The organism is Rhodococcus sp. YH1 (assembly GCF_009939605.1).
Lineage (GTDB): Bacteria > Actinomycetota > Actinomycetes > Mycobacteriales > Mycobacteriaceae > Rhodococcus > Rhodococcus aetherivorans.
On record NZ_WVTE01000065.1, the window covers coordinates 1 to 55,579 of the forward strand.

Here is a 55,579-nt window from a genome sequence, read left to right on the forward strand (position 1 = left end):
CGTAGATGGTGGTGTTGTACTGATCGTGGGAGCGCAGGGTCTGCAGGATCAGCCGGCCCTCGGGCACCGGTACCCAGTCGAGGTCGTTGACGACGAAGTTCGCCTTTCCGGTGGCGGTGTGGAAGCGGCGCTCGTCGCGGGGTGGGTGCGGCAGGACGAACCCGTCCGGTCGGCGGACCCGGGTGTTGAAGTCGTCGAACCCGGGCACGACGCGGGCGATGGCGTCGCGGATGGCGTCGTAGTCGTCGGCGAACGCGCGCCACGGCACCGGGTGATCCGGTCCGAACAATGCCTGCGCGAGCTCGCAGACGATGGCGACCTCGCTGCGCAACTGTTCGCCGGCCGGCGTCAGGCCACCGCGGGAAAGATGCACCACCGACATCGAATCCTCCACCGACACCAGTTGTTTGCGGCCGTTGCGGACGTCCTTGTCGGTGCGGCCGAGCGAGGGCAGGATGATCCCGGTGCGCCCGTGCACGAGGTGGCTGCGGTTGAGTTTGGTCGAGATCTGCACCGTCAGCGCGCAGTTGCGCAGCGCGGCGGCGGTCACATCGGTGTCCGGGGTCGCGGAGAGGAAGTTGCCACCCATCGCCATGAACACGTGCGCGTCGCCGTCGCGCATGGCGCGGATCGAATCGACCGCGTCGAGGCCGTGCCTGCGGGGACTACGGATGCCGAACTCGTCGTCCAGAGCCTGCAGGAAGGACTCGGGCATCTTCTCCCAGATCCCCATCGTCCGGTCGCCTTGGACGTTGGAGTGCCCGCGCACCGGGCACACCCCCGCTCCGGGTTTGCCGATCATCCCCCGCATGAGCAACAAGGCCACGGCGTCCTCGATGGTGGCCACACCGTGGGTCTGCTGGGTCAGGCCCATCGCCCAGCACACGATGGTGGCGTTCGAGGCGATCAGGGCGCGGGCGGTCTGTTCGATCTGCTCGCGCGTCAGGCCGGTCGCCTCGAGCACCGTGGCGAGGTCGACGGCCCGGATGTGCTCGGCCCACTGCTCGAACCCGGCACACCGGCTGTCGAGGAACTCGCGGTCGAGCACGGTGCCCGGCCGACGGTCCTCCTCCTCGAGCAGCAGCTTGGCCAGGCCTTGGAACAGGGCCTGATCCCCGCCGATGCGGATCTGCAGGAACTCGTCCGCGATCTGTGCGCCGTCACCGAGCACGCCGTTCACCTTCTGCGGGTCCTTGAACCGCAGCAACCCGGCCTCGGGCAGGGGGTTGATCGCGATCACCGTGGCGCCGTTGGCCTTGGCCTTCTCGAGCACGGAGAGCATGCGGGGATGGTTGGTGCCGGGATTCTGGCCGGCGATGAGGATCAGGTCGGCGTCTTCGAGGTCGGTGACCGACACCGAGCCCTTGCCGATGCCGATGGTCTCGGTCAGGGCGGTGCCGGAGGATTCGTGGCACATGTTCGAACAGTCCGGCATGTTGTTGGTGCCGAAGGACCGGATCATCAGCTGGTAGACGAATGCCGCCTCGTTGGAGGTGCGGCCGGAGGTGTAGAAGATCGCCTCGTCCGGGCTCGGCAGGGCACGCAGGTGCTCGGCGATCACCGCATAGGCTTCGTCCCAGCCGATCGGCTCGTAGTGCGCCCCGCCCGGTCGGATGATCATCGGATGCGTCAGCCGGCCCTGCTGCCCGAGCCAGAAGTCCGTCTGCGCGAGCAACTCCGGAATCGAATGGGCGGCGAAGAACTCCGGGCCGACTTTCCGGGTGGTGGCCTCCTCGGCGACGGCCTTGGCGCCGTTCTCGCAGAACTCCGCGGCCTTGCGATGCCCCGGGGTCTCCGGCCAGGCGCACCCCGGGCAGTCGAAGCCGTGCCGCTGGTTCAGCCGGGCCAGGGTGCGGGCGGTGCGAAGCGGGCCCATCTGCTCGAGACCACGACGCAGCGACACCAGCACCGCGGGCACCCCGGCCGCGTAGGACTTGGGGTCGGTGATCTGGATGTCGTTCTCGTCGAAGACGTGCCGGTCCGTGGTGTTCGTCATGCGCTGTGTCGCACCCATCGATCGGTCGACGAGAACGCCTCGCCGAGAAGGAAACTGTCGCCGTGGCCGGGGTGAACTCGGGTGTCGGCCGGTAACGCCGACAGTGGCCCGGGCGCCGTGCTCGGCGTCGGGGTGTGTCCGGGCGCTTCACACCCGTGCCGGAGGACGTCGCCGGTGAACACCACGCCCAGGTGCGGAAGATGCAACGACACCGACCCGGGCGTGGCGACCGGAGTGTGCAGCACCCGGATCTCCTCACCGGCGACGGCGATGCGCTGCCCGTCGTCGAGTCGCCAATAGCGACGCTGCCCGTGCGCCGCCTGCCACAACGAGTGGTCGGCCGGATGCAGCAGGATCGGAGCACACAGTCCCACGCCCACGTCGACCGCGGCCGAGACGTGGGCCCGGCCACCCTGGGTGCAGATCACCGCGGTGACACATCGGTCACCGACCGCGTCGGCGATGTCGGTGGCTCGACCACCCGCATCGACGACCACCACGTCCCGGTCGTCGCCGACCAGCCAGACGTTCGTTTCTCCGGGATCGGCGAAGAACGGCCCCGGGGGCCGTGCTCGTCGAACGCAGACGCGGTCGATCCGAAAACCCTCACTCACGTCAGGCTCGTACCGTCGGTCGGCTCACTGCACGTGTCCCCGACCCGAATACCTCTGGGCGTGAGCCTGCACCACAGGAACGCGCACCGCGGTAGGCCTTCCAATCGCACACGTGGTCCCTCGCATCTTCATCGAACACAGCTGGTCCTGCCCGACCGTCAACGGTCGTTGCCGGATCCACCGTAAAGTCCGCCGACTTGCCGACGAACTGGCCGAACGATCAGATCGGCCTGTCCCGATGGGCAGTGCGCCCAGGCCCTCGCGCTCCCCACCGCCAGTGAATTTCTGCGGGTGGCGCCTAGAATCGGAAGCAATCCGAGGTGGCGTCATGATCAAGTCCGCAGAGCACCGGCCGGCAGAACCGGCTCCCGGGAGTGCCGTGGTGCACCTACTGCCGTGCCGGACTCGGTCCGAAGACCGGGTGCACGGTGTCCGGTGACGCCGCCGAACGTCCCGCTGATCCGCCTCCGAGGGAGCTTGCGGACGAGTTGAGCGCGGCCGGTTTCGTCGAGCCGCGGGTGGCAGGGCAGGGAGGTTTCGGCATCGTCTACCGCTGTCGTCAGCCCGCCCTCGACCGGGTGGTCGCGGTCAAGGTGATGAGCCCCAGTCCGGACGAGACCGACCGGGTGCGGTTTCTGCGCGAGCAGCAGGCGATGGGCCGGCTGTCGGGGCATCCGAACATCGTGCACGTGCTCGAGGCCGGCGTCACCCGTACCGGGCGTCCCTACATCGTGATGCCGTTCCACCGCCGGGACTCCCTCGAGGCCTGGATCAACCGGCGCGGGGCCCGCACGGTTGCCGAAGTTCTCGACATCGGCATCAAGGTGGCCGGGGCGCTCGAGACGGCACACCGGGCGGGTGTCCTGCACCGCGACGTCAAACCGGCGAACATCCTGATCTCCGAGTACGGCGAACCGCAACTGACCGATTTCGGGATCGCCCGGCTGTCGGATCGGCAGGACACCACGCGAGGCTTGGTGGTGGGCTCTCCCGCCTACACCGCGCCGGAGCTGCTGCACGGGCAGTCTCCGTCGGTCGCCTCGGACGTCTACGGACTCGGCGCCACCTTGTTCACCGCGCTGGCCGGCCGGCCGGCCTACACGCGGCGCCGCGGGGAGGAACTGGTGGCGCAGCTGCTGCGGATCAGCACCGAACCGATCCCGGATCTGCGCGAGCGGGATGTTCCGGAGGGTGTGTGTGCGGTGATCGAGCAGGCGATGGCCCGTGAGCCCGCCCACCGCTTCGGCACGGCGGCGGGGTTGGGGGAGGCGCTGCGCAGCGCCGGGGCGGACCTCGGTTACACCGTTGCCGACCTGCCGTTGCCGTTGGTCTGGGACGAGGAGAGCCCACCGCAGCCGGAAAGTCGCGAATCCCCCGCGACCGCGGCGTATCTGCGCCTCGACCCTTCGGCCGGTGCGTCCGTGCCTGCTCGCCCGCCCGCCGTGGCGACCAAGTACCGCCCCCCGGTCGCGGCTCACGCGATGGTGCAGCGCACCCGGCTGCTCGACCGGCTCAGTACCGCGACCCGGGCACGGCTGATCTTGATCCACGGCCCGGCCGGATACGGCAAGACCACCGTGGCCACCCAGTACGTGCGGATGCTCGAGCACGACGGCGGCAAGACCGCTTGGTTGTCGATCGACGAAGACGACAACACCCCCGCCTGGTTTCTCGCGCATCTCGTCGATGCGGTCACGGTGACCCTGCCCCGGCTGGGCAGAGAGCTGACCCGTGTCCTGGAGGCACACGGGGAGGGTGCCGAGCGGTTCGTGCTGACCACCCTCATCAACCGGACACACGCGGGCGGGCAGCACATCGCGGTGGTCCTCGACGACTGGCACCGGGTGACCAACCCCGCCAGCCGGGCCATCGCCCGGTTCCTGCTCGAGCAAGGGTGCCACCACCTGCAGCTGGTCGTCACCAGCCGGGCCCGGCAGGGTCTGCCGCTGAGCGGCCTGCGCGTGCACAACGAGCTGATCGAGATCGACGCCGCCGCACTGCGCTTCGACGTCGACGAGTCCCGCCAGCTGCTCACCGGTACCACCGGATTGACCATGGAGGACAAGGACGTTGCCGAGCTCGAGGAAACAACCGACGGGTGGGCGGCGGCCCTGCAGCTGGCCTCGCTGGCAATACGCGAACACCATGACCCCCGGACGGTCATCCGCCAGCTGTCGGGCCGACATCGCGCTCTCGGCGAGTACCTCGCCGAGAACGTCCTCGACAGCCTCGAACCGGACCTGCTCGACTTCCTGCTGGCCACCGCGGTCAGCGAACGCACGTGCGCAGCCCTGGCCACCGCCCTGACCGGCCGCCGGGACGCCCAGGCCGTGCTCGAAGACATCGAAGAACGGGACCTGTTCCTCACCCGGCTCGACGAGGAGGGACAGTGGTTCCGCTACCACCACCTGTTCACCGACTATCTACGCCGCCGGCTCGAACGAGGCGACCCGGAACGCCTGCACGAGCTGCACCGGACCGCGGCCCGATGGTTCGCCGATCAACACCTGTTGAGCGCGGCGGTCGATCATTTCCACGCCGCCGGCGACGACGACGCGGCGATCGACGTGGTCGAGCGGGAAGCAATCCCACTGCTCGAACAATCCCGGATGAACACTCTGCTCGGGTTGGAGACCAAGCTACCGACGACCGCCGGCGCGATGCGGCCACGCCTGCAGCTGGCGGTGGCCTGGGCACACGCACTGCTGCACCACCGCGCTGCGGCCAACGACGCCCTCAGCCGCCTCGAGGCAGTGCTGCCGACCGTGCCCGGCGACGAAGAGGCTGACGCCCGAGCCGAGGCCGATCTCATCCGGGCCACCATCACCGTCTTCGACGACCGTCTCGACCACCTCGACGAGGCACTCGAGGCGTGTATCGCCCGCGCCGACAGACTCCGCCCGTGGATTCTGTGCGGTGTCGCGGATGTGGCCTCGTTCCGCGAGATCCAGCGGTTCGACTTCGACGAGGCCCGGCGCTGGCAGCAATGGGCACGCCCGCATCACCGCCGCGCCTCCGGGCCGTTCAGTGTCATCTACGGCTATTGCCTCGATGCAGTGGCCGCACGGGAACAACTCGATCTCGACGGCGCCGAGACGAGCCTGCGCCACGCCATGCACCTGGCCACCGCTTCCGACGAAGACAATTCCTACAGCTCCCGGCTCACCGGTGCCCTCCTCGGGGAATTGCTGTACGAACAGGGAAACCTCGCCGAGGCCGAAGGCCTGCTCGACGAGAGCTACAGCCTCGGCGCCGAAGGCGGAACCGTCGAGTTCATGCTCGCCACGTACGTCATCGGCGCTCGCCTGAAGCATCGCCTGGGGCAGCACGAACAGGCCGCCGAGCGACTGGCTGAAGGGGAACGGCTGGCGCTGTCACTGCAACTGCCCCGCCTGGCGGTGTACATCACCAACGAGCGTATCCGGACGGGCATCGGGATATCGCAGGTCTCCCCGGACACCTTTCCTCCCGGGCTTCCGAGCGACGTTCCTGACGGGATCGCCCAGGTCACGGCCGAGACCACGGAAGAGGCGGCAATCCGGCTGCTGCTCGCCGCCGGCTCCGACAGTGACCGGACACACGCGTGCCGGCGCGCCCGAATCCTCACCGAGTCGATCAGCGCCACCGACCGGCCCAGAGCATCCCTCTATGCCCGCTCGTTGCTGACCGAGTGCCTTGTCACGGTCGGCTCACTCCCGGAAGCGGAACGGGTGTTACTGCCCGTCCTCGAGCAGTGTGCACGGTCGGGTTTGGTTCAGCCGGTGCTCGATACCGGACCCGCTGTGCGAGAACTCGTTCGGCGGGTCGGTTCGGAACGACACGGCCGCAGCATCAGCCCCGCCCTCGCCCACTTCCTCGATCGGCTGCACACAGCACCACAGCCGTCCGCGGCGTCGGAGAACACGTGAGTCCTCCCACCCCGGGGAACGCCGAATCGAGCGCATCGCGACACCGCGATTGCTGCCCCGACGGCCCGCTCGGGCTAGCCGATCTCGTAGAACGGAGGCGCGTAGCGGAACACCCCGCGCAGCTGCGGCCGATGGGCGGTGAGCGCGCGGGCCTGCAGGTGTGACGCCCATTCGGGCACGTCGGGTTCGACACCGAGCTCGGCGGCCGGGACGAACCCGAAACGGGGGTAGTAGCCCAGGTGCCCGAGCAGCACCACGAGCGGTTCGTCGAGGGCGTCCGCCGCGCCGAGCACCGCGTGCATCAGAGCGCCCCCGACGCCGGCGCGCTGCAACTCCGGAAGCACCCCGATCGGCCCGAGGGCCAGCGCCGGCTCGCCGTCGACCGTGCCGCGGGTGACGCACACGTGCCCGACGACCGTGCCCTCGGCGTCCGTTGCGACCAGTGACAGCCGGGGCAGCCACGCCGGGCCGGCGCGCAGCGCCTCGACCAGGCCGGGCTCGACCGGCTCCGCGCCGGTTGGGGTGAGCGGCGCGAATGCGGCGCGGTGCACGTCGCCGATCGCGGGGACGTCGGCGGGAAGTTCTCGTCGGATGAACACGAGAGCAGTGTGGACACCGGCGTCGGGCCGGGCAACGGAATATCGCTGTGGAAAGCTGACGGGTATGCCGGAGACCACCCTCCCCCGTGCCCGGGTCGCCGCGATGGTCGACCACACCCTGCTCAAGCCCGAGGCGTCGGGGGCCGACGTGCGCGCGCTCGTCGACGAGGCCCGCGAGCTCGGCGTCTGGTCGGTGTGCGTGTCGCCGTCGATGCTGCCGCTGCGGGCGGACGGACTCGTCGTCGCCACCGTGGCGGGCTTCCCGTCGGGCAAGCACCATTCGCTGATCAAGGGCGCCGAGGCCCGGCTCGCCGTGGATCAGGGCGCCGCCGAGATCGACATGGTGATCGACATCGGCGCGGCCGTCGCCGGGGACTTCAACGCCGTGCTCGCCGACATCCTCACCGTCCGGGAGGCGATCGGGTTCGAGCCCGTGCTCAAGGTGATCATCGAGTCCGCGGCGCTGTCGGACGAGGCGATCGTCGAGGTATGCCGGTCCGCCGAGCGGGCCGGCGCGAACTTCGTCAAGACGTCCACCGGGTTCCATCCCGCCGGGGGTGCGTCGGTGCACGCGGTGCGGCTGATGGCCGAGACGGTGGGCGGCCGGCTCGGCGTCAAGGCCAGCGGCGGCATCCGCACGGCCGAGGCGGCGCTGGCCATGATCGAGGCCGGCGCCACCCGGCTCGGCCTGTCCGGCACCCGCGCGGTGCTCGACGACCTGCCGGAGTGAGCACCGGGCCGCGGCCTCAGCGAGTATCGGGCCGCGGCCTCAGCAGTCGAGCTGGTTCTGCGACTGCTGTCCGGCCGGGGCCTCCGGCATCGTGTAGGCGCCGCCCTCGAGCGTCACCGCGATCCCGGAGTCGGTGACCGACACCGCCGTCGCCTGCATGTCCAGCGGGTACTGCTGCAGGCTCTCGGTGAGGATCTGGACGATGCCGTCGACCAGTGCCGTGGGCAACCCGATGCCGAACAGCGACGCGTCCACCGTCTCGACGGCGATCGCCCCGTTCCGGGCCTCCGGCCGCACGGTCAGCTCCGCCAGGTCCGCGCCGCCCACGGTGAAGCGGAGGGTGCCGGCGTTCGCGTCCGGGGTGACGTCGGTGATCAGCGAGCCGAGCGGCAGGGTCTGCACCGTCGCGAGGATGCCCGACGACGGCCACACCACGTCGGCGCTCGAGCTGCCGATGGTCCCGGCCCCGGCGGCGCTCTCCCGCAGATCCACGTCGCGGACCACGGCGTGCACCTGCATCTCCTGGGCGGGGCCGAACGCCGTGTCGTCGCTGTCGAGCGTGACGGACGAGACCTGCTTGTCCACGAGCGAGAGCAGCACCGGCTTCCACCCGAGATCCACGTCGACGTTCGTGCCGAGTTCGCTCTCGAACGACTGCGCGAGGCAGTTGGTGGCACGGTTGCGGACGTACACCTCGGCGCCGACGAGCACCGCGACCAGCGCGACGGCGAGGGCGATGCCGATGGTGGCGAAGGGGATGCGCTTCCGGTTCGTCATGGCTCCGGATTGTTCCGAAGAACTCTGAGGAAGGTCTGTGAAGATGCGGCCCCACTACCAGAAAGTGTGAGGTGGGACACAGTTGTTCGGGTACTGTGGCGGCATGACGGGCTGGACGGAACCTGAACACGACGCCTCCGGCCGGGTGGATCCGGACGAGGCCCTGCGACATACCGCGCTCGCGCAGGCGGGCTTCTTCACCGCGCGCCAGGCCATTGCCCACGGCATCGCCACGATCGACTTCGTCGGCCGGATCGCGGCCGGGCACTGGGTCCGGATCGAATCGGACCTGTTCCGGCTCGGGGACAGCCCGCACACGAAGTTCGACGAGTTCGCGCAGTGGTGCGCCTGGTACGAGGGCGCGGCGGTGGTCTCGCACCAGAGCGCCGCCGACCTGCACGGCATGGGGCACCTGCAACCCCGCTTCCTGCACCTGTCGACGGCCGACCAGCGAACCGTGCCGAGCAACCGGCTCGCCCTGCACCACCGGCAGCTGCGCGCACAGGACTGCGAGCAGGTCGGGTGCTTCCGCATCACCACCCCCGCGCGGACCGCCGTCGACCTCGCCGCGGGTGGGGTCTCCCAGGAGGTCCTCGACGAACTCGTCGGCGACGCCATCGCCATCGGGCGGGTGACCTCGGCGCAGCTGCACGCCGCGGTCGCCGATCAGCCCGCGGCCGTCGCGGACCGCATCGAGCTGGCACTGCTCGCGGCCGGCTGAGCCTGCGCCGGGGCGACGAAGTCCCACGGCACGGTCAGCACGCAGTCCCGCAGCCGCCGGCGTTTCGATGCCGCCGGCACGCCCTGGGCGCGCAACAGGTCCAGCGTCGCGCGCCAGCGCACGCGCGGTCCGAACGCCGCGTGCGGTGCCGCCGACGCCCAGGCCCGATCCGCCGCCTGCAGCAACTCGTGGATCCGTTCCCCCGGCACGTTGCGGTGGATCAGCGCCTTCGGCAGACGCTCGGCCAGGTCCGACGGGGTGTCCGAGTGGAACGGGCTCCACGCCAGCGTGAGCGTGCGCGGGCCGTGCTCGTCGAGCAGCACCCACGCGCACCGCCGGCCCAGTTCGTCGCACGTGCCGTCGAGCAGCAACCCGCCGGGCGCGAGCCCGGACCGCAGCCGATCCCACGCCGGCGCCACCGCCTCCTCCGGGTACTGGCGCAGCACGTTGAACGCGCGGATCAGCACCGGCCGGAGCCCGGCCAGCTCGAAGCCCCCGCGGGCGAACTCCACGCCGTCCCGCCCCGGCACCACCCGGTCGGGATCGATCTCGAGACCCACCACCCGCAGGCGGCGACGCACCGTGCGCAGCCGCGCGGCCAGCTCGAGGGTGGTCACCGGCATCGCGCCGTAGCCGAGGTCGACGACGAGCGCGTCGTCCCGGGAGTGCAGGACGCGGGCGACGTCGGGGTGGTGCATCAGCCAGCGGTCGCTGCGGCGCAGGCGGTTGATGCCCGTGGTGCCGCGGGTGACGACACCTTCCGGGCGCGGGGCGCGCACGGGGGACTATCCGAACCGGCGCGCGAGCCAGCCGGCGGTGATCTCCGCCTCGGTGCGGAACAGGTCGACGAGGTTGACGAGCATGAGCTGCTCGAGCTTGCCGCCGATGAACGGCAGGAAGACCTTGGCCTCCGAGGTGGTGCGCAGGGTGCTGCCGCCGTCCGAGGCGAACAGTTCCATCGTGCCGGTGAGGCTGCCGGGACCCGCGGGGACCGAGGCCTGGTAGCTGCCGGTGATGGTGTCGCCGAAGGGGGTGTACGTCTCCTTACGGGTGATGACCATGTCCTTCTTCATCACCGTCTGGGCGATCTCGGGCAGTTCCGTGCGCGGCAGGACGTGGTGCAGTACCAGGTCGATGCCGTCGTCCGACACCTCGAACTCCGCGAGGTGGTTCTCGGAGTACTTGCGCATCTCGACGATGCGCGCCTCCCAGTGCGCGCGGTCCGAGAGCGCCTCGTACACCTGCTCCGGGCTGTACGGATAGCGGGCGGAGTAGTCGATTCGCCGGGCCATGACATGCGAGGTTACCGGTTCGTTACCGAACGACGGAAATCGTCACCGTCCCGCAACGGCCTCGTCAGTGCGGCTCGGACAGCCACTTCGCGGTGAAGGTGCGCTCCACGTCGAACAGTTCGACGATCTGCTCGACGATGATGCCCTCGATCTTGCCGCCGAGGAACGGGATCCGCACCTCGGCCTCGCCGTCGATCTCGACGATGGTGCCCGCGCCGTCCGGCGCCATCGTGGAGGTGCCGTCCACCTTCCCCGGCAGCCCGTCCACGTGCGCGGAGAAGCGGCCCGTCGCGCGGTCCCCGGTCACCGGTTGCCACGACTCGTGCCGATGGATGACCAGGTCGCCGGGATGGAAGTTGGTGACGAAGCTCGGCAGGTGCTCGGCCGGGATGGACTGGGTCATGTGCAGGTCGATCGTCCCGTCACCGGTGCGCACGTCCTCGAGCGTCGCGCCCGGCCCGCCGATCTCCGCCAGGCGGCTCCGCCAGTAGTTCTCGTCGACGAGCGCCGCGTGCACCGTGGCGACGGGGAACGCGTAGTGCGAGTAATGGTCGATGCGGCTGCCCATGATCGGCACGCTACCGTTTGCGGGTGTCTGATCCGCGTATTGGGGCCCAACTCGTCGAGGCGGGCGCCGCCGTGTCCGAGGACGTGCCGCTGTCGACGCTGACCACGCTGCGGCTCGGCGGTCCGGCCCGGCTGCTCGCCGAGTGCACCACCACCGACACCCTCGTCGAGGTCGTCCGCCTGCTCGACGCGGCACGCGTCCCCACCCTCGTCCTGGCCGGCGGCTCCAACCTGGTGATCGGCGACGCCGGGTTCGACGGTGTGGTCGTGCGCATCGCGACCACCGGGATCGAGCCGGGGGAGGACACCGTGCGCGCCGAGGCCGGCGCCGGGTGGGACGACGTCGTCGCCCTGACCGTGAAGGCGGGCCTCGGCGGGCTCGAATGCCTGTCCGGCATCCCCGGCTCCACGGGTGCGACCCCGGTACAGAACGTCGGCGCCTACGGCGTCGAGGTCGGGTCGATCCTGAGGGCCGTGCGGCTGCTCGACCGCACCAGCGGCGACGTCCGGTGGATCGGCCCCGAGGACCTCGGGCTCGGGTACCGCACCAGTGTCCTCAAGCACTCCGACGACGCCCTGGTCCTCGAGGTCGACCTGGCCGTGCGGCCGGACGGGGCCAGCGCCCCCATCGGCTACCGGGAGCTGGCGTCGGCCCTGCACGCCGAGGAGGGCGAGCGACGCCCGGCCGCGGAGGTCCGCGAGCAGGTGCTCGCCCTGCGCCGGGGCAAGGGCATGGTGCTCGACCCGGACGACCCCGACACCTGGAGCGCCGGATCGTTCTTCACCAACCCCGTGCTCGCCGAGGACGAGCTGCCCCGCGTGCTCGCGGCCGTCGAGGAACGCGTCGGGCCCGACGTGCGGATCCCGCGGTTCCCCGCCGGTGGCGGCACCAAGCTCTCCGCGGGATGGCTGATCGAGCGGGCCGGGTTCGGCAAGGGCTTCCCCGGCCCCGGCGCGCCGGTGCGGCTGTCCACCAAGCACACCCTCGCGCTCACCAACCGCGGCACCGCGACCACCGCCGATCTGGTGGCCCTCGCGCGGGAGGTGCGCGACGGCGTGCAGGACGCGTTCGGTGTGCGGCTCGAGCCGGAGCCGGTCACCGTGGGTTGCTTCATCTGAGAGCCGGTCTGCCGGACCTGCCGCCGCGCTGCGACGCGACCGCGCGGCGGGCGTACCCTCGTCGGAGTGCTCCACCTGGGTGAACGAAGTCGTCGGTTGTTGTGGTTCGGGCTGCTCGCACTCGTCGCGGTGCTCGCGGCGTGCTCGTCGGGCCCCGGCGGGAGTGCGGTTCCCACCGGCACCGCGCCCGTCGTGTCGATCGTCACCGACCCCGCCGACGGCGCCACCGACGTGAACCCCACCACCCCGATCCGCGTCTCGGTCACCGACGGCGAGCTCACCGAGGTCGCCCTCACGAACGTCGGAACGAGCACCGTCGTGCGTGGCGCCCTCGCCGCCGACCGCCGCAGCTACACCGTCGCCGAACCGCTCGGGTACGGCGCGACCTACCGCTGGTCCGGCACGGCCGTCGGCTCCGACGGCGAGGCAGTGGCCGTCCAGGGCAGCTTCGACACGGTCGACCCCGACCGGGTCGTCTCCGCGAACCTGAACATCGCCGACGCGCAGCCGGTCGGGATCGCCGCCCCGATCATCGTCCAGTTCGACGGCCCGATCACCGACAAGGCCGCCGTCGAGAAGGCCATGGTGGTCGGCACCGACCCGCCGACCGTCGGCAGCTGGGCGTGGCTGCCCGACGACAACGGCGGTGCCCGCGCGCACTGGCGCCCGCAGCAGTACTGGACGCCGGGCACGGCAGTGCACCTCGACGCGCGGCTCTACGGCCTCGACTACGGCGACGGCGCCTACGGGGCGGAGGACCTCACCCTCGACTTCACCGTCGGCCGGAGCCAGGTCGTCGTGGCCGACGCCACGTCGCACCGCATGCAGGTGGTGCGCGACGGAGTGACGATCATGGACATCCCGGTGAGCTACGGGCAGGGCAACGAAGCCCGCAACGTCACCCGCAGCGGCGTCCACGTGGTCACCGAGAAGCACGAGGACTTCCTGATGTCCAACCCGCCGTACTACGAGAACGTGCGGGAACGCTGGGCGGTGCGGATCTCCAACAACGGCGAGTTCATCCACGCCAACCCCGCGACCCTCGGCCAGCAGGGGGCGACCAACGTCACCAACGGCTGCATCAACCTCTCGCTCGGGGACGCCCAGGAGTACTTCGCGACGGCGATGTACGGCGACCCGGTCGAGGTGTCCGGAACGTCGATCGAGCTGTCCGCCGCGGACGGCGACCTGTACGACTGGGCGATCGACTGGCCCACCTGGCAGTCGATGTCCGCGCTGTAGGCAAGGCGCACTACCAGCGGTTGCGCACCTTCTCGGCGAATCCGAGAAGCTCGCGCACCTCGAGCCGGGCACCGTCGTCGAGCGTGACGTGGCCGGTGAACCGGCCGAAGACCTGATGCTGCGTCGAGCGCAGGACGAGGGCGTTCACGTCGGCGGCGCGGTCGAGGGCCGGCTCGAACCCCATCTCGAACCGGCCGTCGTTGCTCGAGAACCGCCACGGCGCGCCGTCGTAGGTGCCGTGAGGCAGATGGAACCGCACCCGGTCCAGCTTGTGCGCCACGCCGTCGAGCAGGAGCATGTTCTCGCTTCCGGCGGCGGTGTCGCCGAAGCCGTGACCGACGGTGAACCCGAAGGGACGCCCCTCGTGCCGTCCCGATGCGGACGCCCAGAACCAGGTGTTGTCGTAGGTCCACACGCCCCGGCCCCAGTCGAACACCCCGAACGCGGAGGCCGGGTCGAAGGTGTGCTCGCGGCCGCCGACCGTGATGGTGCCGGCGGCGGTGAGGCCGGGGATCTTCTGGTTGTAGTAGAACGCCCGCTCGTCGCCGGGGAACGGGATCGCGACGACCATCCGCTCGGCACCGGGCGGGGTGAGCACCACCTCGCCCGACAGGCCCTGCCCGCCCGCGAATCCGGGATGCCGGACGATCAGCCGCCGGGCGCCGCGCTCGTGCCGGAACTCGAGGCGCATTCCGCGCCGGTCGACCACCACATCGCCCGCGTCCGCGGAGGCGGGCAACCGCAGCCGTCCGAGCGGAAACGGGATCATCGCGTTCTCGGTGGTGTCCGCACGGCCGGCCAGGTCGAGCCAGCTCACGCCGAGCAGGCCCATGTAGCCGTTGTCGGCGACGGTCAGCGCGAGACCGAACGGGCCGTCGTCGCCGTCGGCGAGCACGCAGTAGTAGTCCCACTCCTTGATCCGCCACCGCGGTGCCGCGACCCGGGACCGGTCGTAGGCCCGGACCTCGGTGCCGGCCCAGCCGGCCTCGGCGAGACGGCCCCGCACGTCGAGCAACGGCCCCGGGGAGAGGCGGCGTTGCCCGGCGTCCCTCTCGATGCCCACCGGTTCCTACTCGGCGGTGCGGTGGAAGCGCATGGGGCCGGCCTGGTCGCGCGGCTGCACGATGATCTGGTCCAGGTTCACGTGCGGCGGGCGCGACGCGACGAAACCGACGATCTCCGCGATGTCCTCGGCCACCAGCGGCGTGATGCCCTCGTACACCTTGGCGGCGCGCTCGGCGTCCCCCTCGAACCGCACGAGGGAGAACTCGGTCTCCACCGCACCCGGCGCGATCTCGGTCAGGCGCACCGGCTTGCCGAGCAGCTCACCGCGCAGCGTGCGGTGCAGCACCGCCTGGGCGTGCTTGGCGGAGGTGTAGCCCGCGCCGTTGTCGTAGGCATGGAACGCCGCCACCGACGTGATCGTGACGATCAGGCCGTCGCCGGAGTCGACGAGCTTCGGCAGCAGGGCCTTCGTCATCCGCAGGGTGCCGAGGACGTTGGTCTCCCACATCCAGCGCCAGTCGTCGAGGTCCGCCTCGGCGACCGGAGCCATGCCCTTGGCGCCGCCCGCGTTGTTGACCAGCACGTCCACCCGGGGGAGCACCGTCGTGAAGGCGGTCACCGAGTCCTCGTCCGTGACGTCCAGCTCGAGGGCCGTGCCTCCGATCTCGTCCGCGAGCTTCTCGATCCGGTCGACGCGGCGAGCGCCGACGACGACGTGGAAGCCCTGGGCTGCGAGGGTTCGGGCGGTGGCCTCGCCGATGCCGGAGGAGGCACCGGTGACGACGGCCACGCGGGAATCGGGAGAAATCGTCATGCAGGCGATCCTAGGGTGCCCCGGATACGGTCGCGCGGGGGTCCGCGCGACCGCGGCGTCCGTCACGACGCGAGCGGCCGGGGCACCTCGACGACCGAGTAGGCGCTCGCGTCGCCGGCGACGGACCGGCTCGCCTCGCCGTGCACGCTCACCGGGACGTCCCCGGCGAGGGTGATGCGATTCAGGCGGCGGTGCAGGCCGTCGTAGTCGGCGACGGCGTAGTGCTGGGTGGCGCGGTTGTCCCACACCGCCACGTCCCCGGCGGCCCAGTTCCAGCGGGTGGTGTACTCCAGCCGGGTCTGGTGGTCCTGCAGCAGCCGGAACAGCGCCTGCGACTGCCGGCCGCTCAGCCCGACGAAGCCCTTGACGAAGTGGCCGAGCAGCAGCGACCGCTCCCCGGTCTCGGGGTGCACGCGCACCACCGGGTGCTCGGTCTCGAAATACTCGGACCGGAACTCGGCGCGGTACTCGGCGACCCGCTCGTCGGCGCCGTCGCGGAGGTGCTCCGCGCTCTCGGCGGCGTAGTCGTACAGGTTGGTGTGGGTGGCCCACAGGTTCTCCGCCAGGGTCTTCAGCGGGGTGGGCAGGCCCTCGTAGGCCGCCACCCCGGAAGCCCACGTGGTCGAACCGCCGTAGGCGGGCAGTTCCACCGCGCGCAGGATCGACGCCTTCGGGATGCGGTCGACGAACGAGACGTCGGTGTGCCAGCTGTTCGCCTTGCCGTAGTCGGAGTCGATCGGGAGCACGTGCGCCCCGCGCGAGGTGACCGTCGGGTGCGCGGTGGTCGGCGTGCCGAGCAACTCGGCGAACGCGTACTGCGACGCGTCGTCGAGGTGGTGCTGTTCCCGGAAGAAGATCACCTTGTGCTCGGCCAGGGCGCGCCGGATCGCTTCGACGGTGGCCTCGTCGAGATCGCCGCCGAGCCGCACGCCGTCGATGCGGGCCCCGATGTGCCCGCCCAGACGGACCACGGACACGTCGCGAGCGGAGGCGGTGCGGGTATCGAAATCCACGGACATGGAGGACCTTTCGTAGATCGAACGTTGGTGCCGTCGACCTCATCACCGGCGGCGGGCCGGCGTAAGGGTTTCCGTCACCGTGATCGGGACCGTTGCCGCCGCGTCGCCGTGCGGATTGGACACAGTGGCGCGCGGCGGCTAGGTTGCGGATATGCCAGCTCGCCGTCTCCGTGCTCCGCGGGTCACCTACGTGACCGCCGCGCTGGGCTCGCGGCTGCCGCTGGCGCGCGAACTGTGTTGTCGCTGACACCGCCCTTCGCGCCCCGCTTCGTTTCCCCCGGCCGTCGGCCGGTGGGTCTCTGCCTCACGATCGAGCGGATCGGCGCCTCCCTGCCACGCCCCGGGTCTGCGGACCCGATCTCGAGGAAGAGTCGCAGTGACTGCAGTAGCTACGTCAAATGTCCTGTCCACCAATGTTATTCGCCCGACATCCGGATCGGGCGTCCGTTCCCGTAGTGCCACCGCCCGGGTGCGATCGACGACGCGCGTGCAGATCGTGCCGCCCGAGCTGAAGATCGCCGACGGCACCGCCGCCGCGGTGTTCCGGGTCGCCGCGGCGCGCGGGCCGATCTGCCGCGACCAGGCGGCGACGGCGACGGGCGCGAGCATCGCCACCGTGAACCGGCAGGTCTCGGCGCTGCTCGCCGCGGGCCTGCTCCGGGAGCGGCCGGATCTGACCGCGTCCGGTGCCGTGGGCCGGCCCCGGGTGCCGTTCGAGACCGACCACGAGCGCTACCTGACCGTGGGCATCCACATCGGTGCGGCCGTCACCGGCATCGTCGCGAGCGATCTGCGCGGGCGTGTGATCGGCGCGGTGGAGATCCCCACTCCGCGCGGCGGCCAGGAGGCGGCGCTCGGGGCGATCACCAGCAGCGCCAGGGCCTTCGCGTCGCGCTGGCACCGGCGCACGCCGCTGTGGGCGGGCGTCGCGCTCGGCGGCCGCGTCGATTCGGCCACCGGAACCGTGGACCACCCGCGGCTCGGCTGGGAGGATGCGCCCGTCGGGGCCGTGGTGAGCCGGGGCCTGGGCCTGCCGGTTTCCGTCGCCGCGCACGTCGAGGCGATGGCCGCCTCCGAGTTGCTGCTCACCCCCGACCGCGACACCGCCGATGTCGAGGGCGCCACCCTGTACTTCTACGCTCGCGAAACCGTCGGTATCGCAATCGCATTCGACGGCCGGGTGCACACACCGCGCGGCGGCCCGGGCTCGGTGTCGCACCTGCCCACCGGATCGTCCGTGCCGTGCGCCTGCGGTGCCCGCGGATGCCTCGAGGCCACCGTCGCCGACCGTGCGGTGCTGACCCGGGCGCGGTCCGCCGGCCTGCTCGACGCGGGCGCCACGTCCGTCGCCGCGTTGTACGCGCTGGCCCGCAACGGTTCTCACGAGGCCCACGAGATCCTCGTGGAGCGGGCACAGGTGCTGGGGCGGTCCGTCGCGATGCTCCGGGACCTGTTCAACCCGGACCGGGTGATCCTCGGCGGCCAGGCGTTCACCGCGTACCCGGAGGCCGCACCGCACGTCGCGCGCGCGCTCGCGTCGCCGTCGGGCGCCGACGTCCGGGTCACCGGATTCGGCGACCGAGTGCAGGCGCACGCCGCGAGCGTGGTGTCCTTGAGTTCGCTGTACTCCGATCCGCTGGGCGCGATGCGCCGGGCGCTGGTCTGATACGCGCACGGAATGGGTATCCGCGCAGACGATTCGATTTCCTGCGCGGACGGCCGGGAGGTGCGCGGATTCGGGGCCGCCGGTCAGCCGCCGGTCAGGGGCGGGCCGTCCGTCGCGTCCGCCGGCGCACCCCGCCGGTCCAGTTCGGCCCGCGCGCGGGCCAGACCGCCGTGCTCGAGCGCCGCGAGGGGCGACTCGTCGGCCCAGACCAGCGTGCCGCGGTCGCGGACGGTCACGCTCAGCGAGCCCGCGAGGTGCTCGAGGGCGCCGGGCACGTTGCGGCGCTCGAGGGGCAGCGGAACCGGCAGGACGTGCGCGGCGCTCAGCGGGGCGGTCGCCTCGATCTCGACGGTCCACCGCGGCCCGCGCCCGAACAGCGACCACCGCTCGTCGGCGACGTGGGCCCGTACCGGGGAGACCACGGGGTTGCCCAGCCGGATGACGGGTCCGTCCGGCAGGGCGACCACCACCGCCGTCACCTCGGTCCGCAGCGGTCCGGCGTGGACCTGCCCACCGGCGAAGGCGACGCACGCGGCGGAGTCGGTGAAGCCGTGCGCCTGGCCCCACCACCACGACTCCGGGAATCCGCCTCGGCCCCAGTTCTTCTCCGCGTACACCTGGGCGCCGTCCAGGTTCCACGTCTCGCCCCCGAGCACGGCCTCGCCCTCGGCTCGCCCGTCGAGCAGCCACGGGTGCCAGTACTGGTTGAGCGCGGGGACCGCGTGGAAGACGCTGGATCCGCCGAACCGGCGGCGGGGCCACGGCCGGGGCGCCGTCACCCGCACATCGAGGCGTGCGTCGTCGCCGAGGTCCACGCGCAGCCGGTCGGGCTCCCCGCGGAACGCCGTGCCCGCCGACGCGCCGAGCCGCCGCGGGTCGGCGAACCCCTCCGGATGCGCCGTCGTACGCAGGAATCTGCCCGGGTGCGCCGCCAGGCCGAGGGTCGCCCACGACCCGTCGGCGGCCCGGTTGACGCCGCACAGCGCGATCACCACCCGTCCGGCCCCGGGCTGGGTGAACCGCCAGAAGTACCCCTCCATCGCGACGTCGTGCGCCGTCAGCGGATCACCGAAGGGCAGGTCGGCGCCGGTGGCGCGGTAGCTCGAGCACAGCGACACGACGCTCAGATCCCGGCCCGGGCCGCGGCCGCGATGTCGTCGAGGTCCTGGTGCAGCGCCTTACGCGTCGCCCGCAGGGCCAGGGGAGCGACGAGCGCCGTCAGCGCCCGCCGGATCCGTCCCGGACGGCCGGCGTCGGCCGAGAACCGCACGGTCAGCGTCGTGCCGGCCCGCTCGGGGGCCACGTCGAACTCGGTGCGGTAGCGCACACCTCCGGATTCGGCCTCGACGGCCGTGTGCCGCCCCGGCTCCACGGCCGTCACGGTCATCTCCTCGGTCGCGGCCCTGCCGAACATCGTGCGGGTCTCGCGCCAGCGGGTGCCGACCTCGTAGCCGACGCCCGCGAGCCGTTCGACACCCTGCACCCCGCTCAGGATCTGCGGGGCCGAGTCGACGGAGGTCAGCACCCGCCACACCCGGTCGGGTGGTGCGTCGACGAAACGGCTCAGCTCGACGTGGTGGCCCATTCGCGCTCCTCTTCGGTCGGGTCGATCACAGGGGCAGGGCGTTCTCCTGCAGCGTCGGCTCCGCGCCGCGCCGGCGGAACCATTCGAGGCCGAAGGCGCTCGCGAGCTGTTCCGGCGTCATCGCCAGCATCGGCCCGAAGTCACCGACCTGTGAGGCGTGCGCGAGCATCGCCGCCCGTTTCGCGGGGATCGTCGCGGACACGTCGATCGTGGTGGTGATCTCGGCCTCCGGCAGGCCGAACGTGTCCAGGTCCGGGGGCGACGCGTCCGGGCTCACGTCCGGGTTGGCGGCGAGCAGGCGACGGATGTGGTCCCGGTTCATCGCCGCCTCGTACACCGACGGGTGCGCGGTCAGCTCCTGGGCCCGGGCGCCGACGCGGTGCACCTGCACGTGGTCGGGGTGCCCGTATCCGCCGTTGGGGTCGTAGATGGTGACGACGTCGGCGCTCTCCTCCGCGAGCACGGCCGCGAGCCGGGCCGCGGCCGAGTCCACGTCGACGTTGCAGAACGCGGCCGGGTCCGCGTTCTGCGGCGCCCCGGCCATGCCCGAATCGGCGTAGCCCAGCGGCACCAGGCGGGCGACTCCCAGCGTCTCCGCCGACGCCTCGAGCTCGGCGCGGCGACGCTGCACCAGGGACTCGCCGGGACCGAGCAGCCCGTCGGGGACCTCGCCCGCGGCGCCGTCCGTCGCCACGACCAGCACCACCCGATGCCCCGCGTCCGCGGCGAGGCGCATCACCCCGCCGGTGGTGAACACCTCGTCGTCGGGATGGGCATGGAAACACACCAGCACGCTCACGTACTGCATGCTGGCACGAATGCGCTCCTACCGTGCACTGTTCACCGCGCCGGGCGCCGCCGCCTTCTGCCTGGCGGGGTTCGTCGCGCGGTTGCCGATCGCGATGGTCGGCATCGGCATCGTGACGATGTTCTCGCAGTTGCGGGGTGATTACGGCCTCGGTGGCGCCCTGGCCGCGGTGTTCGCGCTGTCGTACGCGGCGCTCACCCCGCTGGTCTCGCGGGCCGCGGACCGGCACGGGCAGTCCCGGGTCCTGCCGGTCGCCGCGGCGATCAGCGCGGCCGCGACCGCCGCGATGCTGGCGGGGGTGCGGTGGGAGGCGCCCGAGGCGCTGCTGTTCGCGTGCGCGGTCCCGGCGGGACTGATGCCCACGATCGGCGCCATGGTCCGCGCCCGGTGGACCGAGCTGCTCCGCGGCACCGACGGGTTGCGTACCGCGTTCGCGCTCGAGGCGGTGATCGACGAGCTGTGCTTCATCGTCGGGCCGGTGCTGTCGGTGGGGCTGAGCGTCGCCGCGTTCCCGGAGGCGGGCGCGTTGCTCGGGGCGGTGCTGCTGGTGATCGGCACGGTCGCGCTCGCCGCCCAGCGCGGCACCGAACCCCCGGCACGCCCGGTCGTCGCGGGGGCACCCGGCGCGAGCGTGCTGCGGATCCCGGTGCTCGTCGTGCTGGTGGTGGCGATGACGGCGATGGGCACGATCTTCGGCGTCGTCGACGTGGTCGGGGTCGCCTTCACCGCCGAGCGGGGCGCGCCCGGCGCCGCGACCGTGGTGCTGGCGATGTTCGCGACCGGGTCCGCGCTCGGCGGCCTCGTCTTCGGGGCGGTGCGGCTGCGGGCGCCGCTGACGCGGCAGCTGCTCGGCGCGACGGCGGCCGTCGCGGTCCTGCTGTGGCCGCTGCTGCTCGCCGACACGGTGCCGGCCCTCGCGGTGCTCTACCTGTCGGCCGGGGTGGCCGTCGCCCCCACCATGATCGTCGCGACCTCCCTGACCGAGCGGATCGTGCCGCCGGGCCGGCTCACCGAGGGCATCACCTGGACGGTCACGGGACTCGGGGTCGGTGTCGCGGTCGGCTCCGCCGTCGTCGGTCAGGTCATCGACCGGTCCGGGCCGAGCGCGGGCATCGGGGTCGCGGTGGTGGCCGCGCTCGTCGGATGCGCGTGCGCGGTGGGAGTGGCCCGGCTCGCCCGGCTAGGGTGACCCGCATGACAATCCGCGAGGTCGAGAGCTCCGACGGCACCCCCATCGTCTACCGCGTCACCGGCGATCCCGCCCACCGCCCGCTGGTCCTGCTGCACGGCTGGGCCCAGTCGTCGCGGTGCTGGGGCGAGGCCGTGCTGGACGAGCTGGCCCGCACCCACCGGGTGATCGCCGTCGACCTGCGCGGACACGGGTACTCCGGAGCCCCGGAGACCGGATACGACGAGTCGAAGCTGTGGGCCGCGGACGTGCAGGCCGTGCTCGACGCCGAAGGCGCCCACGGCGCGGTGCTGCTCGGCTGGTCCTACGGCGGCCTGGTGATCTGCGACTACCTCGCGACCCACGGCACCGACCGCGTCGCCGGGATCGTGCTGGTCGGCGCGATCACCAGCATCGGCCGGGGCGAGAAGGGCGGCAAGGTCGGGGCGGCCATGCGCGCGGCCGTCCCCGACGCGATGTCCGAGGACGCGGCGACGGCGATCCGCGCCCTGGGCGCCTTCGGCACGGCCCTCACCGGGCCCGGGGAGGGCAAGGGCGTCGCGGCCCAGGCGCTGTTCGGCACCAGCCTGTGCACCCCGCCCCGCGTGCGGGCGGCGATGTTCGCGCGGACGGTGAGTAACGACGAGCTGCTGCGGGGCCTCGACACGCCCGTGCTCGTCCTGCACGGCACGGCCGACTCGGTCGTCGACGTCTCGGCCGCCGAGCACGCGGCGTCGCTGCTGCCGAACGCGACGACCTCGTTCTGGGAGGGCACCGACCACGGCCCGTTCGTCGAGGACCCGCAGCGGTTCGCCGCGGAGGTCACGCGCTTCGCGGGATCGCTGTAGCCGCTGCCGACCCGAGCGCCTGCGCCCCGGCGAGCAGCAGTGTCTCCTCCGGCGTGAGCGGGTGGAACTTGACCCCGCGCACGTCGCGGTAGCACTGCTCGAGCGGGCTCGACCGGTAGAAGCCGCGGCCCCCGGCGACGTCGAGGGCCAGGTCGCACACCTCGATCGCGGTCCGCGCGATCTCGGCCTCGGCGGTCATCACCGCGGCGACCGTGGTCATCGACGGCACCGGGTCGTCGCCGACGACGTCGAGGGCACCGTCGAGGGCCCACGACGCGACCTGCAGGCGGGTGGCCGCGACGCCGAGCTGGCGTCGCACGCTCGGGTCGCCGGCCCGCGGCGTCCCGGCGACGAGCGCGGTCGCGTGCGCGTGCGCGGCCTCGGCAACCCCGAGATACACGGCCGCGACGACGGGCATGGCGACGCTGAGCACCAGCTGGAACGGCGGGTCGATCACCCCGTACGGGCGGCGGGCGACCACGGCCGCGTCCGGGACGAACACGTCGGTGAGCTCGACGTCGTGGCTGCCGGTCCCGCGCATGCCGAGCGAGTCCCAGTTGTCGAGGACCCGCACCCCGTCGGCCTTCATCGGGACCATCATGTTGAGCACGATGCGGCCCTCGTCGGGGTCGTCGTACGGGAACATGGTGGCGAGCACGTCGCCGACCGGGGCCTGGCTGCAGAACACCTTGCGGCCGTCGACGCGGTAGCCACCGGGCACCTTCCGGGCGGTCCCGCGCGGCCGGGTCTGGTCGGCGCCGCCGGTGGAGACGAGCACGAGTCCCTCCCCGGCGACGCGGCGCAGCATCCGGTCCGCGCCGGGCGCGCCGTGCCGGTACCGCCACGCGGCGGCGAGCACGACGTGGTGGTGCATGGACGAGGCGAGGGCGGTGGCCGCGCAGTGGTGCGCCAGGGTGCGTTGCACGGTGGCGACGTCGCGCACGGTCGCGCCGTCGCCGCCGAGCTCGCGCGGGACGGCGAGCGCGAGGCGGCCCTCGGAGCGCAGGATCTCGTAGGCCTCGGCGACGAACGTGCCGTCGCGGTCGTGGGCGCGGGCGTACGGGGCGATCCGCCGGCCCAGTTCGTCGGTGCGGGCGGCGAGTTCCTCGCGGGGGCGGGAGCGGGGGGACTGGATGATGTCTACGGTGGTCATGTCTCGACGGTAGGGGCGCAGATCGATGCCGCCCAGTGCACGTTCTGGACCTACTCTGGAGATGTGCGCGAGTACGGGCAGTACTGTCCGGTCTCGATCGGCAGCGAAGTGCTCGCCGACCGGTGGACCCCGCTGATCCTGCGCGAAATGGTCTACGGCAGTACCCGTTTCAACGAGATCGAGCGCGGCCTCCCCGGCATCTCCCGCACCCTGCTGGCCACCCGGCTGCGGCACCTCGAACGCAAGGGCGTGCTGGAGCGGGTCCCGCAGGCCCGCGGCTGCGAGTACCGCCTGACCCCGGCCGGCCGCGAACTCGCCCCGATCCTCGTCGCGATCGGGGAGTGGGCGGTGAAGTGGTTGTTCGCCGAACCGGTGCCCGCCGAGGTCGACCCGGTGACGCTGACGTGGTGGATGCACCGCCGGGTGGACCGCGACCGGGTGCCGCAGCGGCGGGTGGTGATCGAGTTCGACTACACCGGTCCCGCCCCGATTCGCCTGTGGATCGTCCTGGACCGGGGCGAGCCGTCGGTGTGCCGCAAGCCGCCGGGGTTCGACGTCGACCTGTACGTGACCGGGGAACCGGTGGCCCTGATGCGCGTCTTCGCCGGCACCCGGACCCTCGCCGAGGCGATCGACGACGGCAGCGTGCAGGTGCACGGGCCGTCCGCGCTGGTGCGCGAGTTCGGGACCTGGTTCCTGTGGAGCCCCTTCCACGCGGCGGTGCGCCGCGCCGTCGCGGGTTTCGAGGCCGGCAAGCATTCCTGAACGGCCGGGGTGCCGCGTCGAGCAGCCGCAGCGCGCCGGAGCGCAGGGGAGGGCGGAGCCGGGCGGGGATGTGCGGCAGGGCAGTATGGAGAAGTGACGTCGAAGTCGAACAGCCGTCCCCGCCGCGTGGCCGTCCTGTCGGTCCACACCTCGCCGCTCGCGCAGCCCGGCACCGGGGACGCCGGCGGGATGAACGTCTACGTTCTGCAGACCGCCGTGCAGCTCGCGCGCCGCGGGGTCGAGGTGGAGATCTTCACCCGGGCGACGTCGTCGGCCGACCCCGTGGTGCAGGAGGCGGCACCCGGCGTGCTCGTGCGCAACGTCGCGGCCGGTCCGTACGAGGGGCTCGACAAGCACGACCTGCCCACGCAGCTGTGCGCGTTCGCGGCCGGGGTGCTGCGGGAGGAGGCCCGTCACCCGCAGGGCTACTACGACCTCGTGCACTCGCACTACTGGCTGTCCGGCCAGGTGGGCTGGCTCGCCCGGGACCGGTGGGGAGTCCCGCTGGTGCACACCGCGCACACGCTCGCCGCCGTGAAGAACGCCTCGCTCGCCGACGGTGACGTGCCCGAGCCGGCGGCCCGGCAGATCGGCGAGCAGCAGGTGGTCGCCGAGTCCGACCGGCTCGTCGCCAACACGGTCGACGAGGCGGCGCAGCTCGAACGCAGCTACGGCGCCGACCCGTCGCGGGTGGACGTGGTGGCGCCGGGTGCGGACCTGTCCCGTTACCGGCCGGGGGACCGGGCGGCCGCCCGAGCGGGCCTCGGCCTCGACCCCCGCGAGACGATCGTGACCTTCGTCGGGCGCATCCAGCCGCTCAAGGCACCGGACGTGCTGCTGCGGGCCGCTGCGGCGGCGATGTCCGCCGACCCGGAGGTACCCCTGCGCGTGCTGGTGGTCGGCGGGCCCTCCGGCACGGGACTCGAGCGGCCGCACTCGCTGATCGAACTGGCCGCCGAGCTCGGAATCGCCGCCCGGGTGACGTTCCTGCCCCCGCAGCCACCCGAGCGGCTGGTGCAGGTCTACCGTGCCTCGGACGTGGTGGCGGTGCCGAGCTACTCCGAGTCGTTCGGCCTGGTGGCGATCGAGGCGCAGGCGTGCGGGACCCCCGTGCTGGCCGCGAACGTCGGTGGCCTCGGCGTCGCGGTGCGCGACGGCGAGACCGGGCTGCTCGTCGACGGCCATCGCACCGACGACTGGGCCGCCGCGCTGCGCGCGCTGGTCACGGACCCGGGACGGCGGGCTGCGCTCGCGGCGGCCGCGCCCCTGCACGCGGAGAACTTCTCCTGGGAGCACACCGCGGAGGGTCTGCTCGCCAGTTACCGTAAGGCCGGTGCGCTGCGGAACCGTTCGCTCGGGACCGGCGAGTTCCCGCTGCGCCGGCAACGCGGAGTGTGGAAGATCCGGCGGACGACGGGGGTACGGGCGTGAGCGAGCGACTGAGCGAGACGATCGAGGCGACGCTGCGCGATCGCGGCCTCGAGTTCTCCCGCAAGGAGGGTGGGCACTTCGTCGTCGACCTGCCGGGGGAGAACAAGCTCAAGACGACGACGCTGCTCAGTCCCGGCAACCACGGCCTGCGCATCGAGGCGTTCGTGTGCCGCAAGCCCGACGAGAACTTCGAGGGCGTCTACCGGTACCTGCTCCGCCGCAATCGGCGGCTGTACGGGGTCGCGTACACCCTCGACAAGATCGGGGACATCTACCTCGTCGGCCGGATGTCGGAGGCCTCGGTCACTCCGGACGAACTGGACACGGTGCTCGGCCAGGTGCTCGAGGCCGCCGACCACGATTTCAACGTCATTCTCGGACTCGGATTCCTCACCTCCATCAAGCGGGAGTGGGAGTGGCGGGTCTCGCGGGGCGAGTCGCTCCGCAATCTCGAACCCTTCCGGCACCTGATCGAGGACGGCCGGCCCTTCGTGGTGGAGGACGCGCAGCCGTAACGCCGCGATATCGGTGACCCGAGCCACAATATTACTGTGAGCATGGTCACATAACGGCCGTGTAACTACACGGTTTCGAAACGGCGATTACTCGGACGTCACCTGGGAAAACGCTGCCGCCCGATCTTGGAATGTGAGACGGGCGTGCCGGAAAACAGCGCGTGACCGATCCGTGATGAGTCTCTAGCGTCGTAATCAGCCCGATACCACCGGGCAAGCAACACCGGCCCGTCGCCGCTGACTCTGCCCCGCGGGACCGGAACTCGATACCTGATCGAGGGGCAGGGACGAGGCACAGCTCCGAATCCGGGCAGCGGGATCGACATCGTCGGCCGCCGCAGTGCCTCGCCAGCAGACGCGAGAGGAATTCAACCGCATCATGGCAAACTTCACCTTCAAGCGCGCCCTCGGCACCGTCGCCGCCACCGCGGCCCTGGCCGTCACCCCGTTCGCACTCGGCACCGGCACCGCCAACGCCGCCTCCGGCAACTGGGACGCCGTCGCGCAGTGCGAGAGCAGCGGGAACTGGGCCATCAACAACGGCAACGGCTACCACGGTGGCCTGCAGTTCTCGCCGAGCACCTGGAACGCCTACGGCGGCCAGCAGTACGCCCCCACCGCCGACCAGGCGACCCGGGAGCAGCAGATCGCCATCGCCGAGAACGTCCTGGCCGGCCAGGGCGTCGGTGCGTGGCCGGTGTGCGGTCAGTACCTCTGATCCCACCGCCCGGGCTCACGCCCGTAGCAGCCGAACGAACCCCGCGTGCACCGCACGCGGGGTTCGTCGGGTTCTCACCGGATCCGCGACGCGGCCGACCGGCGGTAGGCGGCGGCCTCGAAGTCGAGGTATCCCCCGAACGAGACGGCGTCGGCGAAGGGCAGGATCTGGGTGGCCCAGAAACCGGCGATGCCGTTCTGGCGGTCGATCCAGTAGTACAGGTTCGCCAGGCCGGCCCAGCCGAGCGCCCCGGCGGGCCGACCCGTCGGCGCCGGCTCCTCGTTGACCATGAACGTGTATGCCCAGTTCTTGGGTAGCCCGGGGAAGAACTCCGCATCGTTCGACAGCGCGGGGATCACGCCCGGCAGGGCGGTGATCTGCTGCCCGTCCAAACCGCCGCGCACCGCGTCGGCGACCGTTCCGGCGGCCAGCACCCGGCCGCCGGGCGCGTCCCCGTCGCGCAGCCACATCCGGAGGAACCTCAGGTAGTCCGGGACGGTCGTGTACAGACCGTGGCCCCCCATGTGGACCTCCGGATCCTGGGGGAGCACCATCTCGGGCATCGGTACGACGGTCCCGTCCTCGCCGCGCTGGTGGACGACGGCGAGCCGGTCGCGCATGTCGGCGGTGAGGGTGAACGCCGTGTCCGCCATCCCGAGGGGCTCGAAGATCCGTTCGCGCATCACCTCCCCGAGGCGCCGGCCCCGCACGGCCTCGACCACCAGCCCGCACCAGTCGATGTTCGAGCCGTACATCCACCGCTCGCCCGGATCGAACAGCAGCGGGGTCCGCAGCGCGGCCTTCGACGCCGTGATGACGCTGGGCTGACCGTGCTCCTCGGCGAGACGCCGGTAGTTCTCGTCGAAGAAGTCGTACCCGAGGCCGGCCGTGTGGAGCAGCAGCATGCGGGTGGTGATGTCCCGTTTCGGCGCGCGCAGCAGGGGCTCGCCGTCCGTTCCGAAGCCCTCGAGAACCTGGAGTTCGCCGATCTCCGGCACATACCGGGCGGCGGGGGCGTCGAGGTCGAGCAGGCCCTCCTCGACGCACTGGAGTGCCGCGGTGCCGGTGATCGCCTTCGTCGTGGAGAAGGCGGCGAACACAGTATCGGCGGTCATGGCCGTGCCGGACCCGGCAGCCCGTTCCCCGGCCACCCCCGAATACACCACGTCGTCCCGGTCGGTGAGCATGGCCACCACGCCCGGCAGGCCCCCCGGGCTGTGGGTGAGTTCCCGTAGGGCTGCATCCATGGTGCTCGCGAAGTCGTCTGTCACGGTTCCTCCTGTGCGCGGGTCCGCCGCCGGTGGGCTCACCGGCGTCGGATGCGGACGCTACGGACAGGGGTGTGACGTGGGCCACCTCCGATCGGCACGCGCTGTCGGATTTCGGCACTCACCGTCCGCGGGCCCGGGCGAGGGTCCGCGACGGGTTCTCGCCGAATCGGCGACGGTAGGCGGCGGCGAAGACGCCCATGTTGACGTAGCCCCAGCGGGCCGCCACCGCGGAGACGGTGCACTCGGCCGACGCCGCGGCGAGTTCGTCGCGGATGTGCTGCAATCGCACGTCGCTCAGGTACCGGTTCGGCGTCGTGTCCAGGTGGCGGCGGAACCCGCCCGACAGTGCGCGCACGCTGACGCCCACGGCGGCGGCGATCTCGGAGACCGTGGGCAGATCCGCGGCGTGCTCGCGGATGTACTGTTCCGCGCGGCGGACGTACGCCGGCGCGGCCGGCTGCCGGCCGGCGTCGAGCGCGACGCCCGCTGCGGCGGCCCATTCGGTGACGAGGTGACCGAGGAGCAGCTCCTGCAGGTGAGCGCCCGGCGGGCCCTGCGCGATGCGCACCGGATCGGCGCGGATCGCGCGGACCGCATACGCGAGCAGCGCGTTCCAGCCCGACGATCCGGCCCCGACGACGCACTTGTGCTGCCACAGACGGTCGTCGGGAGCGACGCCGAACCAGCGGTCGGCGAGGTCGGCGACGAGCCGGTGCGGCACCGTCAGGTTGAGCTGGAGATGCTCGTCGTCGAAGTCGACGCGATGTTCGATCCGGCTGCAGTCGGCCACGAAGGTGGCGCCGGAGTCGATCTCCACCTCGCCCGCTGCGACCCGGTGCCGGGCGTGACCGCGGATCGTCGTCAGCACCAGGATGTTGCCGGCCTCGGCCGAGAGCTGGTCGACGGTCACCGGGATCCCGTACCGGAACCGGGTGAGCACGATGTCGCCGATCGCGGCGGAGAACATGCTCGATCGCGGGCGCAGCAGGCGCCCGCTCGGCCGTACGCGATAGGGCATGTACACCTGGTCCGACCACGCCCGGATCTCGTCCCAGTCCGTCGAGACCGTCGCCGGCGAGGGGGCGCAGCCGGAGAACGGGTCCAGCGAATGCACGACGTCCGTCATCCGGCCGAGCCTAGAGCGCCGGGGCGGGCGCCGACACTGCCCGATCGGCTGGGTCCGGGCGCGCGCGACCGGGCACGCGACGGCCCCCGACGCGGTAATGTCCGGCGTGCGTGTGACTGCCTTCACAGCGGTCAGGTACCGTACTCCCGGCACGTCTGGCACGGCGTGCCACAGAGTCCTGCTCCCGAGGAGAACCCATGAGCTTTCGCAGCCCGTTTCCCGACGTCGAAATCCCGGCACTGAGTGTCTACGACTTCCTGTTCGGTTCGATCGCGGAGGCGGACCTCGGTCGCCCGGCGCTGATCGAGGGCGCGTCGGGGGCCGTCACCGACTACCGCGCCCTGATCGGGCAGATCGACGCGATCGCCGGGGCCCTCGCGGCGCGCGGCGTGGGGGTCGGCGACGTCGTCGGCCTGCTCTCGCCGAACGTGCCCGCCTTCGCGTCCGTCTTCCACGGCATCCTGCGGGCGGGCGCGACCGCCACCACGATCAATGCCCTCTACACCGCCGAGGACATCGCCAAGCAGCTCGAGGATTCCAAGGCGACGTTCCTGTTCACCGTCTCCCCGCTGCTGCCGCACGCGAAGGAGGCCGCGGCCAAGGTGGGCATCGCCGACGACCGCCTCGTCGTGCTCGACGGCGCCGAGGGGCACCCGTCCCTGCGCGACCTGCTCGCCGAGAACGCGCCCGCCCCCGAGGTGTCGTTCGATCCGGCCACCCATCTGGCGGTGCTGCCGTACTCGTCGGGCACCACGGGCCGCCCGAAGGGTGTGATGCTCACGCACACCAACCTGGTCGCCAACGTGTGCCAGATCAACCCGCGCATGGGCATCGGCGCCGCCGACAAGGTCCTCGCCGTGCTGCCGTTCTTCCACATCTACGGCATGACCGTGCTGCTCAACGCGGCCCTGTACAACCGGGCGTCGCTGGTGACGATGCCGAAGTTCGACCTGCCGGAGTTCCTGCGGATCGTCGCCGAGCAGAAGTGCACGTACGTGTTCATCGCGCCGCCCGTCGCGGTGGCCCTCGCCAAGCACCCCCTCGTCGACCAGTTCGACCTGTCCAGCGTGCACACCGTGTTCTCGGGTGCCGCACCCCTGGACAAGGAACTCGGCGGTGCGGTCTCCGCGCGGCTCGGCTGCAAGATCCGCCAGGGCTACGGCATGTCGGAGATGAGCCCGGTCAGCCACGCCATCCCGTTCGACGGCGACGACGTGCCGCTCGACTCGGTCGGCCCGACGATCGCCAACATGGAGTGCAAGCTGGTCGACCCGGGCACGCTCGAGGAGGTCGCGTACCCGACCGGCGAGGGTGTCTCCGAGCCGGGTGAGCTGTGGTGCAAGGGCCCGAACGTGATGGTCGGCTACCTCGGCAACCCGCAGGCCACCGCGGAGACCCTCGACGCCGACGGGTTCCTGCACACCGGCGACATCGCCACGGTGGACGCGGCCGGCAACGTCACGATCGTCGACCGGCTCAAGGAACTGATCAAGTACAAGGGCTACCAGGTGCCGCCGGCCGAGCTCGAGGCGCTGCTGCTGACCCACCCGCAGATCGCCGACGCCGCGGTCGTGGGCGTGCTCGACGACGAGGGCGAGGAGGTGCCGAAGGCGTTCGTCGTGCGCCAGCCGAACGCGGAGCTGACCGAGGACGAGGTCATCGAGTTCGTCGCCGAGCGCGTCTCGCCCCACAAGAAGGTGCGCCGGGTGCAGTTCATCGACATCGTTCCGAAGTCCGCCGCGGGCAAGATCCTGCGCAAGGATCTGCGCACGCCGACGGCGTAGCCGGTTACCGTCCGGGCCGCAGGATCCGGCCGAGATGCGCCGCGAGCGCCTCGATCGTCGGATCCTGCGCCCGGAACCCGACGTAGCCGTCCGGCCGCACCACCACGGCCGCGGCGGCACCGCCGAACCCGTACGCCTGCGCGGCGCGGCCCGCGTCGTCGCGCAGCACCCTGCCGTCGGCCGGCGTCCCGGCGGGTCCCGCCACGAGCACGTACGCCCGCAGCGCGTCGCCGAAACGGTCCGCCGCCCGCTCGGCCAGCTCCCGCTGGGACGCCAGCGCCTGCACCGTCGGCGCCCACAGCAGCACCGTGTGACCGGGGTGGCGCAGCAGCTCGTGCAGCCGGAGCGGCGACGCGACGGCGTCCTGTCGCAGTCCCGTCGCGTCCGGGGCGCGATCACCCGGGGCCGGACCGCCCCCGTCCGGCACCTCGCCGCCCACGAGCGGGCTGCCGGGGTAGCCGAGCAGCAACTGGGCCTCGCGCGCGATCGCGGTCGCCGCGTCCGTCTCGCCGGCCCCGATGCCCTGCCGGGCGTGCCGCACGGTGCGGCCCACCACCTCCTCCCCGATGGGCCGGCGCTCGGCGTCGTAGCTGTCGAGCAGGCCGTCGGCGGCGCGGCCCTGCACCGCCAGCGCGAGCTTCCAGCCGAGGTTGTAGGCGTCCTGGATGCCGGTGTTCATGCCCTGCGCCCCGGTGGGCGGATGGATGTGCGCGGCGTCCCCGGCCAGGAACACCCGGTTCCCACCGTAGTTCCCGGCGAGGCGGTGGCTGATCCGGAACACCGACGACCAGCGCAGGGCACTCGCCCGCGTCGGTTCCGGCGCCAGCCGGTCGAGCACCGCCTGGATGTGACCGAGGGTGGGCCGGCGCCCGCCCTCGAGTCCGTGCGCGACGGTTCCGACGCCGGGCGCGGACGTCGCCAGGTCCGGCGCGACGAACGTCGACAGGCGGTAGCGGCCGTCGCCGGGCAGCGGGATGCACACCATCATGTCCGTCGTCGTGCCGTCGGTCCGCGTCGACGCGCGGATGCCGTAACCGGCCGGCATCGACCAGTCCAGTTCGACGTCGGCGAGCGTGTACTCCTCGGGGAACGCGTCGCCGTCGAAGGACACCCCGAGGCCCTTGCGCACGGCGCTGTGCGCGCCGTCGCAGCCGACCAGATAGCGGGCGGCCAGCCGCGTCGTGTCCTCGCCGTCGCGCAGGGCGGCGACCACGCCGTCCGCGGTCCGGTCGAAGCCGGTCAGTTCGACGCCGCGGCGCACGACGGTGCCGTGCTCGGCCAGGGCCTGCGTCAGCACCCGTTCGGTGGCGTACTGGGGCATGCAGACGAATCGGTACGGCACGTCCTCGGGCAGTGCGAGTTCGAGGCGCATCACCTCCTGCCCGTCGACGTACACGAGCTGCCCGTGCATCGGCGCGGACACGTCGAGCGACGGCCGGAGCACGCCCATCGCGTCCCACACCTCGAGCGTGCGCGGCTGGATACCGACCGCCTTGGCGTACTGCGGCGGCTCCGGGAGCCGATCGACGATCACGACGTCGACGCCGCGCCGGCGCAGTTCCAGCGCGGCGGTCAGTCCGACCGGGCCGGCGCCGACCACCAGGACCGAGGTCTCGCTCATCGGGCATACCCTTTCGTCGCGTTCGAGGGAAGTATGTCCGAATCCGCCTCCGGCGCGTGCCCGTTCGCCGCATCCTGCTTCCGTGCCGACGGGACCACGCTCCGGACCCTCTCGCCGCCGGGCAGCGCGCGCCCGACGTCACACGTCGAGGATGTGCGGCAGCCCGGCGCGGTAGCGGTCGGCGTCGATCCGCCGCATCGGCTCGAGCTCGGGCGGCTCGTGCAGGCGGTACCGCGCCGGCGGTGCGGCGGGCGAGTCGGCGGCCTCGAGCAGCGCGGCGACGGCCGCCCGCGCCGATTCGCCGGCCGATTCCATGGTCGCGAGATCGATGTCGGTGCGGACGTAGTCGCCGGCGAGGAAGAGGTTCGGGATCGCGGTGCGCGCGTCCGGACGGTCGGCCCACGAGCCGACGGTGTTGACGAGCAGGGGAGTGTCGTTCGTGTTGCGGGCCTGCGCGGCGTCCCACCGGACGCCGGGATCGAGGAACCACGAGACGACGTCGTTCTCGTCGAGGACGCCGGTGCCGGTGTCGTCGAGGCACGCCGACATCTGCGCCCACGTCTCCCGGGCGATCTCCTCGGCGGTGCACTCCTTCGCGGTCTTCCCGTGGAGGATGCCGGGGGTGTCCCAGTCGGAGATGTCCACCGACAGGCAGTCGTGGGCACTGCCGTCGCCGTAGCGGGCGGCGAAGTCCCCGCGCCAGAACTGGCCCTGGCTGATGGAGGTCAGGGCCCACGGCGAGCCGAGGTAGGCGACGTGCCCGTCGGCGATCGGGGTGGGCCGGCGCAGGAAGTACTGGATGCCCACCATCCAGTCCGTCTGCAGGTTCCGCATGGCTCCGAGCCGCGGATCGGCGGCGACGATCCGCGGTGACCACAGCGGCACGGCCCGCTCCACGGGCATCGCCGCGACGTACCAGTCGGCCTCGGCGACGGCGCGGGTGCCGCCGCCGTCCACCAGCCGTACTCCGGTGATCGAGCCCGAGGAGATGTCGAGAGCCTCGGCCGCCCAGCCCATTTCGAATCGAACGCCGAGGGCGCGCAGGTGCGCGGCCCACGGGTCGATCCAGGCCTCGTTCGTGGGGGCGGCGAGGAGCCGGTCCAGGTGACCGTACTCGGGGACGGTGCCCATCGCGTTCCACACGAACGCCTGGCCCATGATGCCGATGGTGCGGGTGGACGCGACGGTGGGCCGGGCGGCCACCAGTTGCCGGGTCAGCGCCGAGACGAGGATGTTGCGGTAGGCCGGCGACTTGCCGTCGGCCTCGAGCGTCTGCGACCACGTCTGGTGCTCCCACTGGCCGTGGCGGCGTTCGAGGCTGCTGGTCAGGAACATCACCAGCTTGCGGGTGAAGACGGCCAGCTCGTGCGGGGGGATCGCGCCGCCGAGGGAGAAGGCGGCGGCCAGGGACTCCTGCAGCGAGGCGGGGTCGAGGACGTCGGTGCGCAGCGGCGCGATCGACGCGGGGGCGGTCAGGTCGGGCCCGCCGGGGATCGCCATCCGGAAGGCGGATCCGGCGACGAGGTTGTCGAACACGCCGTTCGGGTTGCCCGGGAAGGGGATCCGCCGCATCGTGTCGGGGATGTGCCGGTAGAAGCCCGGGAAGAAGCGGAAGCCGTGCTCGCCGGGCAGGTCGGCGCGTCCGTCGGACCCGGTGCCCGGCGACGGGATGCTGCGGGCCTTGCCGCCGAGGGCGGTCGGTTCGAAGACGGTGACCTCGAAGCCGCGTTCGATCAGTTCGTGGGCGGCCGTCAGGCCCGCTATCCCGCCGCCGAGCACGGCGACGCGCCGGCCCCCCGAGCGCAACGCGGGCGAGCGCGGTGCGGCGTGAGCGGTCGTGGGCGCGACGGCGACCGCGCCCAGGGCGGTGAGGAAGGTGCGGCGGGAAAGCCGGGTGTCGAACACGAGAATCCCCCGATCCGGACGTCGTTCTGAAAACAACCGTTGTCACATATATCCGATGTGTGCGGCCCGCGGGGCGGATTCGCCGAACGGTGCGGACGTGGCACCGCCGCCCGGGCGTGCCAGGATTGGCCCATGACCAACGGAACACTTGTGTTGCTCCGCCACGGCGAGAGCGAATGGAACGCGATGAACCTCTTCACGGGGTGGGTGGACGTGCACCTGACCGACAAGGGGATCGCCGAGGGCAAGCGTGCCGGCGAGCTGCTCGCGGAGCACGGTCTCCTGCCGGACGTGCTGTACACGTCGCTGCTGCGCCGCGCGATCAGCACCGCCAACTACGCGCTCGACGCCGCGGATCGGCACTGGATCCCGGTCGTGCGTGACTGGCGCCTGAACGAGCGGCACTACGGTGCGCTGCAGGGCAAGAACAAGGCGGAGATCAAGGCGGAGTTCGGCGAGGAGCAGTTCATGCTGTGGCGCCGCAGCTACGACACCCCGCCGCCCCCGATCGAGCCCGGCAGCAAGTACAGCCAGGACAGCGACGTCCGGTACGCGGACGTCGACGAGGTGCCGCTCACCGAGTGCCTGAAGGACGTCGTCGAGCGCCTGATCCCGTACTGGGAGGAGACCATCTCCCAGGACCTGCGGGCCGGCCGGACCGTTCTGATCACGGCCCACGGCAACTCGTTGCGCGCCCTCGTCAAGCACCTCGACGGGATCTCCGACGAGGAGATCGCCGGACTGAACATCCCCACCGGCATCCCGCTGCGCTACGACCTCGACGAGAACCTGCGCCCGCTGAACCCGGGCGGCACGTACCTCGATCCCGAGGCGGCCGCGGCCGGTGCCGCCGCCGTCGCCGGCCAGGGCGGGCGGTAGTCCCCCCGGGGGCCGCGGGCAGCCGTCCCGCGGCCCCCGGGAAACGGCCGGTGAACACGCGGCAAATGCCGCGAACATGCGGCGTGACGTGCGGCGGAATGCCCCGACCCGCTGTCACCGTCCCGCCGTGCCTACGTACGATTCGAGACGTGACTGTTGTGCAGGCCGTGCTGCTCGCCGGGGCCGCCGTCCTCGGTGCCGTGTTCGCGATCGTGCTGATGCGGCTCCTCCGGGGCCGGGCCACCGACCGCACGGACGCCGACCTGACCATGGCGCAGGTGCTCGACCGTGTCGTCTACGGCGCGGACACGGGTATCGCCGTCGTCGACCGGTTCCACGACGTCATCCTGTTCAACCCGCGCGCCGAGGAACTCGGCCTCGTCCGCAACCGGCTCGTCGAGGACTCGGCCTGGGCGGCCGCCACCCGGGTGCTCGAGACCGGTGAGCCCGCCGAGCTCGACCTCACCGCGAAGAGCCCGCGCGGTCGTGAGCGCGTCGCGGTGCGCTGCGTCGCGCGGCGCCTGCTCGACGACGACGCACGCTTCGTCGCGCTCTACGCCTACGACGACTCCGAGCAGGTCCGGATGGAGGCCACGCGCCGGGACTTCGTCGCCAACGTCAGCCACGAACTCAAGACGCCGGTGGGCGCGATGGCCTTGCTCGCCGAGGCCCTGCTCGAATCCGCCGACGACCCGGAATCCGTGCGGCACTTCGGAACCCGGCTGCAGAGCGAGGCCAACCGGCTCGGCAACATGGTGACCGAACTGATCGCGCTCTCGCGTCTGCAGGGGGCCGAGAAGCTCCCGAACCTCGAGGTGGTCGAGGTCGACGACGTCGTCGAGGAGGCGCTGCGCCGCACCCGCCTGACCGCCGAGAACGCGCAGATCACCGTCACCACCGACGCCCCCAGCGGCTACGAGGTCCTCGGCGATCAGACGCTGCTCGTCACCGCCCTGGCCAATCTCATCGAGAACGCGGTCGCCTACTCGTCCCCGGGCTCGCCGGTCTCGGTCAGCCGGTCCCTGCGCGCGGGCAAGGTGGCGATCGCGGTGACCGACCGCGGCATCGGGATCGAGAAGGAGGACCAGGAGCGCGTCTTCGAACGGTTCTTCCGGGTCGACAAGGCCCGTTCCCGCGCCACCGGCGGCACCGGTCTCGGCCTGGCGATCGTCAAGCACGTCGCCGCCAACCACAACGGGGAGATCCGGTTGTGGAGCCAGCCGGGAACCGGATCGACGTTCACGCTCCTCATCCCCGCCCACTCGGCCGACCCCCGCGAGTCACAGGTCGCCTCCCCTCGCCGCGAGGGCGGGGCGGCGCTGACGGCGGAGCGGTGACGACCACGCCGACATCCACGACGAGAAACGGAAGCGAGCCGGATGCACCAGGTAACGGAAGGTACGGAGGACCAGCAGTGACGCGTGTGCTGATCGTGGAGGACGAGGAATCGCTGGCGGATCCGCTCGCGTTCCTGCTGCGCAAGGAGGGCTTCGACACCACTGTCGTCGGCGACGGACCGTCGGCGCTCGCGGAGTTCGACCGGGCCGGCGCGGACATCGTCCTGCTCGACCTGATGCTGCCCGGCATGAGCGGCACCGACGTGTGCAAGCAGCTGCGCAGCCGGTCCGGCGTGCCGGTGATCATGGTGACCGCTCGCGACAGCGAGATCGACAAGGTCGTCGGCCTCGAGCTGGGAGCGGACGACTACGTCACCAAGCCGTACTCGGCGCGTGAACTCATCGCCCGCATCCGCGCGGTGCTGCGCCGCGGCGGGGAGAGCGACGCCGAGTCCGCACAGGACGACGGGATCCTCGAGGCCGGGCCGGTGCGGATGGACGTGGACCGGCACGTCGTGCACGTGGGCGGGAAACCGGTCACCCTGCCGCTCAAGGAGTTCGACCTGCTCGAGTACCTCCTGCGCAACTCCGGCCGGGTGCTCACGCGCGGCCAGCTCATCGACCGGGTCTGGGGTGCCGACTACGTCGGCGACACCAAGACCCTCGACGTGCACGTCAAGCGGCTGCGTTCGAAGATCGAGGCCGATCCCGCCAAGCCGCAGCACCTGGTCACCGTCCGCGGCCTCGGCTACAAGCTCGAGGGGTAGGGGGCGGGCTCCGGCGTCCGCTCGGCGGCGGCCGTCGTCGCGGGGTGCACGGCGATCAGGCCCAGCCCCTCGCGGCGGCGGCACAGCCGCGCGAGCTCCTCGTAGGCGGCATCGCCGATCAGCTCGCGCAGTTCCGGCGCGTACGACTGCCACACCGGCGAGGCGCCCACGTGGGCGTCCGGCGATCCGGAGCAGTACCAGTCCAGGTCGTGGCCGCCCTCGCCCCAGCCGCGCCGGTCGTATTCGGTGACGACGGTGCGCAGCACCTCGGTGCCGTCGGGGCGCTCGACCCAGTCCTGGGTCCGGCGGATCGGCAGCTGCCAGCACACGTCCGGCTTCACCTCGAGGGGTTCGATGCCGCGCCGCAGCGCCATCTTGTGCAGCGCGCAGCCGATGCCACCGGCGAAACCGGGCCGGTTGAGGAAGATGCAGGCACCCTTGTAGCGGCGGGTGCGCAGGGCCGGCTCGTCCTCGAGGTCGTCCTCCTCGAGGTAGCCCTTCTTGCCGAGTCCCTTCTCCATGAACTGCCAGTCCTCGGGAGTGAGATGTCTCACGGCGGCGTCCAGCTTGGCGCGATCGTCGTCGTCCGACAGGAACGCCCCGTGGGAGCAGCACCCGTCGTCCGGGCGGTCGGCGATGATGCCCTGGCACGCGGGCGTGCCGAACACGCAGGTCCAGCGGGAGAGCAGCCACGTCAGGTCGGCGGCGACGACGTGCTCGCTGTTGTCCGGGTCGGTGAACTCGACCCATTCGCGCGGGAAGTCGAGGGGAACTTCGGGGGCCGGGACCTGCTTGTGTGCGGCGCCGGGCATACCTGCTGTCACAGGACCCGACGGTAGACCCAGTACCGTATGTATGTGCGCCTAGGGGTACTCGACGTCGGAAGCAACACCGTCCATCTGCTCGTGGTGGACGCTCATCGCGGTGGCCATCCCACCCCCATGAGTTCGACGAAGGCCACCCTGCGCCTGTCCGAGAACACGGACGACCGCGGCGACATCACCCCGCAGGGCGCCGACCGGCTGGTCGAGACGGTCGCCGACTTCGCGGGCATCGCCCGCACCTCCGGGTGCGAGGAGCTTATGGCCTTCGCGACCTCCGCGGTGCGCGACGCCAACAACTCCGAAGCGGTTCTCCGTCGCGTCCGCGCTGAGACCGGCGTCGCACTCGAGGTGCTCTCCGGCGTGGACGAGGCCCGGCTGACGTTCCTGGCGGTCCGGCGTTGGTACGGCTGGAGCGCGGGACGCATCCTGTGCCTCGACATCGGCGGCGGCTCCCTCGAGCTGACCTTCGGCGGCGACGAGGACCCGGACTGCGCGTTCTCGCTGCAGCTCGGCGCCGGTCGCCTCACCCGGGACTGGCTGAGCGAGGACCCGCCCGGCAAGCGGCGCGTCGCGGTGCTGCGGGACTGGCTCGACGCCGAGCTCGTCCGGCCCGCCCAGGAGCTTCGTGCGGCCGGCGTTCCCGACCTGTGCGTCGGAAGCTCGAAGACCTTCCGCACCCTGGCGCGGCTGACCGGTGCCGCCCCGTCGTCGGCGGGCCCGCGCGTGCGGCGCACCCTGACCGCCGCGGGGCTGCGTCAGCTCATCGCGTTCATCTCCCGCATGACGACCGCGGACCGTGCCGAGCTCGAGGGCGTGAGCTCCGACCGGTCGCAGCAGATCGTCGCCGGTGCGCTGGTCGCGGAGGCCGCCATGCGCGCGCTGGGAGTGGAGACGCTCGACATCTGTCCCTGGGCCCTGCGAGAGGGGCTCATCCTCCGCAAACTCGACACCGAGATGGGGGGCGAATTGATGGTGGTTTCGCAATGACGGACGGTCACAGCACCGACACCGGGCAGATCTCCGTCGCGGAGCTGCTGGCCCGGAACGGCCAGAAGGTGAATTCCCGCGCCGGCGGACGTCGCCGCCGCGGCGTCAGTGGGGGAATCTCGGTCGCGGAACTGACCGGAGAGATTCCCGTCAGCATTCCGGAGCCCGAGCCGACCGAGCCTCCGGAGACGAAGGCCCCGGAGGCCCCGGAGGCCGAGGCTCCGGTGGCCGAGCCGGCCGCGTCCGCCCCGCCTGCGGCGCCGAAGGCGGCGCCCGTGGTGCCGGCGAAGGCGGTACCCGTGGTGCCGGCGAAGGCGGTACCCGTGGTGCCGGCGAAGCCGAAGGTGGAGCCCGTGGTGCTGGCGAAGCCGAAGGTGGAGCCCGTAGTGCCGGCGAAGCCGAAGGTGGGGCCCGTGGTGCCGGCACAGGCGCAGCCCGTCGTGCCGGCGAAGGCGGGGCCCGTGGTGTCGGCGACGCCGAAGGTCGAGCCCCTCGCACTCGAGGCGCCGAAGGTCGAGCCGGAGACCCAGGTCCCGCCGTCGCCGCCCCGGACGCGCGAGGAGCCGGCAGCCGCCGAGCGGGTGCAGCCGGTGAAGGTCGAGTCGCCGACCGAGATCATCCGCCCGGCCGTCCTGCCGCGGCGGGCGCGGGCCCACGCCGAGGTGACCGCGAGCGCGCCGGCGCGGCCCGCCGACGCCCCCGAGCCGAGGCTGCTGTCCGGGCCCGCGAGCGACCTGCGGGGCAACGGTGACGACACCGCCGACGGCGACACCGAGACGATCGGCGAGCCCGTCGCTGCGGACGAGCCGGACGAGGAGAAGCCGGAGGAGCGGTCCGCGCGGTCACGCCGTCGCCGCGGCACTGCCGCCCCGGCGGAGACCCCGGCCGCGGCGGAGCCGGACGAGGCCCCGTCCGACACCGGTGAGCCGCGCGGCGCGATCGGTCAGTGGGTGCGGCTGATCGGCGAGGGCGTCGTCGCGATCATCGCGGGCGCGCTGCTGTTCAAGGGCTTCGAACAGTTGTGGGACGCGTTGCCGTGGGTGGCGTTCGCGCTCGCACTTCTGGTCATTGTCGGCCTGGTGGCGATGGTGCGCATCCTCCGCCGCACCGACGACATCACGAGCCAGCTCATCGCTCTCGCCGTGGGCGCCTTCGTAACGTTCGGTCCGCTGTTGTTCCTGCTGCCCACCGGCTGATCCGCACGTCGTCATGAGCGTCCTTTCGCGAGAGATCCTGGTCGGGTTGTCGACCGCCTCGGTGTATCCGGAGAACACCGAGGCGGCCTTCCGCTATGCGGCCGAACTCGGCTACGACGGCGTGGAGCTGATGATCTGGGCCGAGTCGGTGAGCCAGGACGTGCGGGCGGTGCAGGCGCTGGTGCGCAAGTACGGCGTACCGGTGCTGGCGGTGCACGTGCCGTGCCTGCTGATCTCGCAACGCGTGTGGGGCTCGGACCCGGCCGCGAAGCTCGAGCGGTCGGTGCGGGCGGCGGAATCGTTCGGTGCCACGTCGGTGGTGGTGCATCCGCCGTTCCGGTGGCAGCGCCGCTACGCGGACGGCTTCGCGGATCAGGTGGCGGACCTCGAGGACCGCAGTCACGTGGTCGTCGCGGTGGAGAACATGTACCCGATGCGCGCCGACGTGTTTTTCGGCGGCCGCGACCGGACCGCCCAGCGCATGCGCAAGCGGGGCGGGCCGGGCCGGGCGGTGTCGGCCTACAGCCCGTCGATCGATCCCACCGACACCGGCTTCGCGCACTACACGCTGGACCTCTCGCACACCGCCACGGCGGGGATGGACGCGGTGGCGCTCGCCGAGCGCATGGGCGGTGGTCTGGCCCACCTGCACCTCGCGGACGGCCACGGTGCTTCGACGGACGAACATCTGCTCCCGGGCGAGGGGGGCCAGCCGTGTGAGCAGGTGTGCCGGCTCCTCGCCGAGAGCGACTTCTCCGGGCACGTCGTCCTGGAGGTCAGCACCCAGGGGGCGCGTACCCGGTCCGCGCGGGCACGGGCGCTGGCCCAGGCGCTGGCCTTCGCTCGCGAGCATCTGCACCGCGCCCCCCGACTGGCGATCACCACCGGGCCCGAGCATCCGCGTTCGACGGCGATCGAGCAGGTTCGCGCGTCAGGCCAGGGCGCCGATCCCGGCGCCGAGAACCACGACGCCTGAGATCGTCACCCCGGCGACGAGGGCGGCGGCGCCGAGCCACACCGAGGCGATCATCGCGCCCGGCCGCCGGGGGTCGGGGCCGAGCACGGACAGGAAGAATCCGGCCGGGATCAGGATCGCCGAGCCGAGCACGGCGAGCGCGCCGGCCGCGGCCCATCCGGGTGAGGCGCCGACCGCGTCGGTGAGCACCGCCACGAGCAATCCCAGGGTGACGAGGACGCCGGCGTGGGCGTGACCGGCCCGGAAGAAGGCCTTCTGCAGCTCGTTGGCCGGCACCCGCCCGCCGGTGACGCGCAGCAGGAACGTGCCGCCGAAGGCGATCCCGGCGACGGTGAGCAGGGTGGCGCCGAGGGCGATGACGAGTACGGGATGCACGAGGTCCTCCTCGCAGACAATTGGATAGTTGCAATATCCAATACTGGATAGTTGTACTATCCGATGTCAAGAGGAGGTGGCAATGCGGATCTCGGAACTGGTGGCCCGCACCGGCGTCCCGTTGGCGACCGTGAAGTACTACCTGCGCGAGGGCCTGCTGATGCCGGGCGAGGCGACCAGCGCCACCCAGGCCCGGTACGACGAGCGGCACGTCCGCCGCCTCGCCCTGATCCGTGCGCTCGCCGCCCAGGGGCTGCCGCTGCCGCGCATCCGCGAGATCGTCCGTCTCCTCGACGGCACCGACGAGTCGCTGTTCGTCGCCCTCGGCCGGGCCATCGCCGCGCTGCCGCCCTACCCGCCCGACGACGACGCGCCCGAACCCCGCGACTGTCCGCGTGCCCGGCGCGTCCTCGAGCGGCTCGGCCAGCTCTACGACCCGCGGTTCGCGGCCGTCGCGCAGCTCGAGCGAGCCCTGGCCGCCCTCGAATCCGCCGGCCTGGCGATGAGCGACGAGCGCATCGACGTCTACGGACGGCACGTGCTGGGCATCGCCGAGCTCGACCTCGACCTGCTGCCCACCCGGTCCCGGGATGCGACGGTCGAGGCGGCGGTCCTCGGCACGGCCCTGTACGAACCCGTCCTCACCGCGATGCGCCGCCTCGCGCACCAGCACCTTGCCGCCCGCCGCTTCACCGAGTTCTTCCCACCCGGTTCCCCCGACAGCCCCGTCGCCGATTCCCAGGAGCAGCAGTGACCGACGCCGTGCCCGATCCCGAGAACCACCCGTTCCGCGACCTGACGACACTCGACGCCGCCGGCGACGATCGCTGGCTCGCCCACATCGCCCCGGTCTGGACGATCGGCCCCAAGGTGCACGGCGGTTGCATGCTCGCCGTGTGCGCCGCGGCGGCCCGGTCGGCGCTGCAGGCCGCCGGGTCCGATCCGGCCGTGCAGCCCCTCGCGGTGAGTGCCGGGTTCGTCGCCGCCCCTGACCCCGGCGACGTGCAGCTGACCACCACCGTCCGCAAGCTGGGCAAGCAGGTCGGTCTGGTCGACGTGGAGCTGGCTCAGGGCGACCGCATCGCGGTCCGTGCCTCGGTGACGCTCGGGCAGCCCGACGCGGGCGAGCCGCGATACACCGCGCCGCACCCGGTCACCGGGCTGCCGGTGCAGCCGCCCGCCGGCGCGCCCCTCATCGGGCCCGGCCATCCCATGGCGCAGGTGGTGAACCTATGCGGCGGGGCCGACCTCGTCGTGGACGAGACCAGTGCTCGCTTCCTCGCGGGAGAGCAGGGTGAACCGGTGGTGCGGATGTGGGCGCGGCCGTGGCCGGGGGACGAGGCCGACGTCGACACCGCCGTGCTGTTCGCGCTGATGGCCGGGGACATCTCGGCCCCGGTCACGATGAACCGCGGCCTGTTCGGCTGGGCTCCGACCGTGCAGCTCACCGCCTACCTGCGGCGACTGCCGGCGCCCGGCTGGCTGCGGATCATGGCCGACAGCACGGTCCTGGGCAACGCCTGGTTCGAGGAGGACCACACCGTCGTCGACGCCACCGGCGCCGTCGTCGTGCAGAGCCGCCAGCTCGCGATGATCCCGCGCTGATCGTCGGGGCGATGCGGGGCACGACAACGGTCGTGGCAGGCTGTTGCCCATGACGAGAATTGCGGTGATCGGTGGCGGCAGGATCGGCGAGGCGCTGGTCTCGGGGCTGCTGCAGAGTGGATTCGCGACCAAGGATCTGGTGGTTGTCGAGAAGTTCCCGGCCCGGACCGAGGAGCTGGCCACCGAGTACTCGATCCGCGTCACCGACTCGATCGCCGACGCGGCCGAAGGCGCCGACGTGCTGGTGATCGCGGTCAAGCCGGGCGACGTGGACGTGGTGCTCGCGGACCTGGGCAAGGCCGACCTGGACAGCGACCGCGAGAAGCTGCTGATGTCGCTGGTGGCCGGCGTGCCCACGTCGCGGTACGAGAACAAGCTGCCCGCCGGATCGCCGGTCGTGCGCGTCATGCCCAACACCCCGATGCTGGTGGGGGAGGGTGCGAGCGTGATCGCCGCCGGCCGGCACGTCAAGCCCGACCATCTGGCGCTGGCGCGCGAGATCCTGGAGTCCGTGGGTACCGTGACGGTGGTTCCCGAGTCCCAGATCGACGCGGTCACCGCCGTGTCCGGTTCCGGCCCGGCGTACTTCTTCCTCGTCGCCGAGGCGATGATCGATGCGGGCGTCGCTCTGGGCCTGACGCGGGCGACCACCACCGAGCTGGTGGTGCAGACGATGACCGGTTCGGCGGCCATGCTCGCCCGGTCGGGGGAGAACGCCGCCGACCTGCGTGCAGCGGTGACATCGCCGGGCGGAACCACCGCGGCGGCGATCCGGGAACTCGAGCGCGGCGGCGTTCGGACGGCGTTCTACGAGGCGCTCGCGGCGGCCCGGGACCGCTCCGCGGCCCTCGGTTCGTCCGGGGATTGAGGAAATTCGTCGCGCGCATCGTCGCACGGGAACCATTGGTCACGCTAAGCTCGATCGAGCACGTGCGTGTCTGTTCCGCCGGAGGGGAAGCCGGCGGCGCGGGACGTGCCGGAGGTGTGTAATGGTATCTGGAAGCAAACCGTCGAAGGGTCAACCCGAGGACGGTCAGTCGGTTCTCTCCGGCACCCAGTTCCTCACCGTCGCCGAGGTGGCGGCGCTGATGCGGGTGTCGAAGATGACCGTGTACAGGCTGGTGCACAGCGGGGAACTGCCCGCCGTGCGAGTGGGGCGTTCGTTCCGGGTGCACGCCAAGGCTGTGCACGACTACCTGGAAACGTCCTACTTCGACGTCGGCTGAGCGGTCGACGACTGCAATCGAACCCGGAGCGGACCTCGGTTTCACCGATCGAAACCCGCCCCGGTAGGATTGCTTGTCGTCGTACCGGCCACCCGGTGTCGTGAGGCGCTGAGCTCGTCACCACGAGGCCCAGCGTCGACAACAGGCGTACGTCACCGGCGTGCGCGCAGGAACGCTAGAGAGAACGTGAGGGAAAACCCAGATGGGTTCTGTGATCAAGAAGCGCCGCAAGCGCATGTCGAAGAAGAAGCACCGCAAGCTGCTCCGCCGCACCCGAGTGCAGCGTCGTAAACTCGGCAAGTAGATCGATCTCCCGATGCCCGTCACCCCGCGGTGGCGGGCATCGAGCGTTTCCGCCGGCTCGTCGGCGGCCGGCGAGCGGAATGTCCGGTTCGGCCGGAATGCGGAGCGTGCGCCCGAGGGGCCGAAGGTCCCGCACAGGGGCCATTCCGGTGATCGGTTACTCCGGTGTAATGCTTTGTTGCGAAAGTCACCGTATCGTGAGAGACCGGAGTGACGGCAGGGGGTATGTGGGTGAGTTCGGAGATCGACGGTATCGACCCGCCGAGGGTGGCCCTGGTGACCGGAGCGAGCCGATTCCTCGGTGGCTACCTGGTCACCCGGCTGGCGCAGCATCCGGCGGTCGAGCGCGTCATCGCGGTCGACACCCAGTCGCCCACCAAGGACATGCTGCGGCGCATGGGCCGCGCCGAGTTCGTGCTCGCCGACATCCGCAACCCCCTCATCGGCAAGGTCATCCGGAACATGGACGTCGACACCGTCGTCCACGCGTCGACCCTCACCAAGGCTCCCAAGTCCGGTAGCCGCGCCGCGATGAAGGACATGAACGTCCTCGGCGCGATGCAGTTGTTCGCCGTGTGCCAGAAGACCCCGTCCGTGCGGCGCGTCGTGCTGCGCTCGTCGTCGGTGGTGTACGGCTCGAGCGCGAAGGACCCCGCGAAGTTCACCGAGGAGATGAGCGCGCGCCGGCGGCCGACCGGCGCCTTCGCCCGCGACATGATCGAGGTCGAGGGCTACCTGCGCGGAATGGCGCGCCGGCGGCCCGACATCGCCGCGACGATCCTGCGTCTCGCCCCGACGGTGGGCAACCATATGCCCGGCTCGGTCTCGCGGTACCTCACCTCGCCGATCGTGCCCACCATCCTCGGTCGCGACGCCCGGTTGCAGTTGCTGCACGAGGAGGACGCCCTCTCGGCGCTCGAACGGGCCACCGTCGCGGGGCCGCCCGGGACCTACAACGTCGCCGGCGACGGCATCGTGATGATGTCGCAGGCCGTGCGGCGGGCCGGCGGACTGACCGTGCCGATGCCCTACGGGTTGTTCCGCACCGTCGGGCAGGCACTGATGGGGCCGGTGATGAAATCGTTCAACAAGGAAGAACTCGACTACTTCCACTTCGGGCGCGGCCTGGACACCACGCGGATGCGCACCGAACTCGGCTTCGAGCCGAGGTGGACCACCAAGCAGGCACTCGACGACTTCGCCCGCAACGTCGGACTGCGGCGGGTCGTCCGGACGGAATGGGTCGATCGAACCGAGTCGGTCCTGCTCTCGGCGCTCGGAGAGCGGATGGAGGCGCGATGACAGAAGTTGCCAAGGTGATCCCGCTCCACGGTGGGACTGGGTCGGCGCGGCGGGCGGCCGCACGTCCGGGTGCCGGTTCCGGTCATCCGTCGACGTACGGCCTCGGCTCGCCGACACCACCCGAGCGCCCCGAGCTGCCCGTGCAGGAGACGGCGGCCGACGGGTTCCTCGACGATCTGCGGCACAAGCTGGTCGGGCAGATCACCGGTACCGCCGAGTTCCTCCGGCGCCGCATCACGGGCGACTACGAGGTGGACGACTTCGGGTTCGATCCGCATTTCACCGACAACGTCCTGCTGCCCGCGCTGCGGCCGCTGTTCGAGAAGTGGTTCCGCGTCGAGGTGCGGGGCATCGAGAACATTCCGGCCGACGGCCGCGCGCTGATCGTCGCCAACCATGCCGGCACGTTGCCGGTGGACGCGCTGATGACCTCCGTCGCGGTGCACGACCTCGCCCACCGTCCGCTGCGGATGCTCGCGGCCGACCTCGCCTTCGGGATGCCGGTCGTCGGCAGCGTCACCCGCAAGGCCGGGCACACCCTCGCGTGCCATCCCGACGCCGAGCGGCTCCTCCGCGAGGATCAGGTCGTCGCGGTGTTCCCCGAGGGGTACAAGGGGCTCGGCAAGCCGTTCAGCGAACGCTACAAGCTACAGCGGTTCGGGCGCGGGGGCTTCGTCTCGGCCGCGCTCCAGACCAAGGCACCGATCGTGCCCTGTTCGATCGTGGGCTCGGAGGAGATCTACCCGAAGATCGCCGACCTCACGTCCATCGCCCGGCTTCTCGGCCTTCCGTACTTCCCGATCACCCCGCTCTTCCCGGCTCTCGGTCCGCTGGGCATCGTTCCGCTGCCCTCGAAGTGGTACATCGAGTTCGGCACACCGATCGCCACCGACGTCTACGACGACGCCGCGGTGGAGGATCCGATGGTGCTGTTCGAGGTCACCGACCACGTGCGGGAGACCATCCAGCAGACGCTGTACCGGTTGCTCACCAAGCGGCGCAACGTCTTTCTCGGCTAGGGCACCGGCCCCGCGTCACGCGGCGGGGTCGCGGCGCCGGCCGAGGGCGGCGGCGAGCGCTCCGCCGGCCGCGCCGAGCGCCAGCGCCGTCGGCACCCCGATGCGCGCCGCCTTGCGGGCCGTGCGGAAATCCCGGATCTCCCAGCCCCGGGTCTTCGCCAGCTCCCGCAGGTCGGCGTCCGGGTTGACGGCGACCGGCGTGCCGACGAGCGAGAGCATGGGAACGTCGTTGTGGCTGTCGGAGTACGCCGTGCAGCGCTTGAGGTTCAGGCCCTCGCGGATCGCCAGGGCCCGCACCGCGTGGGCCTTGCCCAGGCCGTGCAGGATGTCCCCGACGAGGCGGCCGGTGAACACGCCGTCCTCCGATTCGGCGACGGTGCCGAGGGCGCCGGTCAGGCCGAGCCGCTCGGCGATGACGTTCGCCAGTTCGACCGGGGTGGCCGTCACCAGCCACACCTGCTGCCCGGCGTCGAGGTGCATCTGCGCCAGCGCCCGGGTGCCGGGCCAGATCTTGTCCGCGATGATCTCGTCGTAGATCTCCTCGCCGAGGCGGGCCAGCTCCGCCGTGGACCGGCCGGCGACGAACGACAGCGCCTTCTCGCGGCCGCTGGCGACGTCGTCCGAGTTCTCCTTGCCGGTGACCCGGAACTTGACCTGCTGCCAGGCGAATTCGGCCAGGTCGGACTTGGTGAAGTAGTCGCGGGCGGCGAGTCCGCGCGCGAAATGGATGATCGACGCGCCCTGCACCATCGTGTTGTCGACGTCGAAGAACGCGGCCGCGGTCAGGTCCTGCGGAACGGCGGTGGTCGAGGTGTCGGCGGGCTCGGCCTCGGTGCGGGCCTCCTGCAGCGCGAGAGCGGCGTCGGCGCTCGCCTGGCCGGCGAGGTTCGCGCGGACCTCGGCCTCGCTGGGGCCGAACTTGCTCAGCAGCCGGCGCCGGCCGGGCCGGATCAGACCCGCCAGGGTCTCGCTGACGCGGCCGGCCAGGTTCTCGCCGAATCCCCAGCCGTGTGGCACTGGACGTTCCGGCACCTGCACCTCCCTGTTGCGCGACGGCCGCGCCGTCGAGTGCTGCCGGCCGGTTCGTCGGCGGCCGGCCGTCGTGTGTGGCAGACCGCCCCAGCCTAGCCCGCGACACGGCCCCCTCCGCGCGTTGCCGCATGTGGCCGGTGGGTGTGACGTTCGTCTCGGCGGGGTATGACGCACAGTTGACCCCATGAGCGAACATCTGCCCGGACCCGCCGCCACATCCGGCACCCGCCACGAGATCACCCTCCTCGTCCGAGCCGGCTGCGGTGCCTGCGCGCCGGCACTGACTCTGCTCGAGCAACTGTGCGACGAGTTCGGAGCCGGGCTGACGTGCATCGACGTCGATCGGGCTGCCTCAACGGATCCCGACCTGCGCGCCGAATTCGGCGATCGTCTGCCGGTGGTGCTGCTCGACGGCCGTGAGCACAGCTACTGGGAGGTCGACGAGCCGCGGTTGCGGGCCGATCTCGCCGGTTGAGCGCCCCTGGGCGGAACCGTCGTGCAGGTGAGAAGCACATTCGGGGCCGTTCGAGCAACTTTGTGCAGGGCTTCACAAGCGGTTACCGTGGTGTGAACGAATCCCCCGGATCACCGTGAGGACCGACGTGTACCCGTCGGCCGGACGAGGAGCCACGAACGTGACAGAGCTGCACCCCCCGCAGGGCGACGCTGCCCGCGGCGGCGTCGCCGAAGTCGGCGGGGGTGCGTCTCCCGGTGTCCCTGTGCGGGACATCCCCCAGGCTACTGTGACGCGTCTCGCGACGTATCTGCGGGTCCTCGGAATGCTCGCCGACGAGGGCACGCTCATCGTCTCGAGCGAGGAACTCGCCACCGCGTCCGGGGTCGGTTCCGCGAAGCTTCGCAAGGATCTGTCCTTTCTCGGGCCCAACGGGGTGCGCGGCGTCGGCTACGACGTGCTGCGCCTGCAGGCCCGCATCGAGAACGCACTCGGCCTCGACCGGGGGCACCGCGTGGTGCTCGTCGGCGTCGGCAATCTCGGCCGTGCCCTGGCCGGGTACGCCGGCTTCGACCGCCGAGGGTTCACGATGGCCGGACTGTTCGACGCCGACCCGGCGCGGGTGGGGACGCGGGTGGGGAACCTGACCATCCGCCACGTCGACGGGCTCGAAGCGGCCGCCCGCGAACTCGGTGCCACGATCGGCGTCATCGCCACCCCGGACGCCGCCGCCCAGGGTGTGTGCGACCTGCTGGTGCGCTCCGGTGTCCGGTCCGTGCTGAGCTTCGCCTCGGCGCCCCTCGCGGTGCCCGACCATGTCGAGGTCCGGCGGGTCGACCTGTCCGTGGAAATGCAGGTCCTCTCGTTCCACAGCGCCCGCAACGACGCACTCGCCCAGGTGGCGGGCGGCAGTCACGCGGGTCTGACCGACACCCGGCGCGCCGCGTCGGGGCTCACCGCGCCGAGCGCGAACGGGCACACCGCATCAGGAACGCCGAGCCCAGTGGCCTCGGCAGCGACAAGAAACGGATCGGTGATTGCGCCGTGAGTGTTCTCCTCGTCGGGGTCTCGCACAGGACCGCGCCCGTCTCGGTCCTCGAGAAGGTCGCCGTCACCGACACCGATCGACCCAAGCTGACCGACAAGATGATGGCCTCCGACCACATCTCGGAGGCGATGATCGTCTCCACCTGCAACCGGGTGGAGATCTACGCGGTGGTCGACGCGTTCCACGGTGCGCTGGCCGACGTCAGCGAGCTCATGGCCGAGCACTCGGGCCTGACCCTCGTCGATCTGCACAAGCACGCGTACGTGCGCTACAGCGAGGCGGCCGCCGAGCATCTGTTCGCCGTGGCCAGCGGGCTGGACTCCATGGTGGTCGGCGAGCAGCAGATCCTCGGCCAGATCCGTACCGCCTACGCGAGCGCCGACGCCCAGCAGGCCGCCGGCCGGGCCCTGCACGAGCTGGCCCAGCAGGCGCTGCGCGTGGGCAAGCGGGTGCACACCGAGACCGGCATCGACGCGGCGGGTGCGTCCGTCGTGTCGGTGGCGCTGGACAAGGCCGCGACATCGCTCGACGGTCTCGCCGGCCGCACCGCCGCCGTGATCGGCGCGGGCGCGATGGGTGGGCTCGCCGTCGCGCACCTCACCCGCGCCGGAATCGGGCGCATCGTGGTGGTCAACCGGACCCGCGAGCGCGCCGAGCGGCTCGCCGAGACCGCACGCGGCAACGGCGTCGAGGCCGACGTCATGCCGTTCGAGCGGCTCGCCGCCGCGTTGTCGCAGGCCGATGTGGCCGTCACCTGCACGGGGGCCGTCGGTACGGTCGTCACCCTCGCCGACGCGCACCGGGCCCTCGCCCAGCCCGAGCGCAGCACCCGCCCGCTGGTGATCTGCGATCTCGGCCTGCCGCGCGACGTGGAGCCTGCCGTCTCGGGTCTGCCCGGCGTCACCGTCTTCGACATGGAGTCGCTGCAACGCGATCCCGCGGCCGGGGCCGCCGCCTCCGACACCGAGGCCGCCCGCTCGATCGTCGCCGGCGAACTCGCCGACTACCTCGCGTCCCAGCGCCTCGCCGAGGTCACCCCCACCGTCACCGCCCTGCGCCAGCGTGCCGCCGAGGTCGTCGAGGGCGAGCTGCTGCGGCTCGAGTCCCGGTTGCCGGGGCTCGACGACGGCCAGCGCGGGGAGGTCGCCCGCACAGTGCGCCGCGTCGTGGACAAGCTGCTGCACGCGCCGACGGTGCGCGTCAAACAACTGGCGTCCACCCCCGGCGGCGACCAGTACGCCGAGGCGCTGCGCGAGCTGTTCGAACTGCGTCCGGGTGCCGCCGAGGCCGTCGCCACCCCGGTGGCGAAGGAGCTCGGCGCGCTGCCCGACGTGACCGGCGCGACCGATCTCTCGGCCGCGCTGGATCCGGCCGTCACCACGGAGCTGCAGGCTCCCCGGAAGCAGTTTCCCGGGCCGCTGGGGGCTCCCCGAGAGGAAAGGCAGGCATGAGCGCCGAGGTCGCATCGGACACCCGGATCGAAGCCGGGACCGGCAGCCGCACGCTGCGGATCGGAACGCGCGGCAGCCTGCTGGCGACCACGCAGGCGGGCACCGTCCGGGACGCGCTGATCGCCGCCGGCCATCCCGCCGAGCTGGTCGTCATCACCACCAAGGGCGACGTGACCGCCGGTCCGGTCGAGCGGATCGGCGTCGGCGTCTTCACCGCCGAGCTGCGCGAGGCGCTGCTCGCCGGCGACGTCGACCTGGCGGTGCACTCGTACAAGGATCTGCCGACCGCGCAGGATCCGCGTCTGGTGATCGCGGCCGTGCCGCCGCGTGAGGATCCGCGTGACGCGCTCGTCGCCCGCGACGGCCTGGTGCTCGGCGAACTGCCGCCCGGCTCCCGCGTGGGCACCTCCGCGCCGCGGCGGCGTGCCCAGCTCGCCGCCATGGGCCTGGGCCTCGACATCCAGCCGCTGCGCGGGAACATCGACACCCGGCTCGGGAAGGTCGCGTCCGGCGAACTGGACGCCATCGTCATCGCCCGGGCGGGGCTCTCGCGCATCGGCCGCCTCGACCGGATCACCGAGTCGCTCGAGCCGGTGCAGATGCTGCCGGCGCCCTCCCAGGGGGCCCTCGCGGTCGAATGCCGCGCCGGGGACACCGCACTGATCGAGATCCTCGCCGGCCTCGACGACCGCGCCAGCCGCGTCGCGGTCGTCGCCGAACGGGCCCTGCTCGCCGAGCTCGAGGCCGGCTGCACCGCCCCGGTCGGGGCCGTTGCCGAGGTCGTCGAATCCCTCGACGACGACGGCCGCGTGATCGAGGAACTGTCCGTGCGCGGCTGCGCCGCCGCCCTGGACGGCTCGGACGTGCTGCGCGCGAGCGCCGTCGGCGATCCCGACCGCGCGGAGGAGCTGGGCCGGGCGGTGGCCCGCGAGTTGCTCGATCTCGGTGCGCGCGAGCTGATGACCAGCCGTGCGGACGACGCGCCGGAACAGGGCACCGCTGATGTTTGACGCCCTCCGTCCACACCCCAGGTTTCCCCTTACCGCAGATTTGACCGCACTGGAGAATGACCGATGAGCCGAGTCCGTAAGCACAATCCCGGACGGATCCTGTTCGTGGGAGCTGGGCCGGGCGACCCGGCTCTGCTGACCGTGCGAGCCCGCGACGTGCTCGCGGGCGCGACGATCGCCTTCACCGACCCCGACGTCGACAAGGGGGTGGTCGCGCTCGTCGGTACCACCGCCGGCCGGGACCCGGAGACCGGGGAGCCCGTCGCCGAGGTGCGTCCCGCGCTGGGCGAGCCCACCGAGGTCGCCAAGACCCTCGTCGCGGAGGCAAAGAACGGCCACGACGTCGTGCGCCTCGTCGCCGGTGATCCGCTGACCACCGACTCGGTGATCGCCGAGGTCAACGCCGTCGCCCGCACCCAGGTGGTGTTCGAGGTCCTGCCGGGCCTGACCCCCGGCTCGGCCGTGCCGAGCTACGCGGGCATGGCCCTGGGCTCGTGCCACACCGAGGTCGACGTGCGCGGCGAGGTGGACTGGGCGGCGCTCGCCGCCGCGCCCGGCCCGCTGGTGCTGCACGCCACGTCCGGTCACCTCGCGGAGACCGCCAGCGCCCTCGTCGAGCACGGGCTGGCGCCGCAGACCCCCGCGGCGATCACCGTCCGTGGCACGACCCGTCAACAGCGCACCGTCGAGGCCACCCTCGCCACGCTCAACGATGCCGGCTCCGAGTTGGTGGGGCCGCTCATCGTCACCGTCGGCAAGATCGTCTCGCAGCGCGGCAAGCTCTCGTGGTGGGAGTCCCGCGCGCTGTACGGCTGGACGGTGCTGGTGCCGCGCACCAAGGAGCAGGCCGGGGAGATGAGCGAGCGGCTCGTCGCGCACGGCGCCATCCCGATCGAGGTGCCGACCATCGCCGTCGAGCCGCCCCGCAGCCCGGCCCAGATGGAGAGGGCCGTCAAGGGTCTCGTGGACGGCCGCTACCAGTGGGTGGTGTTCACCTCCACCAACGCGGTGCGCGCGGTGTGGGAGAAGTTCGAGGCGTTCGGTCTCGACGCCCGCGCCTTCTCGGGCGTGAAGATCGCGTGTGTCGGGCAGGCGACGGCGGACAAGGTGCGCTCGTTCGGGATCACCCCCGAGCTGGTGCCCTCCGGTGAGCAGTCCAGCGAGGGCCTGCTGGCCGAGTTCGCCCCGTACGACGACGTTTTCGACCCGGTCAACCGGGTGCTGCTGCCGCGCGCCGACATCGCCACCGAGACCCTCGCCGAGGGCCTGCGCGAGCGGGGCTGGGAGATCGACGACGTGACGGCCTACCGCACGGTGCGGGCAGCGCCGCCGCCGGCCGAGACCCGCGAGATGATCAAGACCGGTGGGTTCGACGCGGTGTGCTTCACCTCGTCCTCGACGGTCCGCAACCTCGTGGGTATCGCCGGTAAGCCGCACGCGCGCACCATCGTCGCGTGCATCGGGCCGAAGACCGCGGAGACCGCGATCGAGTTCGGCCTGCGGGTGGATGTGCAGCCGGAGACCGCCCAGATCGGTCCCCTGGTGGAGGCGCTCGCCGAGCACGCCGCCCGGCTGCGGGCCGAGGGCGCGCTGCCGCCGCCCCGCAAGAAGTCCCGCGCCCGCCGCTGACCCACCGTGCGCGGTTCCGGTGGCTGCCGCTACCGAAACCGCGCACGGCTTGCATGGAAGGTGAGTCCGCCGATGTATCCCGATGTCCGTCCCCGCAGGCTGCGCACCACCCCGGCCATGCGCCGGCTGGTCGCCGAAACCTCCCTCGAGCCGCGGCATCTGGTGCTGCCGATGTTCGTCGCCGACGGGCTCGACGCGCCGCGCGAGATTCCCTCGATGCCCGGCGTGTACCAGCACACCCCCGACTCGCTGCCGGCCGCGGCGACCGCCGCGGTCGAGGCCGGTGTCGGCGGGCTGATGCTCTTCGGCGTGCCGCGGGCCGAGGACAAGGACGCCCGCGGATCCGGCGGCACCGACCCGGAGGGCGTGCTCAACCGCGCGCTGCGCGACCTGCGCGCCGAACTCGGCGACGCGACGGTCCTGATGGCCGACACGTGCCTCGACGAGTTCACCGACCACGGTCACTGTGGCGTCCTGGGCGCTTCGGGTGAGGTGGACAACGACGCGACGCTCGAGCGGTACGCGGAGATGGCCGTCGCGCAGGCCGAGTCGGGCGCGCACCTGCTCGGGCCGAGCGGGATGATGGACGGCCAGGTCGCGTCGATCCGGGCGGCGCTCGACGCCGCGGGGCATCAGGACGTGGGGCAGATCGCGTACTCCGCGAAGTACGCGTCGGCGTTCTACGGGCCGTTCCGCGACGCGGTGGGTTCCTCGCTCGAGGGCGATCGGCGCACCTACCAGCAGGATCCGGCGAACCGTCGGGAGGCGCTGCGCGAAGTCGATCTCGATCTCGCCGAGGGCGCCGACCTGGTGATGGTCAAGCCCGCGATGTCGTACCTCGACGTGCTGCGCGAGGTCGCGGACCGCTCGGACGTGCCCGTCGCGGCGTATCAGATCTCCGGCGAGTACGCGATGATCACCGCCGCCGCGCAGAACGGCTGGATCGACCGGGACGCGGCAATTCTGGAGTCGCTGACGAGTATCCGCCGCGCCGGCGCCGACATCGTGCTCACCTACTGGGCGGCCGAGGTCGCGGGCCGGCTCACGTGAGCACGCCCGAACCGTCGCAGTGGCCCGGGCCGCCGGCCACGCCGCCCGGGACGGCGCCGGGGGAGCGGCGCCCCACCCCCGTGGACGTGGAGACCGCGTTCCAGCTGTGGTGTGCGGTCGCGGTCCTGGGCCTGGTGTACCTCGGTGCGAGCGTGGCGCTGATGTGGGAGCGCAGGGACGAGTTCGTCGACCAGATGACGGCCGAGCTGGCGCGGCAGACGCCCCCGGTGGAGATGCCCCGGGAATCGGTGGAGTCGTTGCTGCCGTTGGGTTTCGGGATCACCGCCGTCCTGGGCCTGGCCTTCACCGGCCTGTTCCTGCTGGTCGTCTTCGCGATGCGCC

Annotated in this window: 53 protein-coding genes and 1 pseudogene (1 of these 54 cut by a window edge); 33 read left to right on the forward strand and 21 right to left on the reverse strand. The window is 71.8% G+C overall.

The features are described from left to right. On the reverse strand, positions 1-1,996 hold a 1,996-nt coding region (locus AIIKEEIJ_RS06690), incomplete at its 3' end, for an FdhF/YdeP family oxidoreductase (RefSeq protein WP_161995258.1). Beyond that, complete coding sequence (locus AIIKEEIJ_RS06695) at positions 1,993-2,610, reverse strand: MBL fold metallo-hydrolase (protein WP_161995259.1); 618 nt, start codon at positions 2,608-2,610, stop codon at positions 1,993-1,995. The genes AIIKEEIJ_RS06695 and AIIKEEIJ_RS06690, both read right to left, overlap by 4 nt. A 488-nt stretch (positions 2,611-3,098) precedes the next feature. Between AIIKEEIJ_RS06695 and AIIKEEIJ_RS06700 the strand changes: the two genes are divergently transcribed. Further along, the gene (locus AIIKEEIJ_RS06700; protein ID WP_161995260.1) at positions 3,099-6,518 is read left to right on the forward strand and encodes a protein kinase domain-containing protein; all 3,420 of its coding nucleotides are present in this window, start codon (positions 3,099-3,101) and stop codon (positions 6,516-6,518) included. A 74-nt stretch (positions 6,519-6,592) separates the two neighbouring features. Here the strand turns inward: AIIKEEIJ_RS06700 and AIIKEEIJ_RS06705 are convergent, their stop codons facing one another. Continuing rightward, on the reverse strand, positions 6,593-7,117 hold the full coding sequence (locus tag AIIKEEIJ_RS06705) for a GNAT family N-acetyltransferase (RefSeq protein WP_161995261.1): 525 nt from the start codon (positions 7,115-7,117) through the stop codon (positions 6,593-6,595). A 64-nt stretch (positions 7,118-7,181) separates the two neighbouring features. On the opposite strand from AIIKEEIJ_RS06705, the gene deoC reads away from it, so the two are divergent. Next, on the forward strand, positions 7,182-7,847 hold the full coding sequence (gene deoC, locus AIIKEEIJ_RS06710) for a deoxyribose-phosphate aldolase (protein ID WP_161995262.1): 666 nt from the start codon (positions 7,182-7,184) through the stop codon (positions 7,845-7,847). Positions 7,848-7,886: 39 nt separating this feature from the next. Here deoC and AIIKEEIJ_RS06715 read toward each other — a convergent pair whose 3' ends face one another. After that, positions 7,887-8,624 (reverse strand): LmeA family phospholipid-binding protein, encoded by a 738-nt coding sequence (locus AIIKEEIJ_RS06715; RefSeq protein WP_161995263.1) that lies wholly within the window; start codon positions 8,622-8,624, stop codon positions 7,887-7,889. A gap of 103 nt (positions 8,625-8,727) precedes the next feature. Between AIIKEEIJ_RS06715 and AIIKEEIJ_RS06720 the strand changes: the two genes are divergently transcribed. Continuing rightward, a complete protein-coding gene (locus tag AIIKEEIJ_RS06720) occupies positions 8,728-9,345 on the forward strand; it encodes a type IV toxin-antitoxin system AbiEi family antitoxin domain-containing protein (RefSeq protein WP_029545192.1) in 618 nt (205 codons plus the stop codon). Here the strand turns inward: AIIKEEIJ_RS06720 and AIIKEEIJ_RS06725 are convergent. The 3 genes from AIIKEEIJ_RS06725 to AIIKEEIJ_RS06735 all read right to left on the reverse strand — a co-directional run bounded on the left by AIIKEEIJ_RS06725 (position 9,291) and on the right by AIIKEEIJ_RS06735 (position 11,205). Beyond that, the gene (locus tag AIIKEEIJ_RS06725) at positions 9,291-10,124 is read right to left on the reverse strand and encodes a class I SAM-dependent methyltransferase (RefSeq protein WP_161995264.1); all 834 of its coding nucleotides are present in this window, start codon (positions 10,122-10,124) and stop codon (positions 9,291-9,293) included. The genes AIIKEEIJ_RS06720 and AIIKEEIJ_RS06725 overlap by 55 nt on opposite strands. A 6-nt stretch (positions 10,125-10,130) precedes the next feature. Beyond that, complete coding sequence (locus AIIKEEIJ_RS06730) at positions 10,131-10,637, reverse strand: DUF2505 domain-containing protein (protein WP_006946528.1); 507 nt, start codon at positions 10,635-10,637, stop codon at positions 10,131-10,133. Between the two features lie 64 nt (positions 10,638-10,701). Further along, a complete protein-coding gene (locus AIIKEEIJ_RS06735; RefSeq protein WP_006946535.1) occupies positions 10,702-11,205 on the reverse strand; it encodes a DUF2505 domain-containing protein in 504 nt (167 codons plus the stop codon). A 71-nt stretch (positions 11,206-11,276) separates the two neighbouring features. Here AIIKEEIJ_RS06735 and AIIKEEIJ_RS06740 point away from each other — a divergent pair, with 71 nt between their 5' ends. Next, positions 11,277-12,323 (forward strand): UDP-N-acetylmuramate dehydrogenase, encoded by a 1,047-nt coding sequence (locus tag AIIKEEIJ_RS06740; protein WP_338020915.1) that lies wholly within the window; start codon positions 11,277-11,279, stop codon positions 12,321-12,323. Positions 12,324-12,389: 66 nt separating this feature from the next. Further along, entirely contained in the window at positions 12,390-13,565 is a 1,176-nt protein-coding gene (locus AIIKEEIJ_RS06745; protein ID WP_443217093.1) for a L,D-transpeptidase, read from the forward strand. A gap of 10 nt (positions 13,566-13,575) precedes the next feature. Here AIIKEEIJ_RS06745 and AIIKEEIJ_RS06750 read toward each other — a convergent pair whose 3' ends face one another. The 3 genes from AIIKEEIJ_RS06750 to AIIKEEIJ_RS06760 form a co-directional block, all read right to left on the reverse strand. Beyond that, positions 13,576-14,628: a DUF2804 family protein gene (locus tag AIIKEEIJ_RS06750; protein WP_161995266.1), complete on the reverse strand. Its 1,053-nt coding sequence runs from the start codon at positions 14,626-14,628 to the stop codon at positions 13,576-13,578. A 6-nt stretch (positions 14,629-14,634) separates the two neighbouring features. Further along, the gene (locus AIIKEEIJ_RS06755) at positions 14,635-15,384 is read right to left on the reverse strand and encodes an SDR family NAD(P)-dependent oxidoreductase (protein ID WP_006946542.1); all 750 of its coding nucleotides are present in this window, start codon (positions 15,382-15,384) and stop codon (positions 14,635-14,637) included. Positions 15,385-15,446: 62 nt separating this feature from the next. Further along, a complete protein-coding gene (locus tag AIIKEEIJ_RS06760; RefSeq protein ID WP_161995267.1) occupies positions 15,447-16,403 on the reverse strand; it encodes a TauD/TfdA family dioxygenase in 957 nt (318 codons plus the stop codon). 418 nt (positions 16,404-16,821) lie between these two features. Here AIIKEEIJ_RS06760 and AIIKEEIJ_RS06765 point away from each other — a divergent pair, with 418 nt between their 5' ends. After that, the gene (locus AIIKEEIJ_RS06765) at positions 16,822-18,069 is read left to right on the forward strand and encodes an ROK family protein (RefSeq protein ID WP_443217094.1); all 1,248 of its coding nucleotides are present in this window, start codon (positions 16,822-16,824) and stop codon (positions 18,067-18,069) included. Between the two features lie 83 nt (positions 18,070-18,152). Here the strand turns inward: AIIKEEIJ_RS06765 and AIIKEEIJ_RS06770 are convergent, their stop codons facing one another. Genes AIIKEEIJ_RS06770 through AIIKEEIJ_RS06780 form a run of 3 tightly spaced genes read right to left on the reverse strand, consistent with a single transcriptional unit; the run spans position 18,153 to position 20,462 of the window. Further along, entirely contained in the window at positions 18,153-19,187 is a 1,035-nt protein-coding gene (locus AIIKEEIJ_RS06770; protein WP_161995268.1) for a tocopherol cyclase family protein, read from the reverse strand. A gap of 5 nt (positions 19,188-19,192) precedes the next feature. After that, positions 19,193-19,654: an SRPBCC family protein gene (locus AIIKEEIJ_RS06775; protein WP_029545173.1), complete on the reverse strand. Its 462-nt coding sequence runs from the start codon at positions 19,652-19,654 to the stop codon at positions 19,193-19,195. Between the two features lie 25 nt (positions 19,655-19,679). Continuing rightward, positions 19,680-20,462 carry a PIG-L family deacetylase gene (locus tag AIIKEEIJ_RS06780; RefSeq protein WP_006942308.1) on the reverse strand — a complete coding sequence of 261 codons (783 nt, stop codon included), beginning with the start codon at positions 20,460-20,462 and terminating at the stop codon, positions 19,680-19,682. Here AIIKEEIJ_RS06780 and AIIKEEIJ_RS06785 point away from each other — a divergent pair. Beyond that, positions 20,461-21,651, forward strand: coding sequence for an MFS transporter (locus AIIKEEIJ_RS06785; RefSeq protein WP_037201057.1), 1,191 nt, complete (start codon positions 20,461-20,463; stop codon positions 21,649-21,651). The genes AIIKEEIJ_RS06780 and AIIKEEIJ_RS06785 overlap by 2 nt on opposite strands. Positions 21,652-21,656: 5 nt before the next feature. Further along, on the forward strand, positions 21,657-22,478 hold the full coding sequence (locus tag AIIKEEIJ_RS06790; protein ID WP_161995269.1) for an alpha/beta fold hydrolase: 822 nt from the start codon (positions 21,657-21,659) through the stop codon (positions 22,476-22,478). On the opposite strand, the gene AIIKEEIJ_RS06795 is transcribed toward AIIKEEIJ_RS06790, so the two are convergent. Next, complete coding sequence (locus AIIKEEIJ_RS06795) at positions 22,453-23,631, reverse strand: acyl-CoA dehydrogenase family protein (protein ID WP_161995270.1); 1,179 nt, start codon at positions 23,629-23,631, stop codon at positions 22,453-22,455. The genes AIIKEEIJ_RS06790 and AIIKEEIJ_RS06795 overlap by 26 nt on opposite strands. 63 nt (positions 23,632-23,694) lie before the next feature. Here AIIKEEIJ_RS06795 and AIIKEEIJ_RS06800 point away from each other — a divergent pair, with 63 nt between their 5' ends. The 4 genes and pseudogenes from AIIKEEIJ_RS06800 to AIIKEEIJ_RS06815 all read left to right on the forward strand — a co-directional run. After that, positions 23,695-24,396, forward strand: coding sequence for a winged helix-turn-helix transcriptional regulator (locus AIIKEEIJ_RS06800; RefSeq protein WP_161995271.1), 702 nt, complete (start codon positions 23,695-23,697; stop codon positions 24,394-24,396). Positions 24,397-24,489: 93 nt separating this feature from the next. Beyond that, entirely contained in the window at positions 24,490-25,827 is a 1,338-nt protein-coding gene (gene mshA / locus AIIKEEIJ_RS06805; RefSeq protein ID WP_006936015.1) for a D-inositol-3-phosphate glycosyltransferase, read from the forward strand. Next, positions 25,824-26,342 carry a YbjN domain-containing protein gene (locus AIIKEEIJ_RS06810; protein WP_006936013.1) on the forward strand — a complete coding sequence of 173 codons (519 nt, stop codon included), beginning with the start codon at positions 25,824-25,826 and terminating at the stop codon, positions 26,340-26,342. Before mshA ends, AIIKEEIJ_RS06810 begins: the two co-directional genes overlap by 4 nt. A 379-nt stretch (positions 26,343-26,721) precedes the next feature. Beyond that, a pseudogene (locus tag AIIKEEIJ_RS06815) lies at positions 26,722-27,057 on the forward strand (transglycosylase family protein); the annotation flags it as partial. Positions 27,058-27,134: 77 nt separating this feature from the next. On the opposite strand, the gene AIIKEEIJ_RS06820 reads toward AIIKEEIJ_RS06815, so the two are convergent. Both AIIKEEIJ_RS06820 and AIIKEEIJ_RS06825 read right to left on the reverse strand, forming a co-directional pair. Next, entirely contained in the window at positions 27,135-28,331 is a 1,197-nt protein-coding gene (locus tag AIIKEEIJ_RS06820) for a serine hydrolase domain-containing protein (RefSeq protein WP_161995272.1), read from the reverse strand. A 118-nt stretch (positions 28,332-28,449) separates the two neighbouring features. Continuing rightward, positions 28,450-29,457, reverse strand: a complete 1,008-nt coding sequence (locus tag AIIKEEIJ_RS06825) for a helix-turn-helix domain-containing protein (RefSeq protein ID WP_161995273.1) — start codon at positions 29,455-29,457, stop codon at positions 28,450-28,452. A 197-nt stretch (positions 29,458-29,654) separates the two neighbouring features. Here AIIKEEIJ_RS06825 and AIIKEEIJ_RS06830 point away from each other — a divergent pair, with 197 nt between their 5' ends. After that, the gene (locus AIIKEEIJ_RS06830) at positions 29,655-31,241 is read left to right on the forward strand and encodes an AMP-binding protein (RefSeq protein WP_006936007.1); all 1,587 of its coding nucleotides are present in this window, start codon (positions 29,655-29,657) and stop codon (positions 31,239-31,241) included. Positions 31,242-31,245: 4 nt separating this feature from the next. On the opposite strand, the gene AIIKEEIJ_RS06835 is transcribed toward AIIKEEIJ_RS06830, so the two are convergent. Together AIIKEEIJ_RS06835 and AIIKEEIJ_RS06840 are read right to left on the reverse strand one after the other, a co-directional pair. Continuing rightward, complete coding sequence (locus tag AIIKEEIJ_RS06835) at positions 31,246-32,862, reverse strand: FAD-dependent oxidoreductase (RefSeq protein ID WP_161995274.1); 1,617 nt, start codon at positions 32,860-32,862, stop codon at positions 31,246-31,248. Positions 32,863-33,000: 138 nt separating this feature from the next. Further along, positions 33,001-34,767 (reverse strand): FAD-dependent oxidoreductase, encoded by a 1,767-nt coding sequence (locus AIIKEEIJ_RS06840; protein WP_161995275.1) that lies wholly within the window; start codon positions 34,765-34,767, stop codon positions 33,001-33,003. A gap of 132 nt (positions 34,768-34,899) precedes the next feature. Here AIIKEEIJ_RS06840 and AIIKEEIJ_RS06845 point away from each other — a divergent pair, with 132 nt between their 5' ends. From AIIKEEIJ_RS06845 to AIIKEEIJ_RS06855, 3 genes are all read left to right on the forward strand, one after another. Next, on the forward strand, positions 34,900-35,646 hold the full coding sequence (locus AIIKEEIJ_RS06845) for a phosphoglyceromutase (RefSeq protein WP_006936001.1): 747 nt from the start codon (positions 34,900-34,902) through the stop codon (positions 35,644-35,646). 218 nt (positions 35,647-35,864) lie between these two features. After that, entirely contained in the window at positions 35,865-36,983 is a 1,119-nt protein-coding gene (locus AIIKEEIJ_RS06850) for a sensor histidine kinase (RefSeq protein WP_231386031.1), read from the forward strand. A gap of 77 nt (positions 36,984-37,060) precedes the next feature. Then, complete coding sequence (locus tag AIIKEEIJ_RS06855) at positions 37,061-37,750, forward strand: response regulator transcription factor (RefSeq protein WP_029545153.1); 690 nt, start codon at positions 37,061-37,063, stop codon at positions 37,748-37,750. Here AIIKEEIJ_RS06855 and AIIKEEIJ_RS06860 read toward each other — a convergent pair. After that, complete coding sequence (locus AIIKEEIJ_RS06860; RefSeq protein ID WP_161995285.1) at positions 37,732-38,562, reverse strand: hypothetical protein; 831 nt, start codon at positions 38,560-38,562, stop codon at positions 37,732-37,734. The two genes, AIIKEEIJ_RS06855 and AIIKEEIJ_RS06860, sit on opposite strands and share 19 nt — an antisense overlap. A 45-nt stretch (positions 38,563-38,607) precedes the next feature. Between AIIKEEIJ_RS06860 and AIIKEEIJ_RS06865 the strand changes: the two genes are divergently transcribed. From AIIKEEIJ_RS06865 to AIIKEEIJ_RS06875, 3 genes are read left to right on the forward strand one after another with little or no spacing between them, the layout of a single operon-like run. After that, a complete protein-coding gene (locus AIIKEEIJ_RS06865) occupies positions 38,608-39,561 on the forward strand; it encodes a Ppx/GppA phosphatase family protein (protein WP_029545150.1) in 954 nt (317 codons plus the stop codon). After that, the gene (locus AIIKEEIJ_RS06870) at positions 39,558-40,757 is read left to right on the forward strand and encodes a hypothetical protein (protein WP_161995276.1); all 1,200 of its coding nucleotides are present in this window, start codon (positions 39,558-39,560) and stop codon (positions 40,755-40,757) included. Before AIIKEEIJ_RS06865 ends, AIIKEEIJ_RS06870 begins: the two co-directional genes overlap by 4 nt. Before the next feature lie 13 nt (positions 40,758-40,770). Continuing rightward, positions 40,771-41,733: a sugar phosphate isomerase/epimerase family protein gene (locus tag AIIKEEIJ_RS06875; protein ID WP_006935986.1), complete on the forward strand. Its 963-nt coding sequence runs from the start codon at positions 40,771-40,773 to the stop codon at positions 41,731-41,733. On the opposite strand, the gene AIIKEEIJ_RS06880 is transcribed toward AIIKEEIJ_RS06875, so the two are convergent. After that, positions 41,689-42,108 (reverse strand): hypothetical protein, encoded by a 420-nt coding sequence (locus AIIKEEIJ_RS06880; RefSeq protein ID WP_006935984.1) that lies wholly within the window; start codon positions 42,106-42,108, stop codon positions 41,689-41,691. The two genes, AIIKEEIJ_RS06875 and AIIKEEIJ_RS06880, sit on opposite strands and share 45 nt — an antisense overlap. A gap of 82 nt (positions 42,109-42,190) precedes the next feature. On the opposite strand from AIIKEEIJ_RS06880, the gene AIIKEEIJ_RS06885 reads away from it, so the two are divergent. The 7 genes from AIIKEEIJ_RS06885 (at position 42,191) to AIIKEEIJ_RS06915 (ending at position 47,563) form a co-directional block, all read left to right on the forward strand. Beyond that, entirely contained in the window at positions 42,191-42,862 is a 672-nt protein-coding gene (locus AIIKEEIJ_RS06885) for a MerR family transcriptional regulator (protein ID WP_006935982.1), read from the forward strand. After that, positions 42,859-43,713, forward strand: a complete 855-nt coding sequence (locus AIIKEEIJ_RS06890; protein ID WP_006935980.1) for a thioesterase family protein — start codon at positions 42,859-42,861, stop codon at positions 43,711-43,713. Before AIIKEEIJ_RS06885 ends, AIIKEEIJ_RS06890 begins: the two co-directional genes overlap by 4 nt. Positions 43,714-43,762: 49 nt before the next feature. Further along, positions 43,763-44,581 (forward strand): pyrroline-5-carboxylate reductase, encoded by an 819-nt coding sequence (gene proC, locus AIIKEEIJ_RS06895; RefSeq protein ID WP_029545142.1) that lies wholly within the window; start codon positions 43,763-43,765, stop codon positions 44,579-44,581. A 121-nt stretch (positions 44,582-44,702) separates the two neighbouring features. After that, positions 44,703-44,939 (forward strand): helix-turn-helix domain-containing protein, encoded by a 237-nt coding sequence (locus AIIKEEIJ_RS06900; protein WP_003937551.1) that lies wholly within the window; start codon positions 44,703-44,705, stop codon positions 44,937-44,939. 202 nt (positions 44,940-45,141) lie between these two features. Continuing rightward, the gene (locus AIIKEEIJ_RS06905; RefSeq protein WP_003402602.1) at positions 45,142-45,243 is read left to right on the forward strand and encodes a 30S ribosomal protein bS22; all 102 of its coding nucleotides are present in this window, start codon (positions 45,142-45,144) and stop codon (positions 45,241-45,243) included. A gap of 224 nt (positions 45,244-45,467) precedes the next feature. Then, positions 45,468-46,544, forward strand: a complete 1,077-nt coding sequence (locus AIIKEEIJ_RS06910) for an NAD-dependent epimerase/dehydratase family protein (RefSeq protein WP_044475927.1) — start codon at positions 45,468-45,470, stop codon at positions 46,542-46,544. After that, positions 46,541-47,563: a lysophospholipid acyltransferase family protein gene (locus AIIKEEIJ_RS06915; protein ID WP_006935972.1), complete on the forward strand. Its 1,023-nt coding sequence runs from the start codon at positions 46,541-46,543 to the stop codon at positions 47,561-47,563. Before AIIKEEIJ_RS06910 ends, AIIKEEIJ_RS06915 begins: the two co-directional genes overlap by 4 nt. 15 nt (positions 47,564-47,578) lie before the next feature. On the opposite strand, the gene AIIKEEIJ_RS06920 is transcribed toward AIIKEEIJ_RS06915, so the two are convergent. After that, entirely contained in the window at positions 47,579-48,595 is a 1,017-nt protein-coding gene (locus AIIKEEIJ_RS06920; RefSeq protein ID WP_006935970.1) for an HAD family hydrolase, read from the reverse strand. Positions 48,596-48,779: 184 nt separating this feature from the next. Between AIIKEEIJ_RS06920 and AIIKEEIJ_RS06925 the strand changes: the two genes are divergently transcribed. The 7 genes from AIIKEEIJ_RS06925 to AIIKEEIJ_RS06955 all read left to right on the forward strand — a co-directional run. Beyond that, positions 48,780-49,070 carry a glutaredoxin family protein gene (locus AIIKEEIJ_RS06925; RefSeq protein ID WP_006935968.1) on the forward strand — a complete coding sequence of 97 codons (291 nt, stop codon included), beginning with the start codon at positions 48,780-48,782 and terminating at the stop codon, positions 49,068-49,070. 160 nt (positions 49,071-49,230) lie between these two features. Beyond that, a complete protein-coding gene (locus AIIKEEIJ_RS06930; RefSeq protein ID WP_006935964.1) occupies positions 49,231-50,097 on the forward strand; it encodes a redox-sensing transcriptional repressor Rex in 867 nt (288 codons plus the stop codon). Continuing rightward, positions 50,094-51,548 (forward strand): glutamyl-tRNA reductase, encoded by a 1,455-nt coding sequence (locus AIIKEEIJ_RS06935; RefSeq protein ID WP_006935962.1) that lies wholly within the window; start codon positions 50,094-50,096, stop codon positions 51,546-51,548. The genes AIIKEEIJ_RS06930 and AIIKEEIJ_RS06935 overlap by 4 nt, the downstream gene beginning before the upstream one ends. Next, a complete protein-coding gene (gene hemC / locus AIIKEEIJ_RS06940) occupies positions 51,545-52,558 on the forward strand; it encodes a hydroxymethylbilane synthase (RefSeq protein ID WP_006935961.1) in 1,014 nt (337 codons plus the stop codon). Before AIIKEEIJ_RS06935 ends, hemC begins: the two co-directional genes overlap by 4 nt. 63 nt (positions 52,559-52,621) lie before the next feature. Continuing rightward, entirely contained in the window at positions 52,622-54,187 is a 1,566-nt protein-coding gene (locus AIIKEEIJ_RS06945; RefSeq protein WP_006935959.1) for a uroporphyrinogen-III synthase, read from the forward strand. A 72-nt stretch (positions 54,188-54,259) separates the two neighbouring features. Beyond that, entirely contained in the window at positions 54,260-55,237 is a 978-nt protein-coding gene (gene hemB / locus AIIKEEIJ_RS06950; protein WP_161995277.1) for a porphobilinogen synthase, read from the forward strand. An 80-nt stretch (positions 55,238-55,317) separates the two neighbouring features. Further along, positions 55,318-55,579 carry the 5' portion of a hypothetical protein gene (locus AIIKEEIJ_RS06955; protein WP_006935953.1) on the forward strand. It continues 218 nt past the right edge of the window, so 262 of the gene's 480 nt are visible here — the first part of the coding sequence; its start codon is at positions 55,318-55,320; its stop codon lies off the right edge, out of view.

Excerpts from the sequence above, each read along its gene's own strand:
- deoC (WP_161995262.1), top strand. The coding sequence starts at position 7,182 with ATGCCGGAGACCACCCTCCCCCGTGCCCGGGTCGCCGCGATGGTCGAC.
- AIIKEEIJ_RS06715 (WP_161995263.1), bottom strand. The coding sequence starts at position 8,624 with ATGACGAACCGGAAGCGCATCCCCTTCGCCACCATCGGCATCGCCCTC.
- AIIKEEIJ_RS06720 (WP_029545192.1), top strand. The coding sequence starts at position 8,728 with ATGACGGGCTGGACGGAACCTGAACACGACGCCTCCGGCCGGGTGGAT.
- AIIKEEIJ_RS06730 (WP_006946528.1), bottom strand. The coding sequence starts at position 10,637 with ATGGCCCGGCGAATCGACTACTCCGCCCGCTATCCGTACAGCCCGGAG.
- AIIKEEIJ_RS06735 (WP_006946535.1), bottom strand. The coding sequence starts at position 11,205 with ATGGGCAGCCGCATCGACCATTACTCGCACTACGCGTTCCCCGTCGCC.
- AIIKEEIJ_RS06755 (WP_006946542.1), bottom strand. The coding sequence starts at position 15,384 with ATGACGATTTCTCCCGATTCCCGCGTGGCCGTCGTCACCGGTGCCTCC.
- AIIKEEIJ_RS06760 (WP_161995267.1), bottom strand. The coding sequence starts at position 16,403 with ATGTCCGTGGATTTCGATACCCGCACCGCCTCCGCTCGCGACGTGTCC.
- AIIKEEIJ_RS06775 (WP_029545173.1), bottom strand. The coding sequence starts at position 19,654 with ATGGGCCACCACGTCGAGCTGAGCCGTTTCGTCGACGCACCACCCGAC.
- AIIKEEIJ_RS06785 (WP_037201057.1), top strand. The coding sequence starts at position 20,461 with ATGCTGGCACGAATGCGCTCCTACCGTGCACTGTTCACCGCGCCGGGC.
- AIIKEEIJ_RS06780 (WP_006942308.1), bottom strand. The coding sequence starts at position 20,462 with ATGCAGTACGTGAGCGTGCTGGTGTGTTTCCATGCCCATCCCGACGAC.
- AIIKEEIJ_RS06790 (WP_161995269.1), top strand. The coding sequence starts at position 21,657 with ATGACAATCCGCGAGGTCGAGAGCTCCGACGGCACCCCCATCGTCTAC.
- AIIKEEIJ_RS06795 (WP_161995270.1), bottom strand. The coding sequence starts at position 23,631 with ATGACCACCGTAGACATCATCCAGTCCCCCCGCTCCCGCCCCCGCGAG.
- AIIKEEIJ_RS06825 (WP_161995273.1), bottom strand. The coding sequence starts at position 29,457 with ATGACGGACGTCGTGCATTCGCTGGACCCGTTCTCCGGCTGCGCCCCC.
- AIIKEEIJ_RS06830 (WP_006936007.1), top strand. The coding sequence starts at position 29,655 with ATGAGCTTTCGCAGCCCGTTTCCCGACGTCGAAATCCCGGCACTGAGT.
- AIIKEEIJ_RS06835 (WP_161995274.1), bottom strand. The coding sequence starts at position 32,862 with ATGAGCGAGACCTCGGTCCTGGTGGTCGGCGCCGGCCCGGTCGGACTG.
- AIIKEEIJ_RS06845 (WP_006936001.1), top strand. The coding sequence starts at position 34,900 with ATGACCAACGGAACACTTGTGTTGCTCCGCCACGGCGAGAGCGAATGG.
- AIIKEEIJ_RS06850 (WP_231386031.1), top strand. The coding sequence starts at position 35,865 with ATGCGGCTCCTCCGGGGCCGGGCCACCGACCGCACGGACGCCGACCTG.
- AIIKEEIJ_RS06860 (WP_161995285.1), bottom strand. The coding sequence starts at position 38,562 with ATGCCCGGCGCCGCACACAAGCAGGTCCCGGCCCCCGAAGTTCCCCTC.
- AIIKEEIJ_RS06870 (WP_161995276.1), top strand. The coding sequence starts at position 39,558 with ATGACGGACGGTCACAGCACCGACACCGGGCAGATCTCCGTCGCGGAG.
- AIIKEEIJ_RS06875 (WP_006935986.1), top strand. The coding sequence starts at position 40,771 with ATGAGCGTCCTTTCGCGAGAGATCCTGGTCGGGTTGTCGACCGCCTCG.
- AIIKEEIJ_RS06885 (WP_006935982.1), top strand. The coding sequence starts at position 42,191 with ATGCGGATCTCGGAACTGGTGGCCCGCACCGGCGTCCCGTTGGCGACC.
- proC (WP_029545142.1), top strand. The coding sequence starts at position 43,763 with ATGACGAGAATTGCGGTGATCGGTGGCGGCAGGATCGGCGAGGCGCTG.
- AIIKEEIJ_RS06900 (WP_003937551.1), top strand. The coding sequence starts at position 44,703 with ATGGTATCTGGAAGCAAACCGTCGAAGGGTCAACCCGAGGACGGTCAG.
- AIIKEEIJ_RS06905 (WP_003402602.1), top strand. The coding sequence starts at position 45,142 with ATGGGTTCTGTGATCAAGAAGCGCCGCAAGCGCATGTCGAAGAAGAAG.
- AIIKEEIJ_RS06910 (WP_044475927.1), top strand. The coding sequence starts at position 45,468 with ATGTGGGTGAGTTCGGAGATCGACGGTATCGACCCGCCGAGGGTGGCC.
- AIIKEEIJ_RS06915 (WP_006935972.1), top strand. The coding sequence starts at position 46,541 with ATGACAGAAGTTGCCAAGGTGATCCCGCTCCACGGTGGGACTGGGTCG.
- AIIKEEIJ_RS06925 (WP_006935968.1), top strand. The coding sequence starts at position 48,780 with ATGAGCGAACATCTGCCCGGACCCGCCGCCACATCCGGCACCCGCCAC.
- hemC (WP_006935961.1), top strand. The coding sequence starts at position 51,545 with ATGAGCGCCGAGGTCGCATCGGACACCCGGATCGAAGCCGGGACCGGC.
- AIIKEEIJ_RS06945 (WP_006935959.1), top strand. The coding sequence starts at position 52,622 with ATGAGCCGAGTCCGTAAGCACAATCCCGGACGGATCCTGTTCGTGGGA.
- hemB (WP_161995277.1), top strand. The coding sequence starts at position 54,260 with ATGTATCCCGATGTCCGTCCCCGCAGGCTGCGCACCACCCCGGCCATG.